This is a genomic window from Paenibacillus sp. 22594 (assembly GCF_052044425.1).
In the GTDB taxonomy this organism is placed as follows: domain Bacteria; phylum Bacillota; class Bacilli; order Paenibacillales; family Paenibacillaceae; genus Paenibacillus_AQ.
The window spans coordinates 1-57,671 of sequence record NZ_JBQENA010000005.1 but is presented as its reverse complement, the minus strand read 5'-3'; the positions used below and the strand labels follow the sequence as shown (position 1 = coordinate 57,671).

The following is a 57,671-nucleotide window of genomic DNA, read 5'->3' as shown; positions in this document are numbered from 1 at the left end:
AATATATGAGCGGCTATATGTGGAGCTATGGACTGTGGTGGTATCCTTTTATCCTGATTACACTGCCCTTATGCTTACTTACTGCGGGGATGCTGCACTGGGTGGCGGAGCGTAAATGGTCCCGGTTTCCCTTCCTCTCGTTCTGTGGCGCGCATAGCCTGGAGATTTACCTGATTCATGAACGAATGCTGAAAATTACGGCGGATCTCCGGCATAGCCTGGACCTGCAGGTGAACGACCTTGTGCTGAATGGGATCAGCATCCTGCTTACCCTGGGACTGGCCTCATTATTGAAAAAAGCGGTCACCGTGTTCACTGCCCGAGTGAAGTCCGGAACGGCACCTGCAGCCTCCGCTTCGTGATGGCCAAGCAGGGTAAATATACCCTAGAAGGTGTAACTATGAAATGGACTAAACGATTACAGCTAACCTCTTTAACCCTGCTCTCTGTGGGTCTGCTCACTTGTGCAGGATGGGGGACAGCAGCTTCAATGGCAGCAGCAGCGGCGCCAGCAACACCAACACCGTCCTGCAGTAGCGGGGATCACGGAATTCTGCAGAAGCTGCAGAAGAAGCATACAGATGGGAGTTCGGACCCGCTTACCTTTGCCGCTGTGGATTTTCTGAACGCGGATACGGGACGGGCGGCCGGTAACGGATTTCTCATCGGGACTTCGGATGGGGGCTGTCACTTTCAGGAGATCTATCAGGGACAATGGAGCTTTCAGCAGATCGATTATCCGGATAATGTACACGGGTGGGCACTGGCAACCGTTCAGGGTGGACAAGCCAAGTACTTGATTCGAACTACGGATGGCGGCTCAACCTGGAAGCGGCTGGGTTCTGGCACGGTGACTTTTGAACGCATAGAATTCCTGGATAGTACAACCGGGTTTGGCTATAACCGCGCTTCTACCTATTATACGAACAATGGTGGAGTCAGCTGGAGCAAAATCACTACACCGGCCAATACGCGCGGAGCTGATTTCACAAGCCGTAACAGCGGCTGGGCGGTAGTTATCGTTCCAGGCAGCGGCTACCAGGTGATGAGAACCATCGATGGCGGGGCCAGCTGGAAGCGGAGGATGAACGCGGCTTATAGCGATCCGCAGTATGCTAGAGTTTACGCGAATGCGTCGCAGGTGTATACCGTACTCTACGGTGGTTCGGGAATGTCGCAGACCTCGTATTCACTCTATGGCAGCTCCAATGCTGGCAGCAGCTGGACCCGGGTCATCGCTCAGGAAACTGCCGGTGGCGGCCCAGCACCAGGGAGCGGAGCGGCCAAAGTGAAGACGGGACCGGGTTCGGGCAGTCCGGGAAATATGCAGCTGATCGGCAAAACGACGGCCTTCATGGTGGGCTATCAGCCTGCGGCCCAGATGGTGGGCACCGGCATGACCAAGAATAACAGCCAGGTGTGGAGCAACTCCAAGACGGTTTTGGGATTTGAGGGTGTCATCTCCTTCGTAGATCATAATCAGGGCTGGCTGGCGGTACGAGATCTGAATAGCTCGACCTTGTATTTCACCAAAGATGGCGGGGCGAATTGGAGTGCCAAGTTTTCTTTTGAGTTCTAAGGGCTCTGTTTCTGAGATTTGTCACGCTTTCGTCTTGTCTATAGCGGTCCTGGCTCGCTTATAATAGGGGAAAGAGACAGGAGGAGGATTGTCCAGATGAGAAGTAAAGTTCTGGTAGCCGCAGGAATAGTGGTTGTTATTGCCATAGGAACATATATGTTAGCTGGAACCACAGACAAGAACGGGAGTAGCAAACCGGATACGGCTGCGGTTGAAATGGACACGCCAAGCTTCAAGCAAATGGTGCAAAGCTTCAGCATGCGTACCGCACAAGCCGAGTCGGCGTCTATTTCATCCACACAGCTTATTGTTAAAGAGAGCGAAAACAAATCTACGACCTATCGATTGCCGACAGACGAATTTTTTGTCTCCATCGCCCCTTACGTCGAGAAGACTCATCCGTGTGCAACCCATAATCTGACCGGCTGCCAGGGAGAGATGGTCGAGGAAGAGTTTAATATTTCGGTCAAAGACGCGGACGGCAATAAGGTCATGGACAACAAAACCGTGAAATCCCAGCCCAACGGATTCATCGATTTGTGGCTGCCGCGGGACCAGACCTACCAGGTGACGATTGAGCATAACGGCAAAAAAGCCGAATCCGAGATTTCCACGTTCGAGAAGGACGATACCTGCGTTACGACGATGCAGTTGGGGTGAGGGACAACTAGGCAAGTCTCAGCACCTGTCGTCTACAACGCAAGATAATGGATATGAACCCCCGTCTCCATAATTGGAGGCGAGGGTTTTATATTACCCTAATCATGGTAAAATTTGTTAGAAGATGCGCATTAAGTTATGCGGAATCGGTCAGAGAGGGGTGTTAAGAACTATTTATAAAAAGTTGTGTTCATACGATAGAATAATAAAGACTTAATCTATTTCGGAGGGACACAAGGTGAGAATACATATTAAGAAACTGAAGATCGGCGATGTTCTGAAAACCGATATTTTTAACCGTCAAGGTCTTCATGTGCTGGCAAAAAAGACAAAAATCCGTCTTGAGGATATTGCATTGCTGAATAAGCATGACATTAAATTTCTGGATGTTGAGGGCAGTGTAGAAGATCGTATAGCCAGAGAGGTATTCAACGGTACAGAACGTCCTCTGAGAGTCAAACATAATTATGATGAGTCTCTTAGGGAATACCAAGCCTTCTTTTTGGAGGCTATAATCTCAGGAGAGTTTGATCAATCGAAAATTAAATGGACACTAATGCCTTTGCTGGAGCAACTGGATGAGCAAAAAGATGTGCTTACACTACTGTTCAGTTTCCAAAAAGAAGATGAGACCATTTACAATCACTCCTTGCAGGTTGGTTTGTTGTCATACTATATTGCTGCGTGGTTAGGCTATCCGAAGAGTGAAAGATTTGAAATTAGCAAGGCAGGATACCTCCACGATATCGGGAAAAGTCGCGTTCCGTTATCCATCCGTAACCGGGTCGGTCAATTAAATGATGAGGAAGAAAAGGAGCTTCAGAAGCATACTGCGGCAGGCTATCAGATTATCCGCAAATCGTTGACCGATAATACAACTGCATTAGTGGCGCTCCAGCATCACGAACGGGAGGACGGAACAGGCTATCCACTTGGATTACAAAAAGATAAAATCCATCCCTATGCCCAGATTGTTGCTGTGGCTAATGAATTCATCAGCAAGACATTTACTCCTGCGGAACAGCCAAGGCGAAACTTCTCAATAGTTCTGCAAGAAATTTATGAGCTTGGATTCGGTAAACTGAGCGAGAAGCCCGTGCAAGCGCTAATACATCATCTGCTTCCTAATATGATCGGGAAAAAGGTACAGCTTAGCAATGGACACATAGGAGAAATTGTATTGAACAATCCTATGGATTTTTTCAGACCCCTTGTGAAAGTGAAAGAGGTATTTATAGATTTGTCAAAAGAACGTAATCTGAATATCCGAGAAATTATAGTTTAGATCAATTTTAACTCATAGTTATGCGCTAGTTGGATTATCGGGGAAATTTAAAAGAGCCGGCACTTAAGATCAGTGGCGGCTCTTTACTGCTTGTATCAGATACTCATTCTTCCCCTGTCTCCACAATCCACACCTCCGGCAAATTGCGGAACTGCTCCGCGTAGTCCAGGCCGTAGCCGACGACGAATTCGTCGGGGATTTCGATGCCGCAGTAGTCGATGGGGATGTCGGCAAGGCGGCGGGAGGGCTTGCTGAGGATGGTGCAGATGCGGACACTTGCAGCCTCCCGGAGAGCAAAGAGCTGCTTGAGATGCTGCAGGGTCAGGCCGGTGTCGATCATGTCCTCGACGAGGAGGACATGTTTGCCACGGATGTCGGTGTCGATGTCTTTTTTAACGGTGATGACGCCGCTTGAGGTGGAGCTGGCGCCATAGCTGGATACGGACATGTAATCCATGCCGATAGGGAGGGTGATCTCGCGCATCAGGTCAGCCATAAATACGGCTGCTCCCTTGAGGATGCCGATGAGCACCAGCTCCTTACCTTCGTAATCCCGTGATATGTCTGCTCCAAGCTCCTGGACTCTTTGCTGCAGCTCTGTTTTGGTTACCAGAACCTTTTGTAATGACGTCATTGTGTGGACTCCTTATGGATCAGAATGATCCCGCCGCAGCAAGCTTTCTGTGTTCACGGGCTGCTTTTGATCAGGATGATGATCTGTCCTTTTCCTTAAGCATAACATCATGCGCTCCGCCTTCAAAGATGGTTGTCGAAGAAACGAGGGTAATCTTGGCCTGCTGCTGCAGCTGCGGGATGGTTAGTGCGCCGCAGTTGCACATGGTGGATTTGATTTTGCTGATGCTGAGATCCAGATTATCTTTAAGGCGACCGGCATAAGGAATGAAGGAATCCACGCCTTCCTCGAACTCCAGCTTGCTCTCCTTGTCGGCGTTGCCGAAGTCGTACCGCTGCCAGTTGCGGGCCCGGCTGGAGCCTTCGCCCCAATATTCCTTCACAAAGTTGCCGCCGACCAGCAGTTTGCGGCCCGGGCTCTCGTCGAAGCGGGCGAAATAGCGGCCCAGCATCACGAAGTCGGCCCCCATCGCCAGGGCAAGCACGATATGGTAGTCATGCACGATGCCGCCGTCGGAGCAGATCGGGACGTAGATGCCTGTTTTCTCGTAATATTCCTGGCGTGCTTCAGCGACTTCAATGACGGAGGAGGCCTGGCCGCGCCCGATGCCTTTTTGCTCACGGGTGATGCAGATGGAACCGCCCCCTATGCCGACCTTGATGAAGTCCGCGCCTGCTTCGACCAGATACAGGAAGCCTTCCTTGTCTACGACATTGCCTGCGCCAACCTTCACCTTCTCCCCAAAAGTCTCCTTAATATAGTGGATCGTCTCGGCTTGCCATTCGGAGTAACCATCCGAGGAGTCGATGCAGAGTACATCCGCACCTGCTTCCACAAGCGCCGGAACACGTTCCTTATAGTCTCTGGAGTTGATGCCCGCCCCGACGATCAGCTGCTTGTTGCTGTCATGCAGCTCGAGCGGGTACTCCTGATGGCTGTCGTAGTCCTTGCGGAACACGAGATGAACCAGATGGCCGCTGCTGCTCACGATCGGCAGACAGTTCAGCTTGTGATCCCAGATCATGTCATTGGCTTCAGTCAGGGAGATGCCTTCATTGGCATAGATCAGCGAAGCGAGCGGTGTCATGAACCCGGTAATCGCGTTGTCCGGCGGCAGCCGGTTCTCGCGGTAATCGCGGCTGGTGACAATGCCCATCAGCTTGCCTGTAGGCTCTCCGTTGTCGGTGATCGCGATGGTCGAATGGCCGCTGCGGGCTTTCAGCTCCAGTACATCCTTCAGGGTGTCCTCGGGACGAAGATTGGAATCGCTGAGCACGAAGCCGGCCTTGAATTTCTTGACTCTGCGGACCATCTCCACCTGCTGCTCAATCGACTGCGAGCCATAGATGAAGGAAATTCCGCCGCTTTTGGCCAGGGCAATCGCCATATTATGGTCGGAGACGGCCTGCATCACAGCAGAAGTCACGGGGAGGTTCATCGACAGGGCGGGCGTTTCTCCCTTGCGGAATTTGGTCACCGGGGTTCTAAGATCCACATTTCCCGGAATGCATTCTTTTGTCGTCAGATTCGGCACCAGCAGGAATTCGCTGAATGTTCTGGACGGCTGATCATAATAGTAAGCCATGTGTGGTCGCTCCCTCTCTTGGTTTGTTTTTTCTATACTTTTGACAGGACTTGTACCGGTACACCAATATCCATTTCCAGCTGTTTGTAATGCTCGCCCTTGGCCAGAATCGCCTGAACGCCGACAAGCTGAATGGCCATGTGTTCCATTTGCTGGGCGATGCAGCGGATTGTAGCACCAGAGCTGATCACATCATCGACGAGGAGCACACGGTCCCCGGCAGTGAATCCGTCAAAATAGATATAGTTCTCATTATACGCCGTCTCGCGTTTGATGCTGACCTCATAATTATCGTATAGTTCGGTGCTGAGACGCAGAATATTCATCGGCTTTATCAGCTTGTAAGCCGCGAGCATGCCCCAGGTATGTCCACCTGGCTCGGGAGATACGATATAATCAAAAGCAGGGAACTGCGCCGTAATGCTCTCGGCAAGACTGTCCGTGATCTCACTAATCAGCTCGGGGTCAATATAAGTGCCGCGTTCACCGAAAGGATAAAGCTTGAAATCATAGGCGGTATCTTTATTTTTATAAATCCTTACATTTTTAGCGTTGCTGATGGATTCGCTGAGTCTTGCATAGGATGCGCTCATAGTCTTCACTCCTTAAAAGTTGTGTTAGAATATACAAAAAAACCCGGACTACAAGAGGCACCTGGAGGGCAAACGGCATCACGGAGAAGCGCACCAAAATCATGCGGGCTCTCGCCTTGATATCCTTCAGCCTTGCGGTGCCTCTTGTAGCCTGGGGCAATTTACGGTTGCCTGTAGAAACGCTCATACCAAATTAACGAGCTTATACAAGAGGTGTGAAATTAGAGGGATTACGAATGAAAAGTGATATCGGATGGAGATTGAGAAGCTTTTATTCATTCGATGTTAGAAACAATGACTTTAATCATTTGTTATATGCTATCATTCGCAATATTGTGTGTCAATATTTGATTTATATGTTAGATTTAATGACAACGGTAGTGATTGGAGAGGATAATTGAGATGCCAGAAGTTTCGCGATGGAAAATGGATACTTGTTCACTGAAAGGTGATGGGGAGTGGAATGAGGATGCGCTGGTCATTCATGAAGAGGCATGTGTGTATGGCGTGGTGGATGGGGCGACCTCGCTTTCGCCTTACCGGAATCCGGAAGGGCAGACAGGAGGATATATAGCGGCGCAGCTGGCAGCGATATATTTCATGGGAATGAACCCGCACGGGAAGCTGGAGCAGACTGCAGCTGAAGCCAACCAGGCTCTATGGCAGCAGATGGTGGCGGAAGGTGTGGATATTGGGGAGGCAGCCAATCGGTGGTCGGCGGCCTTGGTCGTGGTGCAGATCCATGAATACAGCGTTGAATACGTACAGGCGGGGGATTGTATGCTGCTTGCCAGGTATAAGGATGGAACGATCAGAGCGCTGACCCATCCCCAATTGGCGCATGTTGACCGGAAGACGCTGGACAAGATGGCACAGCTGCGCGCCGAAGGCATAAGCGATCCGGCAGAGCTTCGCATTCGGCTTACGCCGCACTTGACAGGTAACCGCGCCTTGGCCAACACGATTCACGGCTACGGGGTATTAAATGGCGACCCGCGGTTCCCGCAGTTTTTGGAGAAAGGAACGTTCAACCGGGCGAATCTGGAGAGTCTCTATATGTTCACCGACGGCCTGTACACCGAAGAATCTAAGTGGTCGGAATTGACGGACGCTCTGGACAGACTTGGGGCTGAGGGGTATGCCGGGGCTTTGCATGATAAGGAACAAGAGGACCGGATGCTGCTGGAGGTGCCGCGCCTCAAGGTTTCTGATGATAAAACATGTGTTGTGCTGCATTTGGGGTAGGCGGTTTTCCCTAAGAGTCAGCTGATTAAAAATCAAAAAATAACCGATCCTAACCATGGCGCTGACAAGGTTTTTATATTTCCAGCCGAACAGATATCGTGCTATTTTAAGGGTGACGAAGAGGTTGGCTTGTTTGTAATAATTATTATCTGGATTTCATAAATAGTTCAAAGGTTTTGTCAAAAGGTGCTTTTTCATGTGATATACTTAACACAGCGTTTATAGAACTTGTGAAAGTGGTAGTAGCGAATTGCGTATCAGCGGCAACAGTGCCTGCACCAATGAATAGAGATTAGGATGGTGAACAAGCGATGCATATTGTCGTCGTTGGCCTGAATTACCGTACGGCGCCCGTAGAGGTTAGGGAACAGTTCGCTTTTGCCGATAGGGATCTGCCTGCGGCGCTTCATCAGCTGATGCAGACCAAAAGCGTGCTGGAAGGCGTCGTCGTTGCCACCTGCAACCGGACAGAAATTTATGTGGTTGTGGACCGGCTTCACATGTGCGGATATTTCATCCGCAGCTATATGGAGCAGTGGTTTGGAGTGAAAAGCGATGTATTTGCACAGCATATGTATATATATGAAGACGAGCAGGCGATTGCCCATCTCTTCCGCGTAACCTGTGGTCTGGATTCTATGGTGATCGGTGAGACGCAGATCCTGGGACAGGTGCGCAGTGCCTTTTTGACTGCCCAAGGCGAAGGGGTAACAGGAACCTGGTTCAACCGGCTGTTCAAGCAGGCGGTCACGCTGGGCAAACGCGCTCATAGCGAAACGTCCATTGGTGAGAGTGCTGTATCTGTCAGCTATGCGGCTGTTGAGCTGGGGAAGCGGATCTTCGGCATGTTCTCCGGCAAAAGAGTGCTGATACTAGGCGCCGGCAAAATGAGTGAGCTGACGGTGAAGCATCTGTACAGCAGCGGTGCGGCGGAAGTGATTGTCGCCAACCGGACGCTGGCGCGTGCTGTGGAGCTTGCCGAGAAGTTCTCGGGCAAGCCGAGCACGATTGAGCATGCCTTGCAGCATCTCGATGAAGTGGATATTGTGATTAGCTCAACGGGAGCGGATGGCTATGTTCTGACAGCCGATCAAGTGGCCGAGAACATGAAGCGCCGCCCATCGCGTCCGCTGTTCATGATTGATATTGCCGTACCTCGTGACATTGACCCGGCGGCGGCGAGCGTCCCGGATGTGTTCCTGTACGATATTGACGATCTGGAAGGAATTGTAGAGACCAACCTGGAAATGCGCCGCACAGAAGCCGCCAAGATCGAGGTCATGATCGAAGCCGAACTGGAAGATTTCCAGATGTGGCTGAAGACCATGGGGGTCCGGCCGGTAATCCGTGCGCTGCAGGATAAATCCAATGGTATATATGAAGATACGATGGATAGTCTCTTCAACAAGCTGCCTGAACTGGACGAGCACCAGCGCAAGGTCATCCGCCGCCTCACGAAGAGCATTGTCAATCAGATGATGCATGATCCGATCAATGTCATTAAGGAGCTGTCCGGAGGGAAGCAGGGAAACGAAGCGCTGGAGTATTTTACGCAAATCTTTGCGCTTCAGGAGCAGCTTGGCACAGGGACAGACGACGGAAGTTCTGCAGAGCCGGAACGAAAGGAAGCTGAACGCAACTCCGCCAGCGAGTTTACGCTGCCGAAGTCGGTGTTCGCTCCGGCAGGCCTGCTGGGCGGGTGAACCAGATGCAACTGCTGAATGGAATATATGATACAGCTCTGCTGCTATATGCCCTGAGCCTGCTGTTTGTTTTCTCGGATTGCCTTAAGCGGAATCCGGGCGGGAAGCGGCTGGGCACAGGGCTTCTTGTTGTGGTTGGACTTTTGCAATCTTCGGGCCTGGCGATCCGCTTCTCACAGGAGAAAGGGTTGCCGATTTTTACACCGTATGATTTCCTGTACTGGTTCTCCTTTATTATTGTGCTGACCTCACTTGCGATTGCCTACACCCGCGGCGGAGAATTTACGATTCTGCTGCTCAGCATGGCAGGTTTCAGTGTCTTCCTGCTGAACAGGTTCTGGCTGACCGCGGAGGATCATACGCTGCAGAGCTGGAGTGCGGTGCACGGGTGGCTGGCGATGCATATTATTTTGGCCAATCTGAGTTTTGCCGCACTGACACTGGGAACGGTGTTTGCCATAATGTATCTGTTCCTGCATACACGGCTGAAGCACAAAAAATGGGATGACCGCATCCGCCGCCTGCCGAGCCTTGAGACCATGGACAAATATTCATATACCGCGATTCTGGCCGGGGTTCCCCTGCTGCTGGCTTCACTGGTGCTGGCTGGAATGTCGATTATTGCCGAAGGGAGGACCCCATTGTTTCAGGATTCTAAGGTGTTGACCACCCTGATTGGGCTCGCGGTCTACATTGCCTATATCTTCCTCAAGCGCTCCGCCCGCCGCAGCGGCACCTCTATGGCCCGCTGGGCCATTGCCGGCTACGGGTTCATTATTCTGAATTTTTTGCTCAATTCCTGGTCGGAGTTTCACGGCTGGGGGGGCTAGGATTAAGGTGAAGAGGTTAGGGACTGAGGGATGAGGAGATTAGGGACTTAGGGATGAGGAGATTTGGGACGAATAGCTTAGGGCGTTAGCAGCTTAAGAGCTTAAGAGCTTAAGAGCTTAGGAGCTTTGGGATGAAGAGGGTTAGTGATGGAGTGGGCTATAATCAAGATGCTGTTATCGTTGCTTGGTTTCAGTTGCCTAACTCGGGTTACTCTTGGTACTCCCCCTGAGTACAACGGACCGTATAGCCTCTATTTTCTTTATGGAGTACATTTCGCCGTGCTAACGGACCGTACTGCGTTTATTGTCTCTCCAGCGGGCTTTTTTCAGGTGAATATCCGTATATAAGCGCATTGGAGTCCGTTAGCTTGGTAAAATAATGCATTTGTTAGAAATAAGAGCTCCTCAGTCCGTTGGATGCTGGCAGCCTCACCTGACTCTTTGAGAGATGAAGCTGTCCATTAAGCTTGCTGTTCGCCGCTGCTGGATTTTCGCCCTTTGATGATTTCATACGAAGGATGAGCACGTGGAGTATACAATGTTAAAACTGAAACTCTGCTGTACAATGTTAAAACTGAAACTCTGCTTGAGGTGTAAGGAACAGCTGACTATGGTGAGTGATTGTTTACTATAAGTGACAAGTGACAAGTGACAAGTGACAAGTGACAAGTGACAAGTGACAAGTGACAAGTGACAAGTGACAAGTGACAAATTAGCTATAGGTGGCAACTGTATAGTTTTATTAGAAATTGAATTAAGGGGAACATGGTGGAGAGAAGGATCGGAACTGAGCGATTGTATCCGCTTTATCATTGGATTTTTAGCTGGATCAGCGGTTCAATTAAGGAAATTCAATGGGGTGCCGGAAGTCCAAACGCTTCCAGCACTCACCAGTCATCCTTGAGGGCTAGGAACGTAACTATCGTATGATAATTCACTGGATCGGGGCGTTCAGAGCGTCTCTTTTGTATAATCTAAATTCAATCTATAGGACTATAAGTATGACAATCATCCACATGCTGTTAGTAAAGCTGAGGTTGACAGGTCACCGGCCGAGGTAAGTATAAGAAAGAATGATAGGCTGAAGGGGTTCTATTTGGCCTTGACAGTAGTAAAATTGAGATTGGATTGACGGTGAAATTCGGGTAACCCGAGTGCATGAATTTAGAACCAAGGTTAAGATGAAGTTGATGGGTTCCTGCTGGTTTCTGCTGGTGCTACGATGAAGGCTTGATGTATGCGTTAGTGGGCTCGATGTACGCGATAGATTGAATTGACGGTAAATTCTCCTGAAGCTGGTTTGGGAATCTAATGTACGTTGTATACGGTTAGATTTGCGTTACAGGCCGGTGGATGTGTTAGTGGTAGGAGTAGGAGTGTGGCTGCATGGTGAAGTATTTTCCCATTATGCTGGATCTACAGGACCAGCGTGTGGTTGTCATTGGCGGCGGCGCGGTGGCGGAGCGCAAGGTGGGCGCGCTTGTAGAAGCCGGGGCGGCGGTGGTTCTGGTCAGCCCTTCGCTGACCGGGACGTTAGCCGCCTTGGCTGAAGCGGGGCGGCTGAGTTGGATCAGCCGCCTCTATGCCCCCGGAGATATACGGGGGGCATTCCTGGTCTACGCCGCCAGCAACGATGCGGCGGTGAATGAGGCGGTGGCCGGGGAGGCGCGCAGCCTGGGCCTTCCGGTGAATGTAGCCAGCCGGGCCGAGGCGGGCAGCTTCATTACCCCCGGCGTGCTTCGCCGGGGGCGGCTAACGGTCGCCGTGTCGACTTCAGGCGCGGGACCGTCGGCAGCTGCGAAGATCACGGAGCAGCTGGCTGGGATATTGGGCGAAGAGTATGAGCCCTATCTGGATTGGTTGCATGGCCTGCGGACCGAGATCAAGCGCAGGGAGCTGCCGCCAGAGCTGCGTGGACGGCTTCTGCGCAGGCTTGGTGATGTTGATGTGTTGAATGAGATGCGACAGGGCACCTTTATAGAGTGGGGTGCGAACGAGATCGACGACTGGATCACCCGGAATTTAGAAGCATAAGCAGGGTCTGCTGGCAGTCTGGAGGAATAGGTCAGGCTGCAGGAACGTGTAGGCTCGAGGAAAACGTGCCTGATGAATTTGAATGTGTGAATTATGAGATGGGGATTTTCGTCGAATGAGACGCAGGTGCCCTGCGTGGGAAGTGGGCGAATCAAGGGTGGAAATACCTTTGAAAGAGGCGCCGAGGCTGGAAGTAGGGGAATCGAGGGTAGAAATACCCTTGATTGATCAGCAAACGGCCAGCACGTGCGAAACAACGGTAGAAATGCCATAATCGGAGTCCCAAACGGCCAGCACGTGCGAAACAACGGCAGAAATGCCGTTATCGGAGTCCCAAACGGCCAGCACGTGCGAAACAACGGCAGAAATGCCGTTATCAGAGCCGCACACGGCCAGCTCGTGCGAAATAACGGCATTTCTGCCGTTATCGGAGTCCCAAACGGCCAGCAAGCATGAAATAACGGCAGAAATGCCGTTATCAGAGCCGCACACGGCCAGCACGTAGGAAATAACGGCAGAAATGCCGTTATCAGAGTCCCAAACGGCCAGCACGCATGAAATAACGGCAGAAATGCCGTTATCAGAGCCGCACACGGCCAGCACGCATGAAATAACGGCAGAAATGCCGTTATCAGAGCCGCACACGGCCAGCACGTGCGAAATAACGGCAGAAATGCCGTTATCAGCGCCACAAACGGCCAGCGCGTACGGAATAACGGTAGTGGAAGGTTACCAGGTACCAGGAGGGATGAAGCATGAGGAAGATTATTGTAGGCAGCAGACAAAGTGCGCTGGCGCTCACGCAGACGGGGCAGGTGATTGCCGATTTGGAGCGGCTGAGCGGGGAGCATGGGTTTGGGTTTACGTTTGAGGTCCATAAGATTGTAACCAAGGGAGACCGGATTCTTGATGTAACGCTGTCCAAAGTTGGCGGCAAGGGATTGTTCGTCAAGGAAATTGAGCAGGCGATGCTGGCCCATGAGATAGATATGGCTGTACATAGTATGAAGGATATGCCCTCCGAACTGCCGGAGGGGTTGATGAATGGTGCGGTTCCGAAACGTGTGGACCCCCGCGATTGTCTGATTTCAAGGGGCGGTCTTGCGCTCGAAGATCTGCCGCAAGGTGCGCGCGTAGGCACAAGCAGCCTCCGCCGTTCCAGCCAGCTTGCGGCGCTGCGGCCCGATCTTAAGATTGAGCCGGTGCGCGGTAATATCGACTCACGTCTGAGTAAGCTTGCGAGCGGCGAATACGACGCCATTCTGCTGGCGGCGGCGGGGCTGGCCCGGATGGGCTGGCAGGACCGGGTAACTGCGTATTTGCCGCCGGAGGTATGTCTGCCTGCTGTAGGGCAAGGCGCACTCGGGATCGAGTGCCGGGTGGATGATGCCGAGCTGCGGAAGCTGCTGGCATTATACAATGATGAGCAGACGGCGCTTACGGTAGCGGCGGAGCGGACTTTTCTGGGCGCACTCAATGGCGGTTGCCAGGTGCCGATTGGCGCTTTTGCCGTGTTGGATGCTGAAGCTGAGAAGTCTGACTCCCATAGGCTGATAACATTGACAGGGATGGTGGGAACACCTGACGGCTCGGTCATCCTGAAGGAAACCTGCAGCGGGCATGACCCGGTGCAGCTGGGTGAAGAGGTGGCTGGGAAGCTCATCGCCAGAGGAGCGGAACAGATTTTGGCGGATGCAAGGGGATGAGGGAAATGACGGGGAAGGTGTATCTGGTAGGCGCGGGACCTGGGGATGCGAGGCTGATTACGGTCAAAGGGCTGGACTGCATCAAGAAGGCGGATGTGCTGGTGTACGACCGGCTGGCCAGTCCCAGACTGTTGAAATGGATGAAGCCCGGCGGGCAAAAAATATATGTTGGCAAGCTTCCGGACCGCCACACGATGAAGCAGGAAGAGATCAATCAGCTGCTCGTTGATTTGGCGTTGGAAGGCAAAACGGTAGTTCGGTTGAAGGGCGGGGACCCGACGATTTTTGGCCGTGTGGGTGAAGAGGCGGAGCTGCTGCGCAGGCACGGTATTTATTATGAGATTGTCCCGGGGATTACCTCGGCCATTAGTGTACCGGCGTATGCCGGCATTCCGGTGACTCACCGGGATATGGCTTCTTCGCTGTCCATTATCACAGGCCATGAAAGCCCGGATAAGCTGGACCATTCTATTCACTGGGATAAAGTGACCAATGCAACGGGGACACTGATATTTCTGATGGGCGTAGCCAAAATCGGCTACATCAGCGCCCAGCTGATCAAGCATGGACGGCCGCCGGAGACACCGGTGGCGCTTGTCCGCTGGGGGACACGTGCGGATCAGGAGACGCTGACGGGGACGCTCGCCGACATTGAGGCCAAGGTAAAGGCGGCTGATTTCCAGTCGCCGGCAGTGATCGTTGTCGGCGAGGTTGTGCTGCAGCGCGAGCAGCTCATGTGGGCAGAGGCGCTGCCGCTGTTCGGCAAGCGCATTGTGGTTACACGGGCCCGCAGCCAAGCCAGCGAGTTGGTGGATTGGATTGAGGAGCTCGGCGGAGAGCCGTACGAGTTCCCGGTCATAGAGACGAGGATGCCCGAAGGCGCTGAGCAGAAAGCAGGTATTGCCGCCGCGCTGGCGGCGCTGGAAGAATACGATTACGTATTCTTTACGAGCGCGAACGGTGTGGAGTTTTTTTGGCGCCACCTGGCGGAGCTGAAGGTGGACATCCGCGGGCTGCACCGCGCCCGGATCGGCGCGGTGGGTCCGGGTACAGCCGCTGCGCTGGCGCAGCGCGGGCTGGTGGCCGAGGAACTGCCTGGACGCTTCCAGGCAGAGGGGTTGCTTGAAGCCTTCGGGCCAAGGCTGCAGCCGGGGCAGAAGGTGCTTCTTCCGCGCGGCGATCTGGCGCGCGAGTGGCTGCCGGACAAGCTGCGGGGGCTCGGCCTGGAGGTGACCGAAGTGGAAACCTATGAGACCGTGGTGACGGGTGAAGACGATATCGAGCTGCTCAAGCTTCTGGAAGAAAAGCGGATCCACGCAGTGACTTTTACCAGTTCATCGACGGTGCGCAACTTCATCAGCATTCTGCAGCGCATGGGGCTTGAAGATCCGCTTCCGCTGCTGGCAGGCGTCAAGATTGCCTGTATCGGTCCAGTGACTGAACAAACGGCCGTGGAGGTGGGGCTGACACCGGGACTTCTTCCCCAGGAAGCAACCATCGAAGCCCTGGTGCAGGAGCTCTGCCGCTGGAACGAGACCACGAGGCTGAAGTAAATTGGGCTTTGTCATGGCTGCTGAGATCGATGGGTTCTTGATATGGCTCGCTGAAGTTGATTATTATTGACATGGCTCGCTGAAATAGATGGAATTTTCTCATACCTGGCCGGGATGGAATGGTTATTGTCATGACCGTCGGGGATTGACTGGGTTTTGCCTTCACTCGACTTGGGTTTATATATGTACTGTACAGGAGGATACAACAATGGGATTTCCAATTACAAGACACCGCCGTTTGCGCGGAACAGCAGGAATTCGAGGCATGGTGCGGGAGACGATCTTGAATACGCTGGATTTCATCCAGCCGATTTTTGTTACCTATGGAACAGGTGTGAAAAGTGAGATCAGCTCGATGCCGGGCGTGTATCATTTTTCGCTGGATACGCTGAAGGCTGAAGTGGATGAGATTGCGGCGCTGGGCATTCCGGCTGTGCTGCTGTTCGGGATTCCCGAAACTAAGGATGCGGTCGGCTCGTCTGCGTTTGCTGAGGATGGCATTGTGCAGGAAGCCACACGGCTGATCAAAAAATGGTACCCCGAGCTGCTCGTGGTAGCAGATACCTGTCTATGTGAATTCACGGATCACGGACATTGCGGCATGGTTCATACCCATACGGTGGACGGCGTGGTGCATGGCGATGTGATGAACGATCCTTCGCTGGACCTGTTGACCCGCACGGCAGTGTCTCAGGCTCAGGCGGGTGCGGATATTATCGCTCCGTCGAATATGATGGACGGGTTCGTGCATGCGATCCGTGCCGGTCTGGATGAGAATGGATTTGAGCATGTGCCGATTATGTCATATTCGGTAAAATATGCTTCGGCCTTCTATGGGCCGTTCCGTGAAGCCGCTGACTCCGCACCGCAGTTCGGAAACCGCAAAACCTACCAGATGGACCCGGCCAACCTGCGCGAGGCGATCCGCGAAGCGGATTCAGATGTACTTGAGGGTGCGGACATGCTGATGGTGAAGCCGGCTTTGGCTTATCTGGATGTGATCCGCACCATCCGTGACCAGTTCGATCTGCCGCTGGTAGCTTACAATGTGAGCGGTGAATATTCCATGGTCAAAGCGGCGGCTCTGCAAGGCTGGATTGATGAGCAGGCTGTCGTGCTGGAGATGCTGACCGGGATGAAACGCGCCGGAGCGGACATCATTATTACCTATTTTGCCAAGGATGCAGCCCGCTGGCTGCGCGGATAACAGGGCTGAATGCAACAGACCTGGCAGCAGCCGGGTCATTTCTTTAGCACATTACGAACTGGACAGGAGTGGTGACAATGAGCAAATTGCCTTTGGCGCGGCGGGAAGAGGCTTCCCGCAAAGCTTTTGATGAGGCCAAGCAGTATATCCCGGGCGGAGTGAATAGTCCGGTCCGGGCGTTCAAATCCGTGGGGCTCACCCCGGTTTATGTGGATCATGGCGCGGGTTCACGCATTTATGATATCGACGGTAACAGCTTTATCGACTACGTCTGCTCGTGGGGTCCGCTGATTATGGGCCATGCCCACCCTGAAGTGGTCAAGGCGCTGCAGGAGACGGCAGTCAAAGGGACAAGCTTTGGCGCACCGACACTGCTGGAGACGGAAATGGCCAAAACCGTGGTCGGGCGGGTTCATTCCGTTGATATCGTGCGCATGGTCAATTCCGGTACCGAAGCTACCATGAGTGCGATCCGACTGGCGCGGGGGTATACCGGACGAAGCAAAATCCTCAAGTTCGAGGGCTCATACCACGGCCATGCAGACAGTCTGCTGATCAAAGCCGGATCGGGTGTAGCTACACTTGGATTGCCGGATAGTCCCGGTGTGCCTGAAGGCGTAGCCATGAATACGATAACCGTGCCTTATAATGACCTCGAAGGGGTCAAAATCGCCTTCGAACGCTTCGGCAATGAGATTGCTGCTGTGATTGTGGAGCCGATTGCCGGGAATATGGGCGTAGTGCCCCCGCTTCCGGGATTTCTGGAGGGTCTGCGTAAGGTGACTACAGGCTATGGCGCACTGCTTATTTTTGACGAGGTCATGACCGGGTTTCGGGTGAACCGGGGCTGTGCCCAGGGGCTGTTCGGCATGGAGCCGGATATTACCTGCTTCGGGAAAGTGATTGGCGGAGGACTTCCGGTAGGCGCCTATGGCGGTAAAAGGGAAATCATGGAGCAGATTGCTCCAACCGGACCGATCTACCAGGCGGGGACGCTCAGCGGCAATCCGCTTGCGATGGCAGCAGGTCTGACAACACTTAGACTACTGACACCGGAGGTGTACGACCGTCTGGAAGTCCTCGGTGCGCGTCTGGAGGCAGGACTTATTCGCAATGCGGTTGATACAAGCATTCCACTGACCATTAATCGTGTGGGATCCATGGTTTGCCCATTCTTTACTGAAGGTCCGGTCATCAATTATGATACGGCCAAAGCCAGTAATCTGGACCGGTTCCGGGCGTATTTCGGTAAAATGCTGGATCAGGGCATCAGTGTTCCGCCTTCACAATTTGAAGGCATGTTCGTCTCCGCTGCACATAGCGAGCAGGATATTGATGATACGCTGGAGGCCCATTATCAGGCCTTGAAAACCCTGTGACGGCAGAGAAGGAGCCGTTATCCGTGACGGGCGGCGGGTCCTGGACCCGCCGCGGAGAATGGCTGGAGGCTATGCCTGGACGGGTAATTACCGCGGCCACAGATCCGGCAGCGGCCATAGATCAGTGGCTGCTGGAAACCGTGGGCATGCCCGCTAAGCTCCATTCAAGATTGCGCCGCGAGGGCGGCGTACAGTGGAAGGGAGACCGCCTTCGGCTGGGATTGTTCCCTTACCGTGAGGCGGGCATTGAGCCGGCGTGGACGGCACTTGAAGTGCTGTTCGAGGATGACTTCTGCCTCGTTGTCCATAAGCCTGCGGGCATGGCGGTCCACCCGGATGGCAGCGGGAATGAGATTACTCTGGATCATGTGGTTGCCGCCCATTATGCGGCTTCGGGCGGGGGAGTCGCCGTACGCCATATTCACCGTCTGGACAAGGACACAACAGGTCCAGTGCTGTATGCGAAGAATGAGTATGCACAGCTTGTGCTTGACGAGGATATGCGTGCCAAATCCGTCTCGCGGCTGTACGCCGCGATCGTGCAAGGCGTCGTGCCACCTGGGCTCAAGATAATTGATGCCCCGATTGGCCGCGACCGTCATCATGCGGCACGCCGGCGGGTCTCTCCAGGCGGGCAGGATGCGGTGACGCGGATCATTGGCCGCGAGGTTCTGCAGGGCGGTACCGTGCTTAAAGTCCAGCTGGAAACCGGGCGGACGCATCAGATCCGCGTCCATCTAAGCCACATGAGCCATCCGCTGTTCGGAGATGTTCTGTACGGCGGTCCGGCCTGGAGTGCAGGTAGGCTTCCTCATTCCGGTAGTGCCGGAAGACAGGCACTGCATGGTGAAATACTTGCGTTCAATCATCCATGGACCAAAGAACAGCTTGAAGTGGCCGATCCATGGCCTGAGGATATGCTGCTCCTGCGTGAACAGCTGGATGCAGAGCTGCAGGTTTGAGTGTCTTGGTGATGAGTGTATTATAAGGTCCGGGCTTCATGCTGTTCCCGTGAGCCTGCTTATCACGCTAGCCCATTTACTGAAGTCAAGAGCCCCCCAAGGCTGCGCTCCGGCACAGCCTTGGGGGGCTCTTGTTCAACGTATGAGAATTGAAGCAGATTCCCGATGGATGCGGCTGCTTATGCCGGATTCTGCTGCGTGCCACGCAGATCAGTTGTTAAGCCGGCGCTCATACGCCTGAATATAGCCTTGACCCGCTTGGGTCAGTTTGCCCGCATCGATATAGCCGGCTTCATAAATATCCTTCATCACCGTTCTGAAATCTCTGGGGTCCACACCGGCATGCTGGTATGGCGGCTCCTGCTTTTGTTCAAATCCTTTCAGAATTCGATATACGGGATCAGCACTTGTCATGCAATCAGCCTCCTTTCTAATTTTCTAAGTATATTCCCGCCAGTCTTTGTTGGTGAAACCCTGAACACAGGACCATAAATGTGTCCGCCCGAACGGTAGATAAAGGCAATAGCATGTAAGAAACTGGCTGCTGTGAAGTAAAGCAAGCTAATGGATTTTGGGTATAACACTAATAGAAATGAGATTCACTTGCGTGATTAGACAGCGTTTATATGACGGGGGGGGTACACCATGAAATGGCAGGGTAGAAGAGGCAGCTCGAATGTGGAGGACCGCCGGGGGATGGGCGGCGGCGGAAAGATGATCGGCGGCGGAATCGGAGGAATCATCATTGTTGTGATTGTAACGCTGCTCAGCGGAGGGAATGTCGGAGATATTCTTGGAGGTCTCACATCCGGCGGCACGAATACTTCGGTACCTTATGAACAGACGGCTCAGGAGAAAGAATTGTCCGACTTTGTATCCGTTGTGCTGGCGGATACGGAAGAAGTGTGGTCCGGGGTTTTCCAGGACGAGGGGAAAACTTATCAGGACCCGACGCTCGTGCTCTATACCGGCAGTGTAGATTCGGCCTGTGGCACGGCAACGTCGGCAGTGGGGCCGTTTTATTGTCCGGGTGATGCCAAGCTGTACATCGACCTCAGCTTTTACGACGAGCTGCAGCAGCGCTTCAAGGCGCCGGGGGATTTCGCCATGGCCTATGTGATTGCCCACGAAGTGGGACACCATGTGCAGACGCTACTTGGCATAACGGAGAAACTGGATTCGGTCCGTCAGAGCTTGAGCGAGAAGGAATATAACAAATACCAGGTTCGTTTTGAGCTTCAGGCTGATTATCTGGCTGGCGTCTGGGCCAAGCATGCCCAGGGGATGAATCTGTTGGAAGAGGGAGATCTGGATGAGGCGCTGACGGCGGCGAGTGCGGTCGGCGACGACACGATTCAGAAGCAGGCCCAAGGCTATGCGGTGCCCGACAGCTTCACCCATGGCACTTCAGAGCAGCGCAAGCGCTGGTTCTACAAAGGCTTCCATTCAGGTACGATTGAGGGCGGAGATACCTTTAATGCTGCCGAGCTTTAGGGGAAGCAGGTGAGGCCAACAACCCCATGAACCTCGAACCTCAAAACGGCTGCGCTGTCCAGTGAAGGACGGCGCAGCCGTTTTATGTAAATAAGGTACTGTCCCTAAAAAGGATGGTGCGGTTATCACCGGAGCAATATCTCTGCCCGCTCAGGCTTCCAGCTCATTTTTATACGACAGCCGGTTACGGCCAAGCTTCTTGGATTCCAGCAGCAGCTGGTCGGCATACACATACCCTTTTTCCATAGAGGTCCGCTGCCCCGCTTCCGCCTTGTAATAATACAGGCCAAATGAAGCTGAGTACACAACATTGATCCGCTGGTCCTCATACTCGGCAGTGACGCTGTGTCCGGCAATCGTGTCCAGAATCCCCTGAATCTGCGCGTGGCAGTCCTCAAAGGATTTGTGTCGCAGGAACATGGTGAATTCTTCGCCGCCGCTGCGGAACAGAATGTCCTCTTCCTGCATATGCGACTTCAGCGTATTGGCAAAGTGGATGATCACCCGGTCACCAACGGCGTGGTTATAGGTATCGTTGATTTTTTTGAACCGGTCGATGTCCGCTACAACGATGCCGATGCACTCACTGCTGTGGTTCAGCTCCTTCATCATTTTATCCATATGGGCTCGGTTGAAGGTTCCGGTCAAAAAGTCGCGGTAGGCCATTTGCTCGAACTTGTCCCGTTCAAATTTATGCTGGGCGCTTTGTGATTTGGAGTAGAAGGAGATGCTCACGACATAATTCAGCAGGAAGAGCGCGATCAGCATTTCCCATTTCTCCATCTGCAGCAGTCGCAGCAGCAGTGCATTCGTCAAGGTTACCTTGCTGAAGTCCAGCAGATTTCTGCCGCGCAGCAGCAGGTTCATAGCCTCTTTGCGGGTGGTGACATCACCTGAGAGCGCAAAGGTAAGCGTCAGGAAACCCGATGACACAAACGTTGTCACGCAGACTACCAGAAGAAACAGCAGCCAGTAGCCCAGTGGCATATATTCGGCATAAGGACGAAGCTGAGCGTACAGGTAGTACCCCGCCGAACCGCCAATCGTAAAGGAGCCGATATTGTAAAAGGTATCCAGAAATTCTCCGGGGTCCTCAGTTTTGGTCTTCTTTTTATAGAAAAATACCGTAAACCGATATAGGACCTCGAACAGAAACGTGCCCAGAGGCCCTGCGAAAATCCCAAAAGAGGAGGTGTAGCTGATCGTGTAATCTATAACCGAATTGCCGCTTCGGGCCACAATGCGCAATTGATAATAAATACTTGAAAAAGCCCAGTATAAAATCAGTGCTTTGAGATATGCATGATCTAGAACCACAGCGTGCCTCGCGCCGTAAGCTATGACCACAGAGGCAACAAACAGAAAAAGGTCAAATACCCTTGCTTTGGACATAACGTTGACTTCCTTTCAGGAGTTATTCCGATTATACCCGAAAATTTCGGGTTGTGATTAAAAGTTATTTTAAAAATATTTCCATTTATCTATGTCCCGGCACGGGTGCAGTTCATATAATATGTTGTTCGTTCTATTTTTGGAGCCGGGGAGAGAAGCGGATGAAGATACTGCTGGTCACCTATTGGGGACTTACGAATATGGGCGGGATCTGGACATATATGAAGCAACTGGCTGACAAGCTGAATGAGTACGGACATGAGGTTACGCTGATGGGAAGCCGTGCCGAAGATCATACGCTGTATCTGCTGGACCAGGGAATTTCCTTTGACAAAAAGTCCCTCTATAACGTGCTGCTGCCACAGCTCGACAAGGACCGGTTTCCCCATCTGCATCTAGAGCATGGTATCTTCAGCTTTGAGCTGGGCCGTTACGTCTTTGAAGGCGGGGCTGCGGTTCTCGGTCTGGAGAAGTATGATGTGATCCATGCGCAGGACCCTATTTCTGCCTATGCTCTCCGGCGGATTATGAAGGTGCGTAAGCCGTTGATCTCAAGCTTTCACGGGGCGCTAGCTTATGAATCCTATTTTGAATATAAAGGTCTCGAACCGGCGCTTACCCGAAAAGAGTATGAGAAACGGGCGATCTGGCGGTATTTCCGCCGGCTCGAGGGAATGGGTGTCTGGTCATCTGACCTTATCCTGGTTTCTTCGGACTGGATCGGGAGGCTGGTGAACCGGCAGGATGCGGGTGGAGCGCCAATTCATACACTGCCGTATGGAATGGATGTGAAGCAGTACGATGCGAAGGCGGCGCTCCCGGCCCCGCTTAAGTTCGGAGATGGACTCAAAGTAATTATGTACGCCGGACGTCTGGAATATATCAAAGGAGTACATGTGCTGATTGCGGCTCTGGGAATTCTGCAGCATAGCCGCCAGGACTGGGTATGTGCAATTGCCGGAATTGGCAGCCTTACAGAAGAATTACAGGCGCAAGTCCTGGAACTGGGAATGCAGGGACGGGTATTTTTCACCGGCAAAATAGACAATATTCCAGCTGCGCTGACTGCCGCGGATATTTATGTGCAGCCCAGCCTGCAGGACACACAGCCCTTTTCAGTGACAGAGGCTCAGCTTGCCGGAATTGCGCCGGTTGTAGCCGAAGCGGCGGGGATGCCGGAAATGGTGCAGCAAGGGGTGACGGGATTTGTTGTACCGGCAGAGGATTCCGCGGCTCTGGCGGGGCAGCTTGAACAGCTGCTTCGCGACGACGAACTGCGGCTGCGGGCCGGGAAGCAGGCCCGAAGCTGGGCTGAGCAGAACCGTACGCTGGATGGCATGGCAGCGGGGACACTGAAGGCGTATCATGAAGCGCTGTCGATGCAGCATGGGCAGATTAGTAATCCCGCTCCCAGAAGGTTCAGTCAAGCATTTCATCCTGCGGATATTTTGGAACAGATGACCCCTGACAGTCCGATGGCTCAAGCTCTGCGTGAGGGGCTTCCGCAGGATTATAGCATTCCCGATGCCCAAATGGCTCTCAAGGAGTAGAGGTTTTCCCTAGTATAGGCTGAGTCCAAAGTTGTCATGCCTTACGGATTTAAGCATATACATGAGGGGAGTAACATTTTGGGCTTATGCTCTGGGCTTGTCTCAGGGTTAGATTATGCCAAGAAGGAGGACATTTCCCGTGTTTGACCAGTCCCACGGCTTGCGGTTTGATATTTATGAACGCATTCATCTGCCTGCAGAACTTCCGGGAATCGCTGAGCTGGAAGAGGTTGAGCTGATCCCGGACATCCAGGTAATTCAGCGGGAGGACCGTGCCGAGCTGTATGGTCAATTGCTGCTTACCGGGCTCTACCGCGGAGAAGATGACCGGACCCAGCGTTTGGAGCATGCGATTCCCGTAGAAATCACAGTTCCGCTGACACGGGTCAGCTCGCTTGAAGACATAGGGGTGGAGATCGAGAATTTTGATATTGACCTGCTTACGATGCGTACAGTCAATATCACAGGCGTACTATCCTTGCGCGGAATCGGGAGCGGTGATGCGCAGCCAGCCTGGCAGCAGGAGGAGTACACAGTAGCTTATTCTGCTGAAGAGGAGGAGCGGTTACAGGTAGCTCCTGCTGACAAGCATGAGCATGAGAGTGATGCACTCTATGAGAATTCGCTCTGGACCTATGGCGAAGGAGCAACAGACATTACGGCACATGATCACGGAAGCGGGCATGGCAATGCTGTCGATGTCGAGGCTTCGGCTCCAGTGTCAAATTCGGAGTTTCCGGAAGAGGTGGGATACATCCAGCCTGCCGCAGTTGCCGAGCCGCAGCAAAAGGACAAGGAAGCCAAAGCACGGACCCACAGTCTTGATACTCCATCCGGCTATAATGTCCTGGAGGCTAAGGTGGGTGAGCCAGCTCTAGAGATCCATTCTGTGTATCAGGAAGAGCCTTCACACCTCACGGAAGCTGTGGAGAAGGCGGCAAGCTTGCCGGATGAAGTTGAAGCTGCAGCAGAATCCCTGCAGGAGAATGAGAACAATGAGGCTTTTGCATCGCCTGATGTAGAGCCTGTAGCCGAGGAGAAACCTGACCTGAAGATTGGTCTTGGCAGCAAAAAAGAACCTAAGGAAGAAGAACGGGAGCAGCTTACATTCTCTTCCCTTCTCAGCTCCAGCCGGGCCCGGAAGGAACAGGAGGAACAGCATGCCCCGGCGCCGGCACCGCCAGCAGCAGCACCGGATACCGGTAATGATACAGAATGGAAAAGCCGGTTCATCGGGGGCCGGAGCAGCGCGGACTTGTTCCGCAAAGTCCGGCTCTGCATTGTCCAGCGTGAAGAAACACTGGATACGATTGCCGAGAAATACCAGTTAAGTGCAAGAGAATTGGTGATGTACAACCGCCTCACCGGACAGAATGTAGAGGAAGGTCAGGTTTTGTACATCCCCTGAGATGTCTTAAGTAAGAATCCCGGCCGGGTGCGGCCGGGATTTTTGCAAAAGATAAGAATTTATATGTTTCATGCTGTAAATTATCCTTATCTTTCTCGCAGAAACGGATACCGTCCTTTTAAGGACGGCGAATCCGTTTCTGCTTGTGGGACGGAGTATGGTATAAGAACCGCAGTTTGTGCATATGCTGGTTGACTAGGAATAATACTGAATGTATTATGGGATTAAGTAAAAGCAAAAGACTGGGAACGGGAAGAGTAGGCGGTAAGCCCTTCAGAGAGCGGAATTTGTAGTTGCTGTGAACTTCCGCAGGATGCAGCCCCCGAAGTCGCCCCGGAGTCGCCCTTCTAAGCCTGTTGCGCAGATGTGATGCACAGGGTAGGATGTGGCCGGACGCAGCCGTTATCTGCATGAGTGTCGCGCTAAGCTTTTGGAACCGTGAGGAACCGGGGCGAAGTTTTATTTTTGTATAGCGCGAAACAAAGGTGGTACCGCGAAAGAATGACCTTTCGTCCTTTGAGACGAAGGGTCTTTTTGTGTTTATTACATGCTATTCAATGGAGGGTTCAACTATGGCTGATCACAAGAACAGAACGGCTGAGCTGACTGATTTGCAGGATGCGGAACAGCTACAGGCGCCAAGCAGCAAACAAAGCGATATGCCGACCACATATGATCCGAAGGCGGCAGAGCAGAAATGGTATGCTTACTGGATGGAGCATGGCTTCTTTGAAGCCGGTAAACGTCCGGAGGCAGAAGCTTACAGTATTGTTATTCCCCCGCCTAACGTAACGGGAATGCTGCATATCGGACATGCGCTAGATTTCACGCTGCAGGATATTCTGATCCGCACGAAGCGGATGCAGGGCTTCGATACGCTATGGCTGCCGGGAACAGACCATGCAGGAATCGCGACCCAGACGAAGGTGGAGCAGAAGCTGCGCCAGCAGGGCATTTCCCGCCATGACTTGGGACGCGAGAAATTCCTGGAGCAGGTGTGGGCCTGGAAGGACCAGTATGCCGAGACCATTCATGAACAATGGGCCAAAATGGGCTTGTCTCTTGACTATTCCCGCGAGCGGTTCACGCTGGATGAAGGAATGTCCAGCGGGGTGCGCCAGGTATTTGTCGAGCTGTACCGCAAAGGCCTGATTTACCGCGGGAAACGGATTATTAACTGGGACCCGGCTGCACGTACGGCTTTGTCCGATATCGAAGTGGAATATAAGGAAGTTAACGGACATCTGTATCACCTTCGTTACCCGCTTAAAGACGGCACCGGCTTCATTACGGTAGCAACCACACGTCCGGAAACCATGCTTGGCGATACAGCGGTAGCGGTACACCCTAAGGATGAACGATATAAAGATCTTATTGGCAAAACCCTGATTCTGCCGATCATTGGCCGAGAGATCCCGATTATTGCCGATGATTATGTTGATAAGGAATTCGGCAGCGGGGCTGTGAAGATCACCCCGGCCCATGACCCGAACGATTACGAGGTGGGGCTGCGTCACAATCTGCCACAGATCAATGTGATGGATGAGAGCGGGACGATGAACGAAGAAGCCGGCCCTTACCAGGGTCAGGACCGTAGTGAATGCCGTAAGGCGATCGTAGCAGATCTCAAGGAACAGGGCGTTCTGGTGTCCATTGAAGACCATGTGCACCAGGTTGGACACAGCGAACGTTCAGGAGCCGTAGTTGAGCCTTATCTGTCTACCCAGTGGTTTGTAAAGATGAAGCCGCTGGCCGAAGCAGCCATCGCCGCACAGAAGGATGGTTCGGGAGTCAACTTCGTTCCGGAGCGTTTTGAGAAAACCTATTTGAACTGGATCGAAAACATCCGTGACTGGTGTATTTCACGCCAGCTGTGGTGGGGACACCGGATTCCGGCTTGGTACTCTGAGTCTACGGGTGAAGTATTTGTAGCATATACCGAAGAGGAAGCCCGCGAAATCAGCGGCCTTGATGATTTGAAGCAGGATGAGGATGTTCTCGACACCTGGTTCAGCTCCAATCTGTGGCCGTTCGCCACACTGGGCTGGCCGGATGAGAGCAGCAGCGACTATCAGCGTTATTTTCCGAACAATGTACTGGTTACCGGTTACGATATTATCTATTTCTGGGTAGCCCGGATGATCTTCAGCGCGCTTGAATTTACAGGGAAGAAGCCGTTCTCCGATGTGCTGATACACGGTCTGGTACGAGATGCAGAAGGACGCAAAATGTCCAAGTCGCTTGGTAACGGGATTGATCCGCTGGATGTTATTGAACAGTATGGTGCAGATGCCATGCGCTATATGATTTCCACAGGTATCACGGCTGGCCAGGATCTTCGTTTCCGCATTGAGAAGGTCGAGCAGGCCCGTAACTTTGCCAATAAAATATGGAATGCCTCGCGCTTTGCGCTCATGAATCTGGAGGGCGTAAGCTTTGCAGATATTGACATTACAGGTGAGCTTTCGACAGCAGACCGCTGGATTTTACATCGTTTGAACGAAACTTCTCGTGATATTACGCGTCTAATTGACGCGTACGAGTATGGCGAGACCGGCCGTCTCTTGTACAACTTTATCTGGGATGACCTGTGCGACTGGTACATCGAGTTCTCCAAGCTTACATTGTATGGTGAGGATGCTGCGGCTAAGGCTAAGACTCAATCGGTGCTTGCCTATGTGCTTGACCGTACGCTGCGTCTGATTCATCCGTTCATGCCGTTCATCACCGAGGAAATCTGGCAGCATCTGCCGCATGAAGGGGATACCATTACGCTGGCCGAATGGCCGAAGTACGAAGCTGCATTGGAGCAGCCGCAGGCTGTGGCGGAAATGAACCTGCTGATGGATGTGATCCGTGCGGTTCGTAATGTCCGTGCTGAAGTCAACGTTCCGATGAGCAAAAAGGTGGAGCTGATCATCAAAGCAGCGAGCGAAGAAACACTAAGCATTATCGCCCGCAACGATAACTACATTGGGCGTTTCTGCAACACATCTTCCTTCGAGGCGGGCCTCAATCCGCAAACACCGGATAAGGTCATGTCCGCTGTGATTACGGGAGCAGAGCTGCTGCTGCCGCTTGCAGGTCTGATTGATATCGAACAGGAGATTACCCGACTGGAAAAAGAAGTGCAGCTGCTAAACAGCGAAGTAGAGCGCGTGGAGAAGAAGCTCGGCAATCAGGGCTTCGTTGCCAAAGCGCCGGCTAAAGTCATCGAAGAGGAACGGGCAAAGCAGGCGGATTACTCTGCCAAACGTGAAAAAGTGCTGGCCCGCATCGCAGAGCTGAGAGGATAAGCGACTATGGATGAGTGGATCGGGAGCGGCGGAACCGCTCCCTTAAGTTCTTATACAGAAGCAGTGGATTGGATTAACGGCCTGATTCCTTTCGGCATCCGCCCGGGCCTGGAACGGATTGAACGCCTGATGGAGCTGCTAGGCCAGCCCCAGCGCAAGCTGAAATTCATTCATGTGGCGGGTACGAACGGCAAAGGCTCGACCTGTGCATTTTTGACCAGTGTACTCATGAACAGCGGGTACAGCGTTGGAACCTTTACGTCCCCTTACATCACCAAATTCACGAACCGTTTTCAGTACAATGGAACGGATATTCCTGAAGAGGTACTGGCAGAGCTTGCGAACAAGCTGCATCCGCTGGTCGAAAAGATTGCGCAGACTGAGCTGGGCTCGCCCACAATGTTCGAAGTTGCTACCGCTCTGGCTATTCTCTATTATGCGGAAGTCTGCTATCCCGATGTTGTCGTATGGGAGACTGGTCTTGGGGGAAGGCTGGATGTAACGAACATTGTAACCCCGATTGTGTCTATCATTACAAATGTCGGCCATGATCACACCGATGTTCTGGGGGATACTGTAGAAGAGATTGCGGGTGAAAAAGCCGGGATCATCAAACCGGGTGTTCCTGCCGTCAGCTGTGTAAGCCAGCCGGAGGCGATAGCGGTGCTCAAGGCAAAAGCCGGCGCCAGCAAGTCCACACTCTACCTTGCCGGAGAAGATTTCAGCTACAGCAACGCTACAGTCAAGGAAGGCCTGCAGTCCTTCACCTTCAAGGGGCCTTTCCGCTCGGTTGAGCTTGACATCGCCATGAAGGGCGAGCATCAGCTCAGTAATGCAGCCGGAGCGATGATGGCGCTGGAGGTCTTGCGTCAATACATGGCCTTTATGCTGGAAGACGAGGATGTGCTGGAAGGTTTCCGCAGCACCTTTTGGGCGGGGAGACTTGAGGAAGTGCACACTTCTCCGCGGATCGTGCTGGATGGGGCGCATAACCCCGAAGGTGCAGAGAGTTTGGCCAAAAGTCTGCCGCAGTATTATAAGTACGAACATTTAAATTTGCTCATGGGGATGCTGGCAAATAAGCATCATGAGTCATACTTCAAGCATATACTGCCTATAGTGGATACGCTCATCCTGACCGAACCGGATTTCCGGAAGAAAATGGACGCGGAAGATCTGAAGGCTATCGCAGAACGTCTGCGGGAGAAATATGCCAAAGAAAATTTGGTAATCATAGTAGAACATGATTGGGGTAGGGCGCTGCAGCTTCTGCAGTCGATCACAGCGGAGAAAGACCTTGCAGTCGTCTCCGGAACGCTGTATTTGATTTCTGATGTGCGCAGTACGCTTTTACGGCAACCCAATTCTGAAAAAGGCTGGTGACGAACTGTTGGATACTACTGAACGTGTGCATTTTATAGGGATCGGCGGCTATGGTATGAGCGCTATTGCCCGGGTAATGCTGGAGATGGGGTTTACAGTAACGGGCTCCGACGTGGCGGCTCAGGAACTGACCGAGAAATTAATAGCTAAAGGCGCCAAAGTGTATATTGGACATACGGCCGAGCAGGTAAAAGGCGCGGACCTTGTCGTATACTCCACGGCCCTCTCAAGTGATAATGTGGAATGGGTAGAAGCGGAGCGGCTCAAGATTCCGGTCCTGCACCGCTCGCAAATGCTGGCCCGGCTGCTGAATGAACGCAAGGGCGTAGCCATTGCCGGTGCGCATGGCAAAACCACGACCTCTTCCATGATCGCGCTGATTATGGAAGATTGTGGAGTGGACCCTACATATATTATCGGTGGGGAAATTATGAATGTCGGCACGAATGCCAAGGCCGGACAAGGGGAGTACGTCGTGGCCGAAGCGGATGAGAGCGATGGCTCCTTCCTGCAGTACCATCCTTGGCTGGGGATCGTAACGAACATTGAAGCGGATCATCTGGAGAATTACGGGGGTGATTTCGGCCGATTGAAGGCTGCATACGTTCAATTCATGAATCAGATGCGTGAGGACGGTACGGCGATTGTATGTGCGGATGATGAAACAGCAACCTCGCTGTTGCCTGAGGTCAAGGGCAGCGTCATCACCTACGGCATTCATTCAGACGTTGCGGATTACATTGCGACGGACATCGTTTTAGGTGACCGGCAGGTTGCCTATACCATGAATTTTGGCAGTACGGTGCTGGGACGCATTGAGCTGTCCATTCCCGGAAAATACAATCTGTACAACTCCATGGCAGCAGTGATTGCCTGTCTGAAAGCCGGAATTCCATTCCAGGCGATCGCAGAGTCCATCGTGAAATTCCATGGCGCCAAACGCCGCTTTCAAGTGCTCGGGGAGATCAATGATATTCTTGTCATCGATGATTATGCGCATCATCCTACAGAAATCCAGGCAACGATCAGCGCAGCCAAGGCAACGGGCAAACGGATTATTGCCGTATTCCAGCCGCAGCGCTATACACGGACCTTTTTCCTGCTGGATGCTTTCAGCCGTGCTTTCAGTGAAGCCGATGAGGTGATTCTCACTGACATTTATTCACCGGCCGGGGAGAAGCAGATCGAAGGTGTCAGTTCCGCCAAGCTGGTGGAATTAATTGTACAGAACAGCAATGCCAGCGCAAGACATCTGCCAACCAAGGAAGCTGTATTAGCTGACTTGCAGGGCCGGATTGCTCCAGGCGATCTCGTGATTACGATGGGAGCGGGAGACATTTGGAAGGTTGGGTATGCACTGGCAGAGGAACTGAAAAAACACTGAGCCTGGAACCTACAATCTAATATTTTCACATTTTACGCAGAAACGGATACCGCTCTTTATACTGAAGGGACGGCTATGCCGTTTCTGCTTGTAATAGGACAAGCATTTATCTATTCCATCGCACATGGTGGTGTGACTTATGGCTGTACAGCTTGATATCCGAACACTGTTATATCTATTTATTTTTGGGAATCTGTTTACGGCCTTGCTTACCAGCTTCTACCGTCTTCATTCGTCCAGAGACAGGGCCTCCACCCTGTTTATAGCTGCGAAATGGCTCCAAGTGGCCTATTGGTCCTCGTTCCTGTTATGGAATGTGATGCCCCATTATCTGGCAATACCTCTTAGCAACGCTCTGATTCTTGTCGGGGGAGGTTTGGAGATTGCTGCTCTTCTTCTGATGACGGGGCTGTTTGGACGCAAAGCTAAGCTGTATTATTGGATAATTTCAGTTTGCAGTGTAATCAGCTACGGGATGGTTGCCCTATTTTATAACAGACCGAATATACGGGTAGCCACCACGTCGCTGTGGGCGGTACTGTTTCTGGTTTATCCTGCCTTCCGTTTGATGAAGAATCGAAAAGGCTCGCCTCTGCAGGGACTGCTGGGCTTCATTTTTTACCTTTTTGCGGCGGTGATGCTGATCCGGTCGATGGCTGCGCTGTTTCTGGAACCCGGTATGGGAGCGCTCTCGCCCAACGTGCCGCAGTATTTATATTTTCTGGGCATGTTCTTTTTGCTGATCGTGGGTTCGTCAGCCTTTATTCTTTTATCCAATGAACACACTTATGAGAAGTTAAAAAGAATGGCAACCTATGACGGGTTGACTGGTATCCTGGGACGCAGGACTTTTATGCAGGAAGCCGAAGAGAAGCTGGCCCATGCAGTGAAAAAACAGGAATTGTACTCTTTGCTGCTGCTGGATCTTGATCATTTTAAAAGAGTGAATGACACACAAGGCCACGACGTTGGCGATGCAGTCCTGCAGGATTTCGTGCTCACCATCCAGAGCAATCTAAGAACCTTGGATCTGTTCGGCAGAGTAGGCGGAGAGGAATTCGCAGTGTTGCTCTGCGGACTGGATGAAGAGGATAGCAGCCGCAAAGCTGAGCAACTCAGAAAAGCGGTTGAGGAGGGGGCCTCCAGCTTTACATATCCCGGGGTGTATACCGTCAGCATTGGGATCGTTACGGTACTTCCGGGCCCGCTTACTTCCCTGAACATGCTGTACAAGCTTAGTGACCAGGCATTGTATCAGGCGAAGCAGCTAGGCCGAAACCGTGTAGAACGGTCCGGCTAGAATTGCTGGGACAGCAGCATTCATAGGGTTCCACGAACAAGGAGTGAGTTTGATAGCCGTCCATCTGGATCTGAAGACACTGCTGGTTTGTCTGTTTTTCGGAAATTTATTTACAGTCCTCCTAGTTATCGCGTACCGCTCACGCCAGTCGAAAGATAGAACCACCGGACTGTTTGTGGCGGCAAAGCTTCTTCAACTGGTCATCGTGCTGCTCCTGATGCAAGAGGATTTCCTTGGCCTCCGGTTCACTATTCCGCTCAATGTCCTCCTGAGTTTGGCGGCAGGCACGGTGGAAGCCTTTTCCCTCCTGAAGCTGCTGGGGGTCTATTCGGACCGGGTCAGAACCTATTATTTTTCCCTGGCGGGATTGTCTGCTCTTTCCCTGCTGCTTATTTATATCCTATTTCCTGACAAGCCGCTGCATATCGCCTCGGCAACGCTGTCCGGGGTGTTATTTATTGTGTATCCAGCCTACATCTTAGGCATAAAGGGCAAAAAAACACCTTTGCAGGAAATGATGGGCCTGCTCTACGGAATGGTGATTCTGACTTTGCTGGGGCGGGCAGCCTTAACATTCTATACACCGGCGGCTAGAAACTCCTTTGCTCCTGAACTCCTTCAAACCCTGTACTATGTCGGTATGTATTTGCTGATGTTCCTGGGTACTTCAGGATTCATGCTTCTGTCCCGCGAACAATCCTATGCGGAGCTGGAAAGGATCGCCACCTTCGATGAACTAACCGGAATTCTTAACCGCAGATCATTTGTACAGCGTGCCCGCTCCAGAATTGCCGATTCGGCCAAAGGGAATATTCCCTTTTCTTTTCTATTGCTCGATATCGATCATTTCAAAAATGTGAATGATACTTACGGACATGATACCGGGGACAAGGTGCTAGGGGATTTTTCCCGCAAAATACAGGGCCAGCTTGGCGACAGCGACCTGTTCGGCAGATTTGGCGGTGAGGAATTCGCTGTACTGCTGCATTGCTCGGATGAGGAAGCCAGTAGGAGAACCGCCGAACAGCTGCGCCGCTGTGTGCTGGATGCGGTGATTGATGGCATTCCGATGCCTTACACGGTGAGCATCGGTATCATCACGGTCCACTCAGGGGAGCGGGTGCCTTTGAATACACTGTACAGACTAAGCGATGCGGCGTTGTATCAAGCCAAGCAGCAAGGAAGAAACCGGGTGGTGCGAAGCCGGGAAACCCATGGGACTTCGTAACCTAAATAACAAGAATAACAGGAGCGTTCCTTCACCTCAGCCGGGGCAGGAGCGCTTTTTGGTGTGGAAATCCATTTTTTGAAAATTATTTTTGGAAAATACATGAAACGACAAAAAAACAGTGCAGTTTGGGGTAATATATCTTAAATACTTCACGAAGTAGATAGATATTAGACTATTGGAGAGTAGGAGACGAAAACAATGAGGGAGAAATTGCTATTCATATCCGCAGAAAATCCTTTTCCCCAGGACAGTGGCGGCAAGCTGAGAACTGGAAATATACTGAATATTTTACTGGCCAAATATGATGTGGATCTGCTTACTTACAGCAACACAAAGTCTTCAGCGGAAAAGGAGACAACGCCGGGACTTGCAACGCACGAAGTAGAGCGAACAATGAATTACCGTAAAGCTATGCTCCGCTCCTTATATAAATGGCGCAACAGTTCCTACATGAGTCATGTGGATGTAGATATGCGCAGCAAGATTATGGGGTTGTGCCGTGAGAACAGCTACAGTCATATTTTTATATCCCATAGCCTGCTTGGAAGCTGCATTGATATCGTGCGTGAAGCACTACCTGGTGCTGTAATCACTACGGATGCCCATAATTTCGAGAGTGGACTCTCCGGACAGCTGGCAGCCGGGAAGAAAGGGGCAGCGAAGCTGTTTTATTCTCTGAATGCCGTATGGACGAAACGGGATGAGCTTAAGCTGATGGACAAAACGAATCTGCTGCTGACCACTTCGGAACAGGATGGACTGGCGTTCAAATCACTGTCTCGCGGAAATTCGCATAAAGTCCATGTGATCCCCAACTTTATCCGTATGGGCGACTATCTGGCTAACGTGAAAACGCCCAAAGAGCAGTGGATTATTTTACCGGGTAATATGAACTACTTTCCGAATATTAACGCAGCAACGTATTTCAACCGTGAGATTTACCCGCTCATCAAATTGAAGGTGCCGGGGATCAAGTGGTATATCGTGGGCCGGGATGTGCATCCGGAGGTCGCGGCATTGGCAGAAAATGATCCTTCCATTGTGATCACCGGTTATGTCGACAGTGTTGCGGATTATGTGCGCAAGGCGCAGGTTGTTATTGCCCCCTTGCTGGAGGGAAGCGGCACCCGCCTGAAAATCCTGGAGGCCTGGGCGCTGAAGACACCCGTCGTCTCAACGACGAAGGGAGCAGAAGGATTGCTCTATGAGCATTCCCGGAACATTATGATCGCCGATGATCCCGTAACCTTTGCGGACAGTGTGGTTCAGCTTCTTCAGGATCATGAACGCGGAATAGTGCTGGCGGACCGGGCTTATCAGACATTGATTGCCAATTATGAGGCCGAAAGTGTACGGGCGAAGCTGCTGAGTTTGGTCTAAATGGTATCGTTTTTCAAAAAAAGATTTTTTTATTCCATAAATCGACAATATTTCGTAAGGGAATGCGGTACTATTGTTCTACATCTAAAGTTTCATGAAAAAGCGGCGGGATGTCATCCGCTTGCTTTTTTTCTGCGCAAATATCTGCACATGACAACTGAAGTATTTCATAGATTATCAAGGAGACAGAGCCATGAGAGAAAGAATGCTGTTCCTTTCAGCCCATAATCAATGCAGTGAGGAAGCGGAGCTTCGGACAGAAAGTTTTCTTGGAATCCTTTTGGAGAAATTTGATATCGACCTTTTGGAGTATTGCCAGAGGGCCCGGGAGCGGTTTGCAAACTTTAGTCCCGCGCTTACCGTCCACCGGGTAGGGAAGGCCGTTGTTCCCCGGAGAACGCTGCTGCGTCCGCTGAACAGGCTCCGTTCCCGGCCTTCCCTTGACGCCGGAAAAGATCTGAGGACGGAGATTAAGGAACTTTGCAGCCAGCATGCCTATAGTCATGTATTTATATCCCACAGTCTGCTCGGCAATTGCATCGACCTGATTTCTTCCTTGCTTCCCGGTGCGGTCATTGTTACGGATGCCCAAAGGACCATAAGCAGGACTGTGGAGAAGGAAGGGCCTGTCCAGCGTAAGATCAGGCATCATTACCGCAAAATAAATGAGGCCCGGGTCCGGCACGATGAACGGAAGCTGATGAGCAAAACCGGTCTGCTGCTGACCGCAAGCGAGTGGGATGCCTTGTCATTCAAGGCACTGTCCTTTGCCAATGCAGGCAAGGTGCATGTTGTGCCGCCTTTTGTGGATCTGCAGGAATATCAATATACCGCTCCGGTATGCAAAGAGAACGGTATTATGCTTCACTGGGACATGCATACTGTTCAAGGCAAGAACGCTGCCATGTTGTTTCATAAGAAAATTTACCCGTTGATCCGGGCTGAGGTACCCGATGTTCAATGCTATATTGTGAGCAGCGCAGTGCATCCAGAGGTGCTGGCCCTCTCCAGAGCAGATTCTTCCGTGATAGTTATCGAAGAACCCGGTCAAGCTGCTGAATACATACGCCGGTCCAAGGCGGTCCTGGTATACTTGCGTGAAGGCAGCCACAGTCAGAAGAAGATTCTGGAAGCCTGGGCACTCCGGACTCCGGTAGTAACCAGCCTTAGAGGTGAGGAGGCGCTAAACTGCGAGCATGGGCGGAATATATTGATGGCCGGTACCACTGTTGCTATGGCCGAACATGCAATCAAGCTGCTGCAGACTCCGGAGCTTTGCTCCCTTATCGCTGACCGTGCTTACCGGACGCTTGTAAATCACTATGAGATGAAGAAGGTTAAGGCCAAAGTACTAAGTCTCGTGTAATTATATCAACATAGCATATCCTTCTCTCGTCTATCATATATTTCCTTATAGAATAGACGATAGTGAGGTGTGTGCTTTGAGTAACGGAAGAATGACGTTCAAGTTTGAAGTGGATAACAGCAAGAAACCTGAGTCAATTGAGCGCAGATCAGGGGCCGGGCTGGGTACTGCCAGAGATTACACGGATATAGAGCAGCGGGATGGAATGGGGACCTTCGAAGAACCCAAAACACATTTCTCTTCATCCGGTCATACGCCTGATTTATGGGAGCGGGAACCACAGTTTGCTCTTGTTACGGCACAGGAGCATAAAAAAGATCCGGAGGAACGCAGCTATGCTACAGACTGGGCAACGGAGACGGAGCACTATAGTGATCTTTCCGCTTTAGGGAGTGATTTTGGCGGTTCCTACCACACCCGCCGTCCCTCCTATTGGTGGAAACTCACCCTTTCCATAGCCGGAGCATTGGGGATCGGCATTCTACTTGGATATGCTGCCTTGTCTTTTATAGGCGGTGGAAGTCTTACAGGCAGTTCCAACACCCTAAGAGTTAACTCTGCCGCCGTGCAGGAAGGCAAGGATACAACTGCTGTTCTGCCGCAGGATACAAGCAAAAATGCGGGAATGAACCCCATACCTGTGCAGGTTGCAGCGCAAACTTATTATCTCCTGCAGTATGGTGTGTTCAGTACTCCGTCAGGAGCGGAGCAAGCCCGTCAGGAACTGCTGGCTGCAGGACTTGCCGCCGGTCTCGATCCGGCTGACGGCAACCGGGTGTATGCCGGAATGTCGCCGGACCGTGAGCAAGCCAAGCTCCTCAGCAGCGGTCTGAAGAACCAGGGTATTGAGCTCTATGTTAGGGAGGTCTCACTCCCTGCAGTGACGGAAATCCCTTACACCGGGAAAGCTGAGAATGTGAACAATTACTTCGCCGCCAGCGGGAAGCTGCTGGGAGAGCTCAGCAGGCTGTCCGCGTCCAAATTAAGCGGACAGGAAGAGGCGGCGGACAGTACAGAGGTCAGTACGCTTCATATGCAGTGGAACGAAGCGGTCAAGGCACTGGAGCCGGGCTTGCCTGCTGAAGCACAGAAGCTATGTGCCGGGCTGGACAAATCTATGAGCCAGGGGATTTCCGCACTGAATGAGTATAACAAGAACCAAGCTCAAGGTTTGTTGTGGGAGGTGCAGGAGGCAATGATGAGTTTCCTCACCAGTCAGAAGAGCCTGCTTGCTGCCCTGTCCTAAATGCTTCTATTCATGAATAAGAACCAGCAATCCCCCGATTCCGGCAACCTGCCGGGCGGGGGATTGCTGGTATTTTGGGGAGCTGAATGTTTCACTGGTGCTCTGTAGTCTATTCCGCAGGTCCCAGCTTATACTGAAGTTCTACAACTGGAAATGAATAGCTTACGGCTGTGAATTTCTATGGGTAAGTGGTAATCATTTCCGTACTGGATTTTAAGTTTGTGTTGAACTCCGTTTCACCGTATAATAATTAGGGTGTCAAAAAATGGCGAGGGAAGACTTAGATGAAGAAGAAAAATGTGGGAATACTGCTGTTATTTCTAATTCTGGGCTGGCTGGCCGGGGCGTGGATCGCCAAACTGCTGGAACCTGTAAAAGCTTTGTCTTTTCTTACAGCCTCGACTGTACTCAAATGGTCGCCGCAAGCCGATTTGGACATCATAACCTACGACATCACTATTCATTTGAAATTGTGTCTGCTCAGTCTTGCAGGAATTATTACGGCTCTTTGGCTCTACCGGAGACTATAGCATTCGCTGCTCACTTCAGAAGGGACGTTACTACAGTGGAGCATGACAACTCACGACTGATTATTCTTGCCTCCGGTTCTCCGCGCCGCCGGGAACTGTTAACGCTGCTGGGCTTGCCCTTTGAGGTGATCTCAAGCGATGCAAATGAGAGCACGGCTCCAGGTCTTGCACCTGAGGATGTTGTGCGCAGTCTCGCGCTCCGCAAAGCGGAGGCAGTCCTGTCTTCTGAGGGTGAACGTGCTTCCGTTATCGTTGGCAGTGACACAATCGTGGTACTGGACGGCCAAGTGCTCGGTAAGCCGGTGGACCCGCAGGACAGCAGAGCCATGCTTATGTTGCTGCAGGGCCGGACACACCAGGTGTATACCGGGGTAGCCTGCATTGGGTTACCTGAAGAGAAGACTGTAGTCCGGCACCGGGTAACCTCTGTAACCATGAGAGCGATGAGCATGGATGAAATCTCCGCTTACATAGCGACCGGAGAGCCTGCCGATAAGGCTGGCTCCTATGCGATTCAAGGGCTGGGCGCCACCCTGGTGGAACGGATTGAAGGCTGTTATTTTAACGTGGTCGGATTGCCGCTGTCACTGCTTGGGGAGATGTTGTCCGACTTTGGCATCTCAGTGCTTGGCCTTCAAGGATCGGATTAGGAAAGAGGGATAGGGATGGAGTCGCAATTATTAATGCTGCGGGACCTCCCCCATGAAGAACGACCACGAGAGCGCATGATGCATTATGGGGCAGAATCACTAAGTCAAGCAGAGCTGCTGGCCATCCTGCTGCGTACAGGTACGCGGGCAGAATCGGCTATTCATATTGCCCAGCGGATTCTGGGACAGGCAGGCAGTCTTCGCGGGCTGGCGGACCTGAGCATTGAAGAACTGACGAATATCAAAGGCATCGGCCCTGCCAAGGCGGTGCAACTCAAAGCTGGCATAGAGCTGGGAAGACGAATGGCGAATTCCCGGCTCACCGAGCCGGTCATTATCCGCTCTCCACAGGATGCGGCGGAAATATTGACTGAGCAGCTGCGTTATCTGCAGAAGGAGCATTTTGTCTGCCTCTTTCTGAATACGAAAAATCATGTTATTGCGCAGGAGACATTATCCATGGGCAGCCTGAACGCCTCCATTGTGCATCCCCGTGAGGTGTTCAGGGCAGCTATGAAATGCAGCAGCGCAGCTATCATATGCGCACATAATCATCCGAGCGGTGATCCTACGCCCAGTCCTGAAGACATCTCCTTAACCGCAAGATTGCTTCAGGCCGGGGAGATCGTCGGGATCGATGTGCTGGATCACCTGATCATTGGAGACAGCAGTTTTGTAAGTTTGAAGGAAAAAGGCTTTATGTAATACAATTGTCCAGAGATACAAGGAAAAGGAGAATACAAGCATGTTAGGTGGTTTTACGAAAGATTTAGGAATTGACCTGGGGACAGCGAATACGCTCGTCTATGTACGTGGTAAGGGGATTGTTGTCAGAGAGCCTTCCGTTGTGGCCATTAATACAGATACCAAGACCATTGAAGCCGTTGGCGAATCTGCCAAAAAAATGATCGGCCGTACGCCGGGAAATATCCGTGCCATTCGTCCAATGAAGGATGGAGTTATTGCGGATTTTGATACCACGGCAACTATGATTAAATATTTTATCCGCCAGGCGCAGAAACAGCGCTCAATGTTCCAGCGTCATCCGAATGTAATGGTGTGCGTACCGTCCGGCATCACAGCTGTGGAGCAGCGTGCTGTTGAAGATGCCACCAAGCAGGCAGGTGCGCGCGAGGCCTATATTATCGAGGAACCTTTTGCAGCTGCTATCGGTGCAGATTTGCCGGTATGGGAGCCTACAGGCAGTATGGTTGTAGATATCGGCGGCGGAACCACTGAAGTGGCTGTTATCTCCCTTGGCGGTATCGTGACCAGCCGGTCTGTGCGGGTTGCCGGCGACGAAGCGGATGAATCCATCATTCAATACATCAAGCGCCAATATAATCTCATGATCGGGGAACGTACCTCCGAGCAGCTCAAGATGGATGTGGGCTCTGCTCTGCCTCTAGAGAAGACCGAAACCATGGAGATCCGCGGACGTGATCTCGTGACCGGTCTGCCCAAGACGTTGACCATAACCTCAGATGAGATCTGCGAAGCATTGTCAGATACCGTAAATGCCATTGTGGAGGCTGTAAAGGTAACACTGGAGAAATGCCCTCCTGAACTCGCTGCTGATATCATGGATCGGGGAATTGTACTTACCGGCGGCGGCGCTCTGCTGCGGAACCTGGATAAGTTGTTGGCCCGCGAGACCGGTATGCCTGTTATTGTTGCTGAGAATCCGCTGGATTGTGTAGTTATTGGAACAGGCAAAGCTCTGGAGAATATTCATCTCTTCAAGAGCCGCAGCAGCTCAAGCCTCCGCTCCAAGCGCTAAATTGTATATGCTTGTGAACGTCACCCCTGATATGGGAGAAATACGTTTGTTAGAGGGTGTTGAAACTGTTTAAACTGTTTAACAATAAACGTCTGTTCATATTATTGATCACACTGGTCATGTTTATCGTTGTTATGGGGTTCAGTCTGGGGACGAGAAAATCCTTGTCCTGGCCTGAAAATTTTCTGAGAGATACGACTGGTTTTGTGCAGAATTTGTTCTACAAGCCCGCTGGATATGTAGCGGGCTTGTTCCAAGATATCGGGAATCTGCATGACCTGGCTGAGGAGAATGAGCGGCTCAAAATCGTGGCTGCGCAATACGCCAGGGATAAAGCGCAGTATAACTTCATCAAGGCACAATACGATCGATATCAAATCGATCTTAAGTTTACGAATGCTCAGAAGAATTTGTACAAATATGACTACCGGATTGCGAATGTAGTCAGCTTGACGACGGAGCCAAGCAACAACACACTGGTTATTGATCTTGGTGCCAAGGATGGAATTAAGCTGAATATGTCCGTGACTTCAGTGGACGGACTGGTTGGCGTAATCAGCAAAGTGAGCAATTTCACCTCTACAGTTAAGCTGATGACCATGATGGATGTAAATGATCCGAACTCGCAGCCGCCTGTTGCGGCAACGGTCTTCAACAAGGAAGGCGAGACCTTTGGGATGATCGAATCCTACGACCAGCAGTCCGGGATGCTGATCATGAACAAAATCCCTGTGGGAAATCCGGTAGTCGAAGGGGACACCATCATATCTTCGGGTATTGGGGGAATCTACCCACGCGGGATGACCATCGGAACGGTTAAGAGTGTCAAGGTAGGAGAATACGGTTTAACTTCTACTGCAATCATTAAGCCGGCGGCGGGTTTTCAGGACTGGAAGGAACTGTTCGTTGTCTTTACGCAGGAGCGTGTCGAATAGTGAAGATGCGCAGATCCGTCCTAATTCTATTGTTAATTGTCTTGTTTATGCTAGAAGGCACGATAATGCCCTGGTTGCTTCCGGATGCATGGGAAATGCGGATTATTCCTAATCTCGTTTTTATCGTAATTCTGTTTGTGACAGTATACCATCACCGGCATACGGCACTTATTCTTGGATTGTCTTTCGGTATGCTGCACGATGTGGTCTTTTACGGCCGGATTCTCGGTGCCCACTCCTTCGCAATGGGGTTGTCCGCTTATCTGATTGGCCTGATATTTCAGATTCCGCGCGCCCCGCTGCCGCTGATGATGACGGTGGTGCTGCTGGGCAGCCTGCTTGAGGATAGTGTGCTTTTTGCCATTTACAGCGTATTTAATTTAGGCCAGGTTCCTTATAACTGGGCATTGCTGCATCACATGCTGCCTACCATGTTATTTCATTTTGCTATCGCCCTGCTTCTTTATGTTCCTCTCCGGAGGCAGATTGAACTGCTGAAGAAAGAGACCCGCAAGGAAGAGGCGGCGTGAAGCCGGACTGCATTTTCTTACATGGGAAAGAAGGAATTTGCCTGGCCCGGCACGAATGAATGAGAATGGGGGGACAGGCATATGACAGTACAATCCAAGCATGTAAGGATCAAGGGCATCAAGGATGGCCTGGTATTCCTGCTAGACGACAAGTGTCCCTTTGAAGATCTCTTAAGTGAACTTCGCTATAAGCTGGAGCACAGCCATCAGAATATTTTGACCGGACCGATTGTGCATGTGGACATTAAGCTGGGCAGCCGTCCCGTGACTGAAGAAGATAAGGAAGCCATTCTCGACATTCTGAAGAGCCAGGGGAATCTGCTGATCCGCTCTGTTGAAGCCTTGGAAGAACCCGGGGAGAAGGACAGTGATGCACTGTTTCTGATCAGTGGAATGCTCCGCTCGGGCCAAGTGCTGCATCATGAAGGGAATCTTCTATTTTTGGGTGATGTAAATCCCGGAGGGTCGATTACCTGTACGGGTGATATTTATATTCTCGGAGCGCTCCGTGGAATGGCTCATGCCGGAGTAGATGGCAACCAGGAGGCAATTATTGCTGCATCTTTGCTGTCACCTACACAACTGCGGATTGCCGATGTGATTAGCCGCCCGCCGGATGAATGGGGAACCCGCGAGAGCAGCATGGAATTTGCCTATTTATCAAGCGGTGCTATGCAGATCGACAAAATTCATAATATAGTCAAATTACGTCAGGGTTTAAATGTGTTTAAAGGGGTGTAGCCTCCATGGGAGAAGCGATTGTCGTAACCTCGGGCAAAGGCGGAGTTGGCAAAACAACCACAACGGCCAATATTGGCACCGCGCTTGCATTGCAGGGCAAAAAAGTATGTCTGGTCGATACCGACATTGGACTTCGGAATCTGGATGTGGTTATGGGGCTGGAGAACCGCATTATCTATGATCTTGTGGATGTAGCGGAAGGACGCTGCCGCCTGAACCAGGCGCTGGTGAAGGACAAGCGTTTTGATGAGCTGTACATGCTGCCTGCAGCACAGACCAAAGACAAGACCTCTGTTACACCGGAGCAGGTGAAGGATATTATTCTCGAACTCAAGAAGGAATACGAATACATCCTGATCGATTGTCCCGCTGGAATTGAGCATGGCTTTCGTAATGCCATTGCCGGAGCAGACAAGGCCATTGTCGTGACTACTCCGGAGCATGCCGCGGTACGGGATGCGGACCGGATTATCGGCCTTTTGGAACAGTCCCATGTAGAGTCGCCGAAACTGGTGGTTAACCGGATTCGGCCGGGACTTGTGAAATCAGGGGATATGCTTGATATTGAGGATATTCTGCAGGTGTTGAATATTGATTTGATCGGGATTGTTCCCGATGATGAACTGGTCATCAAGGCGGCGAACAGCGGAGAGCCAACCGTAATGAACCCCGATTCGGCAGCGGCAATCGCTTACCGCAATATCGCCCGGCGTATCCTGGGTGATGCGGTACCACTGATGCAGCTTGACCGGAAGCCGGGTACCTTCAAGAAGCTGAAGAAGTTCTTCGGTATGGGCTGAAGCGGAATCATAGTCCAAGTGGAATACAAGAGTCAGCAAAAATCCCGTCTGCAGATTAGTCTGCGGCGGGATTTTTGTTTTGCACCCTAATGATTTCATAGGGGGCAAAAAAACCATTCATCCCATTTCTGTGACCCGTCCCGGTAGAGGCTTGTTCTAAAGCAACCTGTGACTTTCATAAAATGAAAGTAAACAAGCCCGCCGGAGGGATCGATATGGAACAGAAATCAGATATTAAAGGCCGCCGCAAGCAGCGCATCCGCAGCTTACTGGAGCTAGACGATGCTTCGCATGGTGCAGCTGTACCGCCGCTCTTCGCACTGCCTGACCAGACAACAACCTTCAAGGAATGGGGAGAAGGAGCCTCACATGATTCTTCCAAGATTCCTGAACCCGATCCTGAGGCCATGTGGAAGCAGCGGCGTAACAACTGGGTGGACGAAGGAGGAGGAGACAAGCCGCGGTTTGCTTCGGGCTTTATGCGGAGGACTATTGCGAGCCTCGTTGTGTTTGGTGCAGTATGGGGGATCTTTAACGTTCAACAGCCCTGGGCGCTGAAAGCGCAGGCGTTTATTGCCGATGCCCTCACCCGAGATATGGATTTTTCTGCCGCAGCGGTTTGGTATGAGGAGCATTTCAGCGGAGCGCCGGCATTTATTCCAATTTTTGGTGATAAGAATCCTCCAGCCGAAAAAGTGACTGCTGCTCATGACCTGAATGCTCCGCTTGAGGGAAGCATTGTCCGTCCTTTTGCAGCAACATTAAAGGGTGTGGAGATTATGCCAGCAGTAGATTCAAACAGTACACTCACGGTGAAAAGTGTAGATACAGGACGCGTATTGTCCGTTGCCAAAGAAGCAGAGGGCGGAATACGGATTACGGTACGTCATACCGGAGATGTAACGGCTGAATATGGGCATCTGAGCGGAACGAAGCTGGCAGCGGATGATTGGGTTCAGAGCGGAGATACCATAGGCTGGCTTCAAGAACAGGAGAATGCTTCAGTGCCTCTGCTTTTTTTTGCAATTATGAAAGACAAGACTTATATTGATCCCGCTGAAGTGGTATCGTTTGATTAGGATCAGAGGCATTGAACTGTCGCTGCATCCCCTGTTTGTTCTGATTATGCTGCTCTCCGTGATCACAGGACAGTTCCTGGAGCTGTTGACGTTGTTCACCATTGTATTCATCCACGAGTTGGGACATGTGTGCGCTGCGCTGCTCTGCGGGGTCCACGTGAAATCCGTACAGCTGCTTCCTTTCGGAGGTGTAGCGGTTATGGAGGATCATGGCCGGCTTAACGCGACCCGGGAGATCGGCATTGCGATTGCCGGACCTTTGCAGAATCTGTTGCTGATATTGATGGCCTATGGACTCCAGCAGGCTGGATATGGAAGCAGCGGCTTCCTGGCTTATTTCATACAAGCCAATGCAATTATCGGTCTGTTTAATCTGCTGCCGGTACTCCCTCTGGATGGCGGGAAAATATTTCAGGCGACGCTCAGTCTGCTGCTTCCCTATTATGTCACATTGCTATGGTGTGGCAGAGTGAGCATCGCGGCGAGTGTGTTGGTGTTGTTGTACTCTATCCTGCCGCTGGGTACGGGCGGAGGACTCCGCCTGAATCTCCTGATGATCGGGGCCTTTCTTCTTTATTCGAACCTTACGGATCATCGCAATCTACCGTATCGGTTTGTCTCTTTTTTGATGAACAGGGAGGCGGTTTATGAACGTTACCGGCAGTCGGGAAGCGCGGTACGTCCGATAGTTGCTTTTTCTGCGAAACCTTTGGATGATATATTGCGTCTATTTAAACGTAACCATTATCATTTTATCTATGTAATGAATGAAGAAAAAACCATAGTGGCCGTTGTGCCGGAGCAGAAATTGATCTCTTCTTATTTTGGAATGTAAATGTGGACATGAACCGTCCAGCTAGTAATTGACAGTGGAAGATTGATTCAAACCAGAGGTGAAGCCATGAAACAAATGATCGTTCACTGCACGCAGCATGTTACCCGGATGGCTCTTCTGGACAATGGGAGCCTGGTGGAATATGCGGCTGAACGAGATCAGCAGCAAGGACTGGTCGGGAGCTATTACAAAGGGCGGGTTATGAATGTATTGCCAGGCATGCAGGCTGCTTTTGTTGATATCGGACAGAAGAAGAATGCATTTTTATATGTAGATGATGTGCTGCATCCCCATCTGGAAAAGCAGCCGGAGGTGAAGCCCTCCATTGAAACGCTGCTGGAGCCCGGCCAGGAAATTGTGGTCCAGGTGAGAAAAGAGCCGCGGGGCGGCAAAGGCGCTCGCGTCACAACCCACTATACACTTCCGGGACGCTGGATGGTGTACATGCCTTTTGCAGAGTATGTCGGTGTATCCAAAAAAATCAGCCGTGAATCAGAACGCGCCAGACTGAAAGGAATGGGTGAACGGCTCCGCCGGCGTGAAGAGGGTATTATCATGCGGACCGTCTCGGAGGATGAGCCGGTGGAGGCCGTTGAAGGCGACCTTTCTTTTTTGCGGGCACAGTGGGAAATGATCATCCGCCGGTCACAGGAAACTGTGGCGCCGGCACTTCTTCACTCTGATCTCAGCATTGTGCAGCGTTTCATTAGGGATGCCTTTAACCCACAGCGTGATGAGCTGATGATTGATTCGGCCAAGGCCGTCCGGGAGGCGGAGGCTTTTCTGAATGACATGGCACCTGGAAAGTACAAGCCTGTGGGGTTTTATCATGGACAGGAGTCCATCTTTACGGCTTACAGGGTGCAGGAACAGCTTCACAAAAGTTTCGGAAGGAAGATTACTCTGGAGGGTGGAGCAACGCTGATCTGGGATGAAACGGAGGCATTGACCGTAATTGATGTCAATACCGCGCAATACACAGGCGGTTCTACGCTCGAGGAGACCGTAACACGCACGAATCTCCTGGCGGCGGAAGAGATCGGACGATTGATTCGCTTGCGGGATACGGGAGGCATTATCATCATCGACTTTATTGATATGCAGCGTGACGAGCACCGGCGGATGGTTACGGAACGGCTGGAGGGGGTCATCAGACGCGACCGCACACAGACGCATATTCTGGGCTGGACGCACCTGGGACTGCTGGAGATGACCCGCAAGAAGGCTAGACATGATTCTGCGGGTTTTGCCCCGGTGACTTGCCAATGCTGCGGAGGTACAGGCAAGGTTGGTTCGTGGCTGGAATGAGCCAGGGGCCGGCCGGCATTCGCAATTAATAATTTTTGAACCATTGACTGTATGAAATATGTATGCTATTATCTTCAAGTATGTGTTTGGTTGTTCTAATCCTACACATGCTGCAACCGCTCCGATCGGGTACATAAGTGCGTTTCCCCTGGGGGAACTGCCACCTAGACTAGGCGAGTCTGAGACATGAGGAGGTGCAAGTACAATGTATGCAATTATCGAAACTGGCGGTAAACAATACAAAGTCCAAGAGGGCGACGTGTTGTTCATTGAAAAGCTGGAAGCTGAAGACGGCGCAAGCGTAACGTTTGACCGTGTATTGGCTGTTTCTAACGATGGTGGTCTGACTGCAGGAACTCCGCTGGTAAGCGGCGCGTCTGTAACAGCTAAAGTCGAGAAACATGGTAAGGGTCAGAAGGTTGTAGTCTACAAATACAAACCGAAGAAGAACTACCACAAGAAACAAGGTCATCGTCAACCGTACACTAAAGTAACTATCGAGAAGATTCAAGCGTAAGAAGGTGCGTTAATGATTAACGTGCGGATTACACGGGCTTCTGCTCAAGGTGCGATTGTCGGTTTTGCCGTTAAAGGGCATGCAGAATACGCAAAGAACGGCAGGGATATCGTCTGCGCCGGCGTTTCTACCATCACGGTTGGAACGGTGAATTCGATTGAACGTCTGACGGGTGTTGTTCTGGATACTTCGATGAAGGATGGATTTCTTAGCGGGACTATTGTTCCCATAGATCATCCTGAAGTGTCTGCCAAGGTCCAGCTGCTGCTGGAATCAATGGTACTCATGCTTGGTGATATCGCAGATTCATACGGGAAGTATATTAAGATACAGGAAGTCATTATTTAAAGAAGGAGGTTGACCAACATGTTGAAATTGGATCTTCAATTGTTCGCATCGAAAAAGGGTGTAGGTTCCACAAAGAACGGACGTGATTCCCACTCCAAGCGTCTTGGCGTGAAACGTGCTGACGGTCAAGCAGTTACCGGCGGCAACATTCTGGTTCGTCAACGCGGAACCAAAATTCACCCGGGCACAAACGTAGGCATCGGTAAAGATGATACCTTGTTTGCTCTGGTTGATGGTGTAGTGAAGTTCGAACGTTGGGGCCGCGATCGCAAAAAAGTGAGCGTGTACCCGGTTGATGTCGCTCCGGTAGCAGCGGCACTGGAAGCGTAAGCTTTCGGAAATCAAATTGCAAGTAGAAGCCTCCGGCATGAGTGCCGGGGGCTTTTTTTCAGGAGTATCGTTTGGAATTTCAATTTGAATTGCTGGTGATTGCAGAGAAACCCTGTGTTATACTGGAAAATGGTAAATATCAAGTGAAGAGAACGTCTAAATGGGCATGAATTTTGCGAACTGAGGGACGGGGAGAAAGAATGAAATCCTGGAAATGGTTGATCTGGGCAGTCATGTTATCCGTAATGCTTCCTTTAGGACTCTTGTATTGGCACACCTCCCTTTTCACATGTCTGCTGCTCGGTGTATGGATAGCCGCAGTGCTTGCTTTCTGTTCAATATACTACCGGCGTCATTTTGAAGAGGAACTGCGTATACAGGAGAAGACGCTGCAGCAGGCGGCGAACCGGACACTCAATCATCATCGTCATGACTGGATGAATGATCTGCAGGTACTTTACGGATATATCCAGCTCGGCAAGCCTGATAAATCCCTGGAGTGTGTGGGAAGAATAAAGGAACGGATCGCACTGGACAGCCGAATCGCTAAACTCGGCATTCCTTCGCTCGTGTTCTATCTACAGTCTTTTCGAACCTTCAGAAGCAGCTTGGAGCTGGAAGTGCTGGTAGAAGAAGGACTGCAGCTGGAGGACAAGCTCAGTGCGGACACGGGGGAAGAGCTCACGCAGGTGATCATGCAGACGGTGAGGGCCTATCAGTACAGTGGGCTAGCCTTGCATGGTGATACAAGGAAGCTCCGGCTTGGTTTTACACAGGATGGAGGAGACATTCTTATCTCTTTCGAAGGCGACGGCGATCATGGCAATCCCGAGCTGCTGCAGGGGCAAATTTATAATATAGTTCAAGGGAAAATTATCAAAGCGGAACAGCCCGGACGGGACAAAAGCTATGTAGAGCTGCGGCTGCCGCTGGAAATGTAAGGAAGGTGAACATGAATGTTCGTAGATAAAGCTAAGATTTATGTAAAAGGCGGCGACGGTGGCGATGGTCTTGTGGCCTTCCGCCGGGAGAAATATGTGCCGGAAGGCGGACCGGCCGGGGGTGACGGCGGTCGTGGAGGAGACGTTATTTTCCGAGTGGATGAAGGTTTGCGTACCCTGATGGACTTCCGTTATCAGCGCCACTTCAAAGCAGAGCGCGGGGTCAAGGGACGCAACAAAAGCCAGCACGGAGCGAACGCCGAGCACATGATTGTACGCATTCCACCAGGAACCGTACTGATTGACGATGACACCCAGGAAGTGATAGCCGACATGACCCGCCATGGACAGCAGGTCGTGGTTGCCCGTGGGGGACGGGGCGGACGGGGAAACACCCGGTTTGCTACAGCTAATAATACAGCTCCTGAGCTGGCAGAGAATGGTGAAGAAGGCCAGGAACGCTACATTGTGATGGAACTGAAGGTTATGGCAGATGTAGGGCTTGTGGGTTTCCCGAGTGTGGGTAAATCTACTCTGCTTTCAGTCGTTTCAGCTGCTCAACCTAAGATCGGAGCGTACCACTTCACAACCATTACACCGAACCTGGGAGTTGTGGATGTAGGCGACGGCCGAAGTTTTGTAATGGCCGATCTGCCGGGACTCATTGAAGGCGCGAGTGAAGGTGTAGGTCTGGGACATGAATTCCTGCGTCATGTTGAGCGCACCCGGATCATCATTCATGTTGTGGATATGTCCGGTTCCGAAGGACGCGATCCTTTCGAGGATTGGGTGAAGATTAATGATGAGTTGAGACAATATAATGCCGGTCTTATTGACCGTCCGCAGATCGTAGCGGCCAATAAGATGGATATGCCTGAATCGGAGGCTAATCTGATTGCTTTCCGTGAGAAGGTATCTGAGCTCCGGCCGGATATGGAGATCATGCCGATTTCTTCCCTGACCCGTCAAGGGGTACAGGAACTTCTCTACCGGGCAACGGATATCCTCGATAGTATTCCTGTGGCTCCAGTTGTGGAAGAAGTGGCGGAGACCAAAGAACGCAAAGTCTACAAGCTGGAGGCAGAAGAGGATAACTCCTTCACCATTACGCGTGACAATGATGCCTTTGTCGTCAGCAGCCCTCGGATTGAGCGAATGCTGAAGCGGATGCAGCTCAGTACACATGATGCCATACTGAAGCTGGCCCGCACATTGCGCCATATGGGTGTGGATGCAGAACTCCGCAAACGTGGTGCTGTAGAAGGGACCATTGTTCGCATCGCTGATTTTGAATTCGAGTTTGTTGAGAACAGCAGCTACTATTAAGTAGTTGCCGGCTTAACGATGAATACCAAACGCCGACTGTGCGTTCCCAGAAAAGGGAGGCAGAGCCGGCGTTTTTTGTAGAAAGAATCGAAAACGCATCGGAATAGGCAGATGGCAATCATTGAAGTGGTGAAACATGACGGTCCACCCGGCGTATTCGCCTGGAGGTATCCGAGCCAGGAGCTGGGAACTTGGACCAACTGATCGTCACTCAAGAAGCGATTTTGTTCAAGGGCGGTCAGGCGTTGGCACACCGAACATTCCGATTCTCTCCAATATTACCTGATTAGGTAATTGGTGACCTTTGTATGGGATCACCCCCGGATTTTCAGGGATTTTGCTGTATTTATACCGGAAGGACAATACAACTTGCAGCTTGGGGAGAGCTGAATGTGAACTTGCTGCAACGGGGTGCCAGGTGTTATATGTGAAAAGTTGTTGCATTCTACAGGAGCCATCCCGTATAATGTCCACTATATAAACACAAAAGTCTTTGGGGTGAGGACGTTCGTGAAAGAACGCTATTATTTGGTCCGAGAGGACATATTGCCTGACGCCGTGCTGAAGACCATGCAGGTCAAGCAGCTGCTTGAGGCGGGAGATGCCAAGACGGTACATGAGGGTGTAGAACAGGTTGGGCTTAGTCGCAGCGCATTTTATAAATACAAGGATGGTATTCATCTGATCCATCAGCTCGAACGCGAGCGTATTGTCACAATCTCCATTGATCTGGAGCACGAGTCCGGTATGCTATCCAAAGTGCTGGGATCTGTGGCTGTTCATGGTGCCAATGTGCTGACAATCCATCAGAGTATTCCGCTCCAGGGACGGGCCAATGTGGTTATCTCTGTGGAGATATCACATTTGAACGAAGAGCTCGGGGATATGCTGGATAGTCTGAAGGCGATACCCGGAGTGAAACGTGCTTTAATTATCGGGCAAGGGTAGTATGGCTTCATAAAACTTAGGTAAATGCTTACGAAGCGAGTTTTGCCCGAAGTGGAACCGATGAAGTAACACTAGCAAAACTTAGCATATGCTTTCGAAGCAAGTTTTATTGCGTAGAATGTTCAAGAAGTATAGCTTCATAAAACTTTTAGGAGGATTCAAATGAAGCCGGTCAAAGTGGGGTTACTGGGTCTGGGAACAGTAGGTACGGGCGTAGTCCGTATCGTAGAAGGGAATCAGGAGGATCTGAGCAGTCAGGTGGGTTCACCGATTGTTATTGAGCGCATTGCTGTGAAGAATACCGAGAAAGCCCGGGATATCGAAGTGGATGCCGCTATAATCACCGATGATCCTTGGGCGGTTATCCGTGACCCGGAGATTGATGTCATTGTGGAAGTGATGGGCGGGATCGCAGGAACGAAGGAATATATTCTGGAGGCGCTGGAACGCGGCAAGCATATCGTGACCGCCAACAAGGATCTGATGGCGCTGCATGGTTCCGAGATTCTGGCCAAGGCGCAGGAGAAACAGTGCGATGTTTTTTATGAGGCCAGTGTGGCCGGGGGGATTCCGATTATCCGTACATTGATCGAAGGCTTTTCCTCTGATAAAATCGTGAAGATTATGGGCATCGTAAACGGGACTACCAATTACATACTGAGCAAAATGAGCCAGGAAGGCGCATCCTATCTTGATGTCTTGAAGGAAGCACAGGAACTGGGATATGCCGAATCTGATCCAACCTCGGACGTCGAGGGCTTGGATGCTGCACGAAAGATGGCTATTCTCGGCACACTTGGTTTTCGTACCAATGTTGAGCTGAGTGATGTCAGTGTCAGCGGCATCTCTGGAGTGAGCAAGGAGGATATTGCTTTTGCCAAAAGACTGGGTTATGAGATGAAGCTGCTGGGCATCGCTGAGAGTCACGAAGATGAATTCAGTATCAGCGTGCAGCCTACGATGATTCGGGCCAGCCATCCGATTGCTTCCGTGAACGGTGTATATAATGCGGTATATGTGTATGGTCAAGCCGTAGGAGAAACCATGTTCTATGGTGCAGGAGCGGGCGCTATGCCAACAGCAACGTCCATAGTAGCGGATCTGGTTGCCGTCATTAAGAACCTTAAGCTGGGTGTTAACGGGTTAAAGCAGATTGTTCCTTACAAACAGAAGAAGCTCAAGAGTGACGAAGACATCTTCTATAAGAATTTCCTGCTGCTGCATGTGGATGACAAGGCAGGGGTTCTGGCCAAAATCACGCAGGTATTTGCAGAGTACGATGTCAGTCTGGATTCCGTAGTGCAGCAGGCGAATTCGCATAATCCGGACGCAGAGATCATTATCGTGACGCACAACGCGAGCAAGGCGAGTATGAATAAAGTAATGCGGCATCTGGAGCAGCTTAAGGTTATTCACCGGATTAAGAGCCACTATCGGGTGGAAGGCTGAACCTTGAATCCTTACTAACAGCTCCACGCAAAAATAATGAAGGAGATTTTACCAGCTATGAGTATGTACGGAAGGTCAAGAGTTAAAGTCCCCGCCAGTACCGCAAATCTGGGGCCGGGTTTTGATACATTGGGCATGGCGCTTTCCCTGTATGCCTGGATTGAAATGGAGGAATCCGCAGATACCGTATTTCATCTTTATGGAGATGAGATGGCAGGTGTGGCCACGGATAAAAGCAATCTGCTCTACCAGGTGGCACAAATGGTGTTTGCTGAAGCGGGTGTAGAGATTCCGGAGCTTTCCATTACCATGTACTCCGATATCCCGCTTACTCGAGGACTGGGCAGCAGCGCATCAGCAATTGTTGGCGGAATGACGGCAGCCAATGCAATGATTGGTTCTCCTTTGAGCCTATCCAAGCTGTTCGATATGGCAACCGCCCTGGAAAAGCACCCTGATAATGTGGGAGCCTCACTCTTCGGTGGGATTATCACAGCTGTCTGGGATGGCGAGCATGCGGATTATATCCGGATTGAGCCTCCCCGGGACCTTGAGGTTCTGGTAGTTATTCCTGAATTCGAACTTTCAACCACCAAAGCGCGTGGAGTACTTCCATCTGAGATCACGGTGGGAGATGCTGTCCATAACATCAGTCGGACCTCGCTTTTGACTGCTGCTATGGCTGCTGGCCGGCTTGATCTCATTGGCCGCGCCATGCAGGATCGCCTGCATCAGCCTTATCGGGCGCCACTGGTGCCTGGTATGGAGAAGCTGCTGGCCGAAGCGACAGGGCATGGGGCACTGGGCATTGCGCTGAGTGGTGCCGGACCTACGCTACTCTGCATGGTTGAGCGGAATGGGAGTCGTAAGGAGGAACTGGAGCTTTTTCTGAAACAAACGATGGAGGAGCATGGTATTCCCGCACGTACCTGCTGGCTGCCGCCTTGTACTTCAGGAGTTGTCACAGAGCTGATTGAAACAAACCAGATGCATAACGAGTCATTTTTGGATATGATAAAAGGAGAAAAACAGTTATGAAATCAATAGCAGTGTTGCCGCAGGGCTCGGTCTCGCATGAAGCGCTGCTGCATTTATTCGGTGATGAGCCTGTAAATATTGAGCATCATAAGCTTATCTCTGATGTTTTTCTGGCCACGGCTAATGGTGTGACCGACTACAGCGTAATTCCCATTGAGAATACTATCGAAGGTTCGGTAAGTCTGCATATTGATTGGCTCATTAACGAAGTGGACCTGCCAATGCAGGCAGAGTGGATTTTTCCATCCATACAGAATCTGATCAGTAATCCTAAGGAATTCACGGATGCTGAAGGCCATAAGGATTACACCAAAGTGGTCAAAATCCTTTCTCATCCAGTTGCCATGGCGCAATGTCTGCAGTTTATCCGCGTTCACGCCCCCTGGGCTGAGCTGGAGTCAGTCGGAAGCACATCCGAAGCGGTTGAAATTGTGTCTAAGAATCCTGGTATAGGCTGGGCGGCAATCGGTACCGCGCTTGGTGCAGCAACACATGGGCTTGAGATTGTAGAGCGGCAGGTTACAGACCATAATAACAATTACACACGGTTTGTACTGGTAGGCCATCAGAAGCTGGAACTTCCACGGAAAAGCAGCGGTGATAAGACAAGCATTCTGGTGACATTGCCGGAGGATTTTCCGGGGGCGCTCCATCAGGTACTGGCTGCATTTGCTTGGCGGCGGCTGAATTTATCGCGTATAGAGTCACGGCCGACGAAGAAGAAATTGGGTACTTATTATTTTTATATTGATGTGCTGGAACCGATAGAATCGGTCCTGCTCCCCGGGGCTATTGAAGAGATCAAGGCCCTGGGCTGCCAGGTGCGGATTCTGGGCTCGTATCCCACATACACCTATGAGGAAGAGAAAGCGGAGGTGCAGTAAGTTCATGGCTGAGCAATGGATCTATCTGGATGGACAACACGTAACGAAGGAAAATGCAAAGGTATCCGTGTTTGATCACGGATTTTTATACGGAGACGGAATTTTTGAAGGTATCCGTATCTACAACGGCAACATTTTTAAATGCAAGGAGCATTTGGACCGGCTGTATGATTCGGCGAAGTCCATCATGCTGGACATTCCGCTTAGCTATGATGAAATGCTGGAAGCTATGGCTGAAACCATTCGTCTTAATGAAATGCGTAACGGATATATTCGTCTGATCGTATCCCGCGGCCCCGGAAATTTGGGTCTGGACCCCCGCCGCTGTCCCAAAGCCAGTGTCATCATTATTGTAGAACAGCTGGCTATTTATCCGGAGCAGGCCTACCTGAACGGACTTCGTGCGGTTTCCGTCTCACAGCGCCGTAATATTCCGGATGCGCTGAATCCGAAGATCAAATCCCTGAACTATCTCAATAACATCCTTGTCAAAATCCAGTCGAATCTGGCAGAAGCTGACGAAGCGATTATGATGAACGCTCAAGGGTATGTAACCGAAGGCTCGGGAGACAATATTTTTATCGTCAAAAGAGGCATAGTCTACACGCCGCCTTGCTACCTGGGAGCGCTTGAGGGCATTACTCGCCTGGCAATCATTGAGCTGTGCGATAAGCTCGGTCTGACCCTGAAAGAAGAACCGTTCACTATGCATGATGTGTACATTGCGGATGAAGTTTTCTTTACCGGCACAGCAGCCGAAGTTATTGCAGCCCGTGAAATCGACGGCCGGATTATTGGCGCAGGTCATGCAGGCCCAATTACGCTGCAGCTCCTTGAAGAGTTCCGCAATGTTGTGGACAAAGACGGCTACAAGGTTTGGGAATAAGCAGGGTCTATAGCAAAACATTATGTTACAGCAAAAATCCTTTCATGCCATGCATGAAAGGATTTTTTTTGCTTAAGGGATGTCAATCGCCTATGGGCTGCATAAGATGTAGTAACGAAGGAGGCGGCTGTACCGCATATAAAAAAGCTGAGAAGCAGAATAACCTGAGAAAGGCATTCAGCATCAGAGATTGCAGCTAGGCTATTTGAGTGCAGGCGCCGTTCACAAAAGTATGAGCCCGCAAAACTTGGCAGATTCTTTCGGAGTTAAGTCTTGCACGAAGTCGATTCAGAAGGCTATTGAAATAAAATTTAGCTATGCTTTCGAAACGAGGTTTGTACAAGGCAAGGCTGGGGAGTAATGCTCACTAAACTTTTAGGAGGTTATTGCTGCGTGAAAATACACATTGTCAAGTCAGGCGATACGCTATATGCATTGTCGCAAAAGTACGGAGTACCGCTGCAAAAAATTATCGAGGCCAATCCACAGATCAGCAATCCGGATGTGCTTGCCGTTCGAGATAAGGTCAAAATTCCTACGACAGCCGTCCAGGTTCCGGAAAAGAATGAGGTCTACTACAAACATACCGTCAAGCAAGGAGATACCCTGTGGAAGTTGTCCAAAGCATGGGGGATTTCACTAAAGGATATGATTGATGCTAACACGCAACTGAAGAATCCCAATGCACTGCTGGTTGGTGAAGTTGTAAATATTCCTAAGAAGGGCAATCCTTCTGCCATCGAGCCGCAATCCGAAGCGACGGCTATAATTGATAAAACAAAGCTGGGCTCCAAAGATTACACCGGAGTTAAAGAGCAGCCTTCTGCCGTGGTTTCCCCTGTTTCAACAACACTGCCAGCACCTTCACCGAATAAAGAGCCAGAGATTTCACCAACAGTGAACAAGATGCCTGAAGTTCTACCCATGCAGCCTGAAGTTTCACCAATAATGAACAAGGCGCCTGAAGTCTCACCTATAGTGAACAAAGCTGCCGAAGTGGCACCTGTTCATGAAATGATTCATGAAACACAAAGCTTGTTTGTTCAAATTTCAGTGCCTGCACAGGAAGCGATGAAGTATGAGATGCCCATGGAAAAGTCGAAATCAGAAGTGCAGCCCATTTCCTGGTATGAAAGTAAAACACCGGCATGTGACAATATGATAGGATATCCCGGGATAAGTGGGAATCCATATTTCGTTGACTTTCCACCGGCATATCCGAACTATGAGCCCATGGCTGTTATGGGGATGAATTCAGCACCGAATTTTATGCATCCAGTGAATTATATGCCGGAGTGTGCTCCCCCACATGGCATGCATCCGGTATCAGATTTCCCGGGAGCCTGGTATCCAAATTCAGCACCTGAATATCCTAATATTAGTCCTTTCAGCGAAAACCCCTCTTTTGGTATGCCGCAGTATGGTGAACAGCCTGTCAATATGCCATGGCCTTCCTGCGGTTGCGGTTCAGTGATGCCTTTGCAGACGGTTCAGCCTTATTCCTATGAACAGCCTGTGATTAATCCATATCCCGACTATATGCACCCAATGCCGGGGATGATTTCACCTTACGGAGTAGATATGGGGCCTCAAGGAAACGTCGTGGCACCCAATACCTTTGCAGCCCCAATGGTATCGAATATTCCGGCATATCCAATGTATCCGGGTATGGAGAATTATGCGCATAGTCGGATACCTGAAATTCAGGAGCCGGAATTTATTCAGCAGGAAACCATTCGTGCAGCAGAAGCGGGAGTTTCCGAACCTGCGGTGAAGAGTAAAGGCGGTACAGCAAAAGCATCCGCAGCAAAAGTGAAAACTTCAGGCCAAACTACTGCTGCTGCCAATAAAACCGCTGGTAAGCAACGTTCCAATCAGAATGCCCGTAAAGGCACTGTGAAAAAGAGCCGAAATCCATGGATTTCGAACTAACACTTTTTTAGGCTGATTCCAGTTTTTATAAGCATGCTGTAATGCATTGTCGATGCAATACAGCATGCTTTGTTCTAATGGGTACGAGGTCATACATAGTGATATTTATTAGGCCTAAGGACTGTTTTGAATTGGTAAAAATTGAGGTTGTATTTAGTATAGGATTCGTGTTATATTATAAATCCAGTCGCAGACATGATAAAAAAGTTTGATGATTGGAATCATGAATATCTATCAATGCGCTGACATGATTCAAAAAAAGATGTTGCAATTGATTGATGAACATGATATATTATAAGAGTTGCTGGTGACGAGATAATCGGCGCCGACGACGAGCTTGATCTTTGAAAACTGAACAACGAGTGAGTGGGATTTCACGCAAGTGAGATCCAAAAATAGAGAATATTTTATTCTCGTCAGATGTTTCAAAATGAGCAATCGCTCTTTCTAAATACCAATTTGGAGAGTTTGATCCTGGCTCAGGACGAACGCTGGCGGC

53 protein-coding genes, 1 pseudogene, 1 riboswitch and 1 other annotated feature (1 of these 56 running past the window's edge) are annotated in these 57,671 nt (G+C 51.2%); of the genes and pseudogenes, 47 read left to right on the top strand and 7 right to left on the bottom strand.

Annotation, left to right across the window (positions count from 1 at the left end):
- The 4 genes from ACTJKB_RS17540 to ACTJKB_RS17525 form a co-directional block, all read left to right on the top strand.
- On the top strand, positions 1–362 hold the 3' portion of the coding sequence (locus ACTJKB_RS17540; protein ID WP_440835696.1) for an acyltransferase family protein. Its footprint begins 679 nt before the window's first position; 362 of the gene's 1,041 nt are visible here — the last part of the coding sequence; its start codon lies beyond the left edge, outside the window; it ends in the stop codon at positions 360–362.
- 38 nt (positions 363–400) lie between these two features.
- Positions 401–1,579: a WD40/YVTN/BNR-like repeat-containing protein gene (locus ACTJKB_RS17535; RefSeq protein WP_440835695.1), complete on the top strand. Its 1,179-nt coding sequence runs from the start codon at positions 401–403 to the stop codon at positions 1,577–1,579.
- Positions 1,580–1,675: 96 nt separating this feature from the next.
- Positions 1,676–2,239 (top strand): CueP family metal-binding protein, encoded by a 564-nt coding sequence (locus tag ACTJKB_RS17530; RefSeq protein ID WP_440835693.1) that lies wholly within the window; start codon positions 1,676–1,678, stop codon positions 2,237–2,239.
- 238 nt (positions 2,240–2,477) lie between these two features.
- Positions 2,478–3,524: an HD-GYP domain-containing protein gene (locus ACTJKB_RS17525; protein WP_440835691.1), complete on the top strand. Its 1,047-nt coding sequence runs from the start codon at positions 2,478–2,480 to the stop codon at positions 3,522–3,524.
- 103 nt (positions 3,525–3,627) lie between these two features.
- Here the strand turns inward: ACTJKB_RS17525 and hpt are convergent, their stop codons facing one another.
- The 3 genes from hpt to ACTJKB_RS17510 all read right to left on the bottom strand — a co-directional run bounded on the left by hpt (position 3,628) and on the right by ACTJKB_RS17510 (position 6,336).
- Entirely contained in the window at positions 3,628–4,158 is a 531-nt protein-coding gene (gene hpt / locus ACTJKB_RS17520) for a hypoxanthine phosphoribosyltransferase (protein WP_074086556.1), read from the bottom strand.
- A 70-nt stretch (positions 4,159–4,228) separates the two neighbouring features.
- Complete coding sequence (locus tag ACTJKB_RS17515; protein ID WP_440835689.1) at positions 4,229–5,743, bottom strand: IMP dehydrogenase; 1,515 nt, start codon at positions 5,741–5,743, stop codon at positions 4,229–4,231.
- Between the two features lie 32 nt (positions 5,744–5,775).
- Positions 5,776–6,336 carry a phosphoribosyltransferase gene (locus tag ACTJKB_RS17510; RefSeq protein ID WP_440835688.1) on the bottom strand — a complete coding sequence of 187 codons (561 nt, stop codon included), beginning with the start codon at positions 6,334–6,336 and terminating at the stop codon, positions 5,776–5,778.
- A 127-nt stretch (positions 6,337–6,463) separates the two neighbouring features.
- A riboswitch (purine riboswitch) is annotated at positions 6,464–6,566 on the bottom strand.
- A gap of 196 nt (positions 6,567–6,762) precedes the next feature.
- On the opposite strand from ACTJKB_RS17510, the gene ACTJKB_RS17505 reads away from it, so the two are divergent.
- The 4 genes from ACTJKB_RS17505 to ACTJKB_RS17490 all read left to right on the top strand — a co-directional run bounded on the left by ACTJKB_RS17505 (position 6,763) and on the right by ACTJKB_RS17490 (position 12,148).
- On the top strand, positions 6,763–7,581 hold the full coding sequence (locus tag ACTJKB_RS17505) for a protein phosphatase 2C domain-containing protein (protein ID WP_440835687.1): 819 nt from the start codon (positions 6,763–6,765) through the stop codon (positions 7,579–7,581).
- Between the two features lie 311 nt (positions 7,582–7,892).
- A complete protein-coding gene (hemA, locus tag ACTJKB_RS17500) occupies positions 7,893–9,284 on the top strand; it encodes a glutamyl-tRNA reductase (protein WP_440835685.1) in 1,392 nt (463 codons plus the stop codon).
- Between the two features lie 5 nt (positions 9,285–9,289).
- Positions 9,290–10,114 (top strand): cytochrome c biogenesis protein CcsA, encoded by an 825-nt coding sequence (gene ccsA / locus ACTJKB_RS17495; RefSeq protein ID WP_440835683.1) that lies wholly within the window; start codon positions 9,290–9,292, stop codon positions 10,112–10,114.
- 1,386 nt (positions 10,115–11,500) lie between these two features.
- Positions 11,501–12,148 carry a precorrin-2 dehydrogenase/sirohydrochlorin ferrochelatase family protein gene (locus ACTJKB_RS17490; protein WP_440835681.1) on the top strand — a complete coding sequence of 216 codons (648 nt, stop codon included), beginning with the start codon at positions 11,501–11,503 and terminating at the stop codon, positions 12,146–12,148.
- 228 nt (positions 12,149–12,376) lie between these two features.
- Here the strand turns inward: ACTJKB_RS17490 and ACTJKB_RS17485 are convergent, their stop codons facing one another.
- Positions 12,377–12,802 (bottom strand): hypothetical protein, encoded by a 426-nt coding sequence (locus tag ACTJKB_RS17485; RefSeq protein ID WP_440835679.1) that lies wholly within the window; start codon positions 12,800–12,802, stop codon positions 12,377–12,379.
- 101 nt (positions 12,803–12,903) lie between these two features.
- Between ACTJKB_RS17485 and hemC the strand changes: the two genes are divergently transcribed.
- From hemC to ACTJKB_RS17460, 5 genes are all read left to right on the top strand, one after another.
- Complete coding sequence (gene hemC / locus ACTJKB_RS17480; protein ID WP_440835677.1) at positions 12,904–13,854, top strand: hydroxymethylbilane synthase; 951 nt, start codon at positions 12,904–12,906, stop codon at positions 13,852–13,854.
- 5 nt (positions 13,855–13,859) lie between these two features.
- Complete coding sequence (cobA, locus tag ACTJKB_RS17475) at positions 13,860–15,407, top strand: uroporphyrinogen-III C-methyltransferase (RefSeq protein ID WP_440835675.1); 1,548 nt, start codon at positions 13,860–13,862, stop codon at positions 15,405–15,407.
- Between the two features lie 208 nt (positions 15,408–15,615).
- The gene (gene hemB, locus ACTJKB_RS17470; protein WP_440835674.1) at positions 15,616–16,614 is read left to right on the top strand and encodes a porphobilinogen synthase; all 999 of its coding nucleotides are present in this window, start codon (positions 15,616–15,618) and stop codon (positions 16,612–16,614) included.
- Between the two features lie 77 nt (positions 16,615–16,691).
- The gene (hemL, locus tag ACTJKB_RS17465; protein ID WP_440835673.1) at positions 16,692–17,993 is read left to right on the top strand and encodes a glutamate-1-semialdehyde 2,1-aminomutase; all 1,302 of its coding nucleotides are present in this window, start codon (positions 16,692–16,694) and stop codon (positions 17,991–17,993) included.
- Positions 17,994–18,016: 23 nt separating this feature from the next.
- Positions 18,017–18,955 carry an RluA family pseudouridine synthase gene (locus ACTJKB_RS17460; protein ID WP_440836005.1) on the top strand — a complete coding sequence of 313 codons (939 nt, stop codon included), beginning with the start codon at positions 18,017–18,019 and terminating at the stop codon, positions 18,953–18,955.
- 210 nt (positions 18,956–19,165) lie between these two features.
- On the opposite strand, the gene ACTJKB_RS17455 is transcribed toward ACTJKB_RS17460, so the two are convergent.
- Entirely contained in the window at positions 19,166–19,369 is a 204-nt protein-coding gene (locus ACTJKB_RS17455) for a hypothetical protein (RefSeq protein ID WP_440835672.1), read from the bottom strand.
- Between the two features lie 231 nt (positions 19,370–19,600).
- Here ACTJKB_RS17455 and ypfJ point away from each other — a divergent pair, with 231 nt between their 5' ends.
- Positions 19,601–20,449, top strand: coding sequence for a KPN_02809 family neutral zinc metallopeptidase (ypfJ, locus tag ACTJKB_RS17450; protein WP_440835671.1), 849 nt, complete (start codon positions 19,601–19,603; stop codon positions 20,447–20,449).
- Between the two features lie 150 nt (positions 20,450–20,599).
- On the opposite strand, the gene ACTJKB_RS17445 is transcribed toward ypfJ, so the two are convergent.
- A complete protein-coding gene (locus ACTJKB_RS17445) occupies positions 20,600–21,841 on the bottom strand; it encodes a GGDEF domain-containing protein (protein ID WP_440835670.1) in 1,242 nt (413 codons plus the stop codon).
- Between the two features lie 161 nt (positions 21,842–22,002).
- On the opposite strand from ACTJKB_RS17445, the gene ACTJKB_RS17440 reads away from it, so the two are divergent.
- From ACTJKB_RS17440 to ACTJKB_RS17280, 33 genes and pseudogenes are all read left to right on the top strand, one after another.
- Positions 22,003–23,391, top strand: a complete 1,389-nt coding sequence (locus tag ACTJKB_RS17440) for a glycosyltransferase family 4 protein (protein ID WP_440835669.1) — start codon at positions 22,003–22,005, stop codon at positions 23,389–23,391.
- A gap of 139 nt (positions 23,392–23,530) precedes the next feature.
- Positions 23,531–24,799, top strand: coding sequence for a LysM peptidoglycan-binding domain-containing protein (locus ACTJKB_RS17435; RefSeq protein ID WP_440835668.1), 1,269 nt, complete (start codon positions 23,531–23,533; stop codon positions 24,797–24,799).
- A gap of 659 nt (positions 24,800–25,458) precedes the next feature.
- Positions 25,459–28,095, top strand: a complete 2,637-nt coding sequence (locus ACTJKB_RS17430) for a valine--tRNA ligase (RefSeq protein WP_440836004.1) — start codon at positions 25,459–25,461, stop codon at positions 28,093–28,095.
- Between the two features lie 6 nt (positions 28,096–28,101).
- Positions 28,102–29,478: a bifunctional folylpolyglutamate synthase/dihydrofolate synthase gene (locus tag ACTJKB_RS17425; protein ID WP_440835667.1), complete on the top strand. Its 1,377-nt coding sequence runs from the start codon at positions 28,102–28,104 to the stop codon at positions 29,476–29,478.
- Positions 29,479–29,485: 7 nt separating this feature from the next.
- Complete coding sequence (murC, locus tag ACTJKB_RS17420; RefSeq protein ID WP_440835665.1) at positions 29,486–30,862, top strand: UDP-N-acetylmuramate--L-alanine ligase; 1,377 nt, start codon at positions 29,486–29,488, stop codon at positions 30,860–30,862.
- 139 nt (positions 30,863–31,001) lie between these two features.
- The gene (locus tag ACTJKB_RS17415) at positions 31,002–32,162 is read left to right on the top strand and encodes a GGDEF domain-containing protein (RefSeq protein WP_440835663.1); all 1,161 of its coding nucleotides are present in this window, start codon (positions 31,002–31,004) and stop codon (positions 32,160–32,162) included.
- Positions 32,163–32,205: 43 nt separating this feature from the next.
- A complete protein-coding gene (locus ACTJKB_RS17410) occupies positions 32,206–33,390 on the top strand; it encodes a GGDEF domain-containing protein (RefSeq protein ID WP_440835661.1) in 1,185 nt (394 codons plus the stop codon).
- Positions 33,391–33,591: 201 nt separating this feature from the next.
- Positions 33,592–34,773 carry a glycosyltransferase family 4 protein gene (locus ACTJKB_RS17405; RefSeq protein ID WP_440835660.1) on the top strand — a complete coding sequence of 394 codons (1,182 nt, stop codon included), beginning with the start codon at positions 33,592–33,594 and terminating at the stop codon, positions 34,771–34,773.
- Between the two features lie 193 nt (positions 34,774–34,966).
- Positions 34,967–36,139, top strand: a complete 1,173-nt coding sequence (locus tag ACTJKB_RS17400) for a glycosyltransferase (RefSeq protein WP_440835658.1) — start codon at positions 34,967–34,969, stop codon at positions 36,137–36,139.
- Positions 36,140–36,215: 76 nt separating this feature from the next.
- Positions 36,216–37,385 (top strand): SPOR domain-containing protein, encoded by a 1,170-nt coding sequence (locus tag ACTJKB_RS17395; protein ID WP_440835656.1) that lies wholly within the window; start codon positions 36,216–36,218, stop codon positions 37,383–37,385.
- 284 nt (positions 37,386–37,669) lie between these two features.
- A complete protein-coding gene (locus ACTJKB_RS17390) occupies positions 37,670–37,915 on the top strand; it encodes a DUF4321 domain-containing protein (protein WP_074086580.1) in 246 nt (81 codons plus the stop codon).
- A 35-nt stretch (positions 37,916–37,950) separates the two neighbouring features.
- On the top strand, positions 37,951–38,565 hold the full coding sequence (locus ACTJKB_RS17385; RefSeq protein WP_440835655.1) for a Maf family protein: 615 nt from the start codon (positions 37,951–37,953) through the stop codon (positions 38,563–38,565).
- 15 nt (positions 38,566–38,580) lie between these two features.
- Entirely contained in the window at positions 38,581–39,270 is a 690-nt protein-coding gene (gene radC, locus ACTJKB_RS17380) for a RadC family protein (protein WP_074113351.1), read from the top strand.
- A gap of 40 nt (positions 39,271–39,310) precedes the next feature.
- Complete coding sequence (locus tag ACTJKB_RS17375; protein WP_074113352.1) at positions 39,311–40,345, top strand: rod shape-determining protein; 1,035 nt, start codon at positions 39,311–39,313, stop codon at positions 40,343–40,345.
- Between the two features lie 56 nt (positions 40,346–40,401).
- Positions 40,402–41,280: a rod shape-determining protein MreC gene (gene mreC / locus ACTJKB_RS17370; RefSeq protein ID WP_440835654.1), complete on the top strand. Its 879-nt coding sequence runs from the start codon at positions 40,402–40,404 to the stop codon at positions 41,278–41,280.
- Positions 41,280–41,810, top strand: coding sequence for a rod shape-determining protein MreD (gene mreD / locus ACTJKB_RS17365; protein WP_440835652.1), 531 nt, complete (start codon positions 41,280–41,282; stop codon positions 41,808–41,810). Before mreC ends, mreD begins: the two co-directional genes overlap by 1 nt.
- Positions 41,811–41,891: 81 nt before the next feature.
- Positions 41,892–42,551: a septum site-determining protein MinC gene (gene minC, locus ACTJKB_RS17360; protein ID WP_440835650.1), complete on the top strand. Its 660-nt coding sequence runs from the start codon at positions 41,892–41,894 to the stop codon at positions 42,549–42,551.
- Between the two features lie 5 nt (positions 42,552–42,556).
- On the top strand, positions 42,557–43,351 hold the full coding sequence (minD, locus tag ACTJKB_RS17355; protein WP_074086586.1) for a septum site-determining protein MinD: 795 nt from the start codon (positions 42,557–42,559) through the stop codon (positions 43,349–43,351).
- Positions 43,352–43,566: 215 nt separating this feature from the next.
- Positions 43,567–44,430 (top strand): peptidoglycan DD-metalloendopeptidase family protein, encoded by an 864-nt coding sequence (locus ACTJKB_RS17350; protein WP_440835648.1) that lies wholly within the window; start codon positions 43,567–43,569, stop codon positions 44,428–44,430.
- Entirely contained in the window at positions 44,423–45,265 is an 843-nt protein-coding gene (locus tag ACTJKB_RS17345) for a M50 family metallopeptidase (protein WP_440835647.1), read from the top strand. The genes ACTJKB_RS17350 and ACTJKB_RS17345 overlap by 8 nt, the downstream gene beginning before the upstream one ends.
- A gap of 66 nt (positions 45,266–45,331) precedes the next feature.
- Positions 45,332–46,573 (top strand): Rne/Rng family ribonuclease, encoded by a 1,242-nt coding sequence (locus ACTJKB_RS17340; protein ID WP_440835645.1) that lies wholly within the window; start codon positions 45,332–45,334, stop codon positions 46,571–46,573.
- Positions 46,574–46,677: 104 nt separating this feature from the next.
- Positions 46,678–46,764, top strand: a sequence feature (ribosomal protein L21 leader region).
- Positions 46,765–46,778: 14 nt separating this feature from the next.
- Positions 46,779–47,090 carry a 50S ribosomal protein L21 gene (gene rplU / locus ACTJKB_RS17335; RefSeq protein ID WP_074086590.1) on the top strand — a complete coding sequence of 104 codons (312 nt, stop codon included), beginning with the start codon at positions 46,779–46,781 and terminating at the stop codon, positions 47,088–47,090.
- 12 nt (positions 47,091–47,102) lie between these two features.
- Entirely contained in the window at positions 47,103–47,438 is a 336-nt protein-coding gene (locus ACTJKB_RS17330; protein ID WP_074086591.1) for a ribosomal-processing cysteine protease Prp, read from the top strand.
- 18 nt (positions 47,439–47,456) lie between these two features.
- Positions 47,457–47,768 (top strand): 50S ribosomal protein L27, encoded by a 312-nt coding sequence (gene rpmA / locus ACTJKB_RS17325; RefSeq protein ID WP_020429282.1) that lies wholly within the window; start codon positions 47,457–47,459, stop codon positions 47,766–47,768.
- Between the two features lie 200 nt (positions 47,769–47,968).
- A complete protein-coding gene (locus ACTJKB_RS17320) occupies positions 47,969–48,709 on the top strand; it encodes a Spo0B domain-containing protein (protein ID WP_440835644.1) in 741 nt (246 codons plus the stop codon).
- 15 nt (positions 48,710–48,724) lie between these two features.
- The gene (gene obgE / locus ACTJKB_RS17315; protein WP_440835642.1) at positions 48,725–50,035 is read left to right on the top strand and encodes a GTPase ObgE; all 1,311 of its coding nucleotides are present in this window, start codon (positions 48,725–48,727) and stop codon (positions 50,033–50,035) included.
- Positions 50,036–50,146: 111 nt separating this feature from the next.
- A pseudogene (locus ACTJKB_RS17310) lies at positions 50,147–50,283 on the top strand (SPFH domain-containing protein); the annotation flags it as partial.
- Positions 50,284–50,545: 262 nt separating this feature from the next.
- Entirely contained in the window at positions 50,546–50,983 is a 438-nt protein-coding gene (locus tag ACTJKB_RS17305; protein ID WP_020429271.1) for an ACT domain-containing protein, read from the top strand.
- A 162-nt stretch (positions 50,984–51,145) separates the two neighbouring features.
- Entirely contained in the window at positions 51,146–52,432 is a 1,287-nt protein-coding gene (locus tag ACTJKB_RS17300) for a homoserine dehydrogenase (RefSeq protein WP_440835641.1), read from the top strand.
- Between the two features lie 57 nt (positions 52,433–52,489).
- Positions 52,490–53,470, top strand: a complete 981-nt coding sequence (thrB, locus tag ACTJKB_RS17295; RefSeq protein WP_440835640.1) for a homoserine kinase — start codon at positions 52,490–52,492, stop codon at positions 53,468–53,470.
- Positions 53,467–54,354 carry a prephenate dehydratase gene (pheA, locus tag ACTJKB_RS17290; protein ID WP_440835638.1) on the top strand — a complete coding sequence of 296 codons (888 nt, stop codon included), beginning with the start codon at positions 53,467–53,469 and terminating at the stop codon, positions 54,352–54,354. The genes thrB and pheA overlap by 4 nt, the downstream gene beginning before the upstream one ends.
- Before the next feature lie 4 nt (positions 54,355–54,358).
- Complete coding sequence (ilvE, locus tag ACTJKB_RS17285; RefSeq protein WP_074113364.1) at positions 54,359–55,240, top strand: branched-chain-amino-acid transaminase; 882 nt, start codon at positions 54,359–54,361, stop codon at positions 55,238–55,240.
- Positions 55,241–55,888: 648 nt separating this feature from the next.
- Positions 55,889–57,172 carry a hypothetical protein gene (locus ACTJKB_RS17280; RefSeq protein WP_440835637.1) on the top strand — a complete coding sequence of 428 codons (1,284 nt, stop codon included), beginning with the start codon at positions 55,889–55,891 and terminating at the stop codon, positions 57,170–57,172.
- Positions 57,173–57,464: 292 nt separating this feature from the next.
- Here the strand turns inward: ACTJKB_RS17280 and ACTJKB_RS17275 are convergent.
- Positions 57,465–57,671: hypothetical protein (locus tag ACTJKB_RS17275; RefSeq protein ID WP_440835636.1), on the bottom strand; the 207-nt coding region annotated here is incomplete at its 5' end.

What these genes read in the sequence shown, in the direction of transcription:
- ACTJKB_RS17375 (WP_074113352.1), top strand. Translation starts at nt 39,311, where the DNA reads ATGTTAGGTGGTTTTACGAAAGATTTAGGAATTGACCTGGGGACAGCG.
- obgE (WP_440835642.1), top strand. Translation starts at nt 48,725, where the DNA reads ATGTTCGTAGATAAAGCTAAGATTTATGTAAAAGGCGGCGACGGTGGC.
- ACTJKB_RS17320 (WP_440835644.1), top strand. Translation starts at nt 47,969, where the DNA reads ATGAAATCCTGGAAATGGTTGATCTGGGCAGTCATGTTATCCGTAATG.
- ilvE (WP_074113364.1), top strand. Translation starts at nt 54,359, where the DNA reads ATGGCTGAGCAATGGATCTATCTGGATGGACAACACGTAACGAAGGAA.
- ACTJKB_RS17455 (WP_440835672.1), bottom strand. Translation starts at nt 19,369, where the DNA reads ATGACAAGTGCTGATCCCGTATATCGAATTCTGAAAGGATTTGAACAA.
- thrB (WP_440835640.1), top strand. Translation starts at nt 52,490, where the DNA reads ATGAGTATGTACGGAAGGTCAAGAGTTAAAGTCCCCGCCAGTACCGCA.
- ACTJKB_RS17400 (WP_440835658.1), top strand. Translation starts at nt 34,967, where the DNA reads ATGAGAGAAAGAATGCTGTTCCTTTCAGCCCATAATCAATGCAGTGAG.
- ACTJKB_RS17515 (WP_440835689.1), bottom strand. Translation starts at nt 5,743, where the DNA reads ATGGCTTACTATTATGATCAGCCGTCCAGAACATTCAGCGAATTCCTG.
- minC (WP_440835650.1), top strand. Translation starts at nt 41,892, where the DNA reads ATGACAGTACAATCCAAGCATGTAAGGATCAAGGGCATCAAGGATGGC.
- hpt (WP_074086556.1), bottom strand. Translation starts at nt 4,158, where the DNA reads ATGACGTCATTACAAAAGGTTCTGGTAACCAAAACAGAGCTGCAGCAA.
- ccsA (WP_440835683.1), top strand. Translation starts at nt 9,290, where the DNA reads ATGCAACTGCTGAATGGAATATATGATACAGCTCTGCTGCTATATGCC.
- ACTJKB_RS17490 (WP_440835681.1), top strand. Translation starts at nt 11,501, where the DNA reads ATGGTGAAGTATTTTCCCATTATGCTGGATCTACAGGACCAGCGTGTG.
- ACTJKB_RS17415 (WP_440835663.1), top strand. Translation starts at nt 31,002, where the DNA reads ATGGCTGTACAGCTTGATATCCGAACACTGTTATATCTATTTATTTTT.
- pheA (WP_440835638.1), top strand. Translation starts at nt 53,467, where the DNA reads ATGAAATCAATAGCAGTGTTGCCGCAGGGCTCGGTCTCGCATGAAGCG.
- ACTJKB_RS17505 (WP_440835687.1), top strand. Translation starts at nt 6,763, where the DNA reads ATGGATACTTGTTCACTGAAAGGTGATGGGGAGTGGAATGAGGATGCG.
- ACTJKB_RS17330 (WP_074086591.1), top strand. Translation starts at nt 47,103, where the DNA reads ATGATTAACGTGCGGATTACACGGGCTTCTGCTCAAGGTGCGATTGTC.
- ACTJKB_RS17530 (WP_440835693.1), top strand. Translation starts at nt 1,676, where the DNA reads ATGAGAAGTAAAGTTCTGGTAGCCGCAGGAATAGTGGTTGTTATTGCC.
- hemB (WP_440835674.1), top strand. Translation starts at nt 15,616, where the DNA reads ATGGGATTTCCAATTACAAGACACCGCCGTTTGCGCGGAACAGCAGGA.
- ACTJKB_RS17445 (WP_440835670.1), bottom strand. Translation starts at nt 21,841, where the DNA reads ATGTCCAAAGCAAGGGTATTTGACCTTTTTCTGTTTGTTGCCTCTGTG.
- ACTJKB_RS17350 (WP_440835648.1), top strand. Translation starts at nt 43,567, where the DNA reads ATGGAACAGAAATCAGATATTAAAGGCCGCCGCAAGCAGCGCATCCGC.
- ACTJKB_RS17430 (WP_440836004.1), top strand. Translation starts at nt 25,459, where the DNA reads ATGCCGACCACATATGATCCGAAGGCGGCAGAGCAGAAATGGTATGCT.
- hemL (WP_440835673.1), top strand. Translation starts at nt 16,692, where the DNA reads ATGAGCAAATTGCCTTTGGCGCGGCGGGAAGAGGCTTCCCGCAAAGCT.
- ACTJKB_RS17340 (WP_440835645.1), top strand. Translation starts at nt 45,332, where the DNA reads ATGAAACAAATGATCGTTCACTGCACGCAGCATGTTACCCGGATGGCT.
- ACTJKB_RS17280 (WP_440835637.1), top strand. Translation starts at nt 55,889, where the DNA reads ATGATTGATGCTAACACGCAACTGAAGAATCCCAATGCACTGCTGGTT.
- hemA (WP_440835685.1), top strand. Translation starts at nt 7,893, where the DNA reads ATGCATATTGTCGTCGTTGGCCTGAATTACCGTACGGCGCCCGTAGAG.
- rpmA (WP_020429282.1), top strand. Translation starts at nt 47,457, where the DNA reads ATGTTGAAATTGGATCTTCAATTGTTCGCATCGAAAAAGGGTGTAGGT.
- ACTJKB_RS17535 (WP_440835695.1), top strand. Translation starts at nt 401, where the DNA reads ATGAAATGGACTAAACGATTACAGCTAACCTCTTTAACCCTGCTCTCT.
- ACTJKB_RS17390 (WP_074086580.1), top strand. Translation starts at nt 37,670, where the DNA reads ATGAAGAAGAAAAATGTGGGAATACTGCTGTTATTTCTAATTCTGGGC.
- ACTJKB_RS17425 (WP_440835667.1), top strand. Translation starts at nt 28,102, where the DNA reads ATGGATGAGTGGATCGGGAGCGGCGGAACCGCTCCCTTAAGTTCTTAT.
- minD (WP_074086586.1), top strand. Translation starts at nt 42,557, where the DNA reads ATGGGAGAAGCGATTGTCGTAACCTCGGGCAAAGGCGGAGTTGGCAAA.
- ACTJKB_RS17300 (WP_440835641.1), top strand. Translation starts at nt 51,146, where the DNA reads ATGAAGCCGGTCAAAGTGGGGTTACTGGGTCTGGGAACAGTAGGTACG.
- cobA (WP_440835675.1), top strand. Translation starts at nt 13,860, where the DNA reads ATGACGGGGAAGGTGTATCTGGTAGGCGCGGGACCTGGGGATGCGAGG.
- hemC (WP_440835677.1), top strand. Translation starts at nt 12,904, where the DNA reads ATGAGGAAGATTATTGTAGGCAGCAGACAAAGTGCGCTGGCGCTCACG.
- radC (WP_074113351.1), top strand. Translation starts at nt 38,581, where the DNA reads ATGGAGTCGCAATTATTAATGCTGCGGGACCTCCCCCATGAAGAACGA.
- ypfJ (WP_440835671.1), top strand. Translation starts at nt 19,601, where the DNA reads ATGAAATGGCAGGGTAGAAGAGGCAGCTCGAATGTGGAGGACCGCCGG.
- ACTJKB_RS17510 (WP_440835688.1), bottom strand. Translation starts at nt 6,336, where the DNA reads ATGAGCGCATCCTATGCAAGACTCAGCGAATCCATCAGCAACGCTAAA.
- ACTJKB_RS17440 (WP_440835669.1), top strand. Translation starts at nt 22,003, where the DNA reads ATGAAGATACTGCTGGTCACCTATTGGGGACTTACGAATATGGGCGGG.
- rplU (WP_074086590.1), top strand. Translation starts at nt 46,779, where the DNA reads ATGTATGCAATTATCGAAACTGGCGGTAAACAATACAAAGTCCAAGAG.
- ACTJKB_RS17405 (WP_440835660.1), top strand. Translation starts at nt 33,592, where the DNA reads ATGAGGGAGAAATTGCTATTCATATCCGCAGAAAATCCTTTTCCCCAG.